The organism is Ruegeria sp. CDSA020, assembly GCF_059612345.1.
The window spans coordinates 1-57,671 of the sequence record NZ_JBXWQK010000002.1; the positions used below are offsets into that span (position 1 = coordinate 1).

Sequence of the window (57,671 nt, forward strand, 5' to 3'; positions counted from 1 at the left end):
CCAATCTCCTGAATCGGCTTCTTCTTCGCCTCACGCGCAATTTCGATGTCAGATTTATAGCTCATTGGGTTTCGGTCCCTGATTGAATTCCGTGCAAACCCGACGCAGAACGCCGGCGCTGCTCACTCCATACCGTTGTGTACCAAATTGGTGGCTATGGATTCCGACATAATTGCGCCTTGAAACGTCGTAGCGTCACATCGGCACCTTCCGATCGGAAATTGCGGTCCCTTATGGTGTCCAGGCTCTCTGATCGGGGACAAACAGTGTAAGCTCATCGCCCAGATTCAGCTCTCCGGGTCTTTCGACCCAAGCCGTGACCCCACGCCGTCCCTGCGCTGCGGGCTTGAAGGCCGCACCATATCCGGGCAAGTCAGTCTCGATCTCGCGCCCCGGCAGGATACAGGGCCGGTTTTCCATGTCGATCGTCAGCGTCACGCCATTTTCCACCTGCAAACGAGACGAGGGCGGAACATGGGTGAAATCCGGAATGCCGCGCAAGACAATGCTGACCCCCAGATGGGACGGGTCCAGCTTACCCAAGCCCATTTCCTGCGCGATGGCATCAAGTTCTTCTGCGGACAGGATCGATAACTGCCGCACATTGCGAATTTCGGTGCCTACCGGGTACAGGTTTTTGACCCGCACGCAAGAAGTACGATTCACCCCTTCGTGACGCGCGCCTTGATCACCCGAGAAACCCAAATCCAGACTGTCCACGGCATTGGCCCGGAGAGTTTTACCTGCTGGTACGTGGCCCAACCAAACAACTTCGCCCGTGAATTCGGTTTCGCGCAATACCGGCATATTTATCCCTATTTCAGAACTGACATCTGATGCGGAATAAAGGGCAAACCTTCGCGATTGAAAAGAAAAAAACCCGGGACAGGCCCGGGTCTTTGAAAGTCTAAGCCGTTGGTTCTGGCTCCATCCCGCCATCGGGCGGAGTTTTCTTAACCTTGGTTTTCGGAATGGCTGTCACGCTGGGGGCGCTGCCCTCATCAGGTTTGTCGCCCTCGTCATCGCTTTCGCTGGGCGGCTCGCCATTCATGACGCGTTTGATCTCGTCACCGGTCAGGGTTTCATATTCCAGCAGCCCCTGGGCCAGACGTTCCCATTGCTCGTTCTGTTCTGACAGGATCTGATGCGCACGCTCATATCCTTGCTGGATCAGGCGCTTGACCTCTTCCTCGATCAGTTCCTTGGTATGGGCCGAGACCGAGAACCCGGCAGTGTTGCCAGAATAGCCATCATGCGCTTCGGCATAGTCGATATTGCCGACCTTGTCCGACATGCCCCAGCGCATCACCATCGCCCGCGACAGTTGGCTGGCCTGCATGATATCGCCCGCCGGACCGTTCGAGACATGGTCCTCGCCATATTTGATCACCTCAGCCGCCTTACCGGCCATGGTCATGGCCAGCTTTTGCTCACACTCATCGCGGTGATAGTTCAGGCGGTCCATTTCTGGCAGTGACACCACCATGCCCAGCGCACCACCACGCGGAATGATCGTTGCCTTATAGACCGGATCACACAACGGCAGCGTCATACCAACAACGGCATGCCCTGATTCGTGATAGGCAGTCTTTTCCTTCTGGTCCTGGGTCAGCACCATCGAGCGGCGCTCGGCACCCATCATCACCTTGTCCTTGGCATTCTCGAAATCTTCCATGGTAACAAAGCGGCGACCGACGCGGGCGGCCATCAGCGCGGCCTCATTCACGAGGTTGGCCAGATCAGCACCCGAGAAGCCCGGAGTCCCGCGCGCGATGATGCGTAGATCGACATCAGGTCCGAGGGGCGTCTTGCGTGCGTGAACGCCCAAGATCTTCTCGCGGCCTTTGATGTCGGGGTTGCCGACAGTCACGTTGCGGTCGAAACGGCCCGGACGCAGCAGCGCAGGGTCCAAAACGTCCTTACGGTTGGTGGCCGCCAGAATAATCACGCCCTCATTGGCCTCGAACCCGTCCATCTCGACGAGCAACTGGTTGAGCGTTTGTTCACGTTCGTCATTACCCCCGCCATAACCGGCACCACGATGGCGGCCAACGGCGTCAATCTCGTCAATAAAGACGATACAGGGAGCGTTTTTCTTGGCCTGTTCGAACATGTCGCGGACACGGGATGCACCGACACCGACGAACATCTCAACAAAGTCCGAACCCGAAATGGTGAAGAAGGGCACACCCGCCTCACCCGCAATGGCGCGGGCCAGCAGCGTTTTACCGGTCCCCGGAGGGCCCACCAACAAAGCGCCTTTTGGAATCTTGCCACCCAGACGACTGAATTTCTGCGGATTGCGCAAGAATTCTACGATCTCTTCCAGTTCTTCCTTGGCCTCGTCGATGCCAGCGACATCATCAAAGGTTACACGGCCATGCTTTTCGGTCAGCATCTTGGCCTTGGACTTGCCAAAGCCCATCGCGCCACCTTTGCCGCCACCCTGCATCCGGTTCATGAAGTAGACCCAGACACCGATCAGCAGCAGGAAAGGAAGAAGAGTGACCAGGAAAGACTGAATGCCCGATTGCTGTTGTTTCACAGCCTGAACCGGGATGCTTTCATCGATCAGCAGTTTGGTCACCTCGGCATCGCCGGGCTTGATCGTGACATAGCTTGCGCCGCTTTGAGTGGTATAGCGAATTTGCTCGCCATCCAATGTCACGTTTTTGACTTCGCCGCCTTCAACAGCGGTCACGAAATCAGAATAGGTTCTTTCATTGCTCTGAAGCGTTCCACCTGGTCCGCTGAACAGATTGAACAGTGCAAGGATCAGCAAAAACAGAACGACCCAAAAGGCGATGTTACGAGCGTTGCCCAAGAAAAATCTCCCAAAAGATTTCGGCAGATGGGGATCTGCCGGGTTGCTCTTTAAAATAGAGATGATTCAAGCAGGTTCAATGCGATAAAACCGAAGAGTGAAACTCGGGCTCTTCTGGCGTCAGTTCTGCAAGCCAACCATTTGAGAAACCCACCATAGGTGCAGATACCAAGACCTCTCCACTCCAGACGGACGGAGACGCCAGAAGCGCGGCGCGCGGTTTTCCAAGTGCACGCCAATCTGGCACGGCCTGCAAACCAGCCGCACCTAACGGGTGAACCTGTGCGTCGGGAATCGCCGGACCAGACAGAATCCACCGTTCATCCCAAATCTGACCGGGTGCGCCGGGTTCGCTCTCAACGGCATTTAGCTCTCTGCAAACCCACATTTTATCGGCTTTTGGGATCAAGAGGCATCCACCAATCGTTGCCGCCTCACCCTGATCAATCGCGAGCAGCGCCCGGTCTGTTGCAGCCTGACGCGGTGGATATCCGCGGCCCGCAATCCAGCGGACACAACCTGTAAGAAGACGACGTCGAATTTCCGCAGGCAGAGTGGAAAATTGCGCGCGATCGACACAGATATCGCCGCCATCGACACTCAGGACCTGACGGGCGGATTCCTGCGTAATCTGCTCTAATGCTTCACGGGCTTGAGTAAGATTTTCAGCAACGCGGGACAGAGAATGCACCGAAATCCCAATTTCGGATAAGCCGGTCAACGCGTCGCGCGCCTTGATACGATCAAACCGCCGGTCGTGATTCGATGGATCCTCGATCCAATCTGCCCCAATCTCGGTAAGATAATCGCGCAGTTGTTGCCGGGTAATCCCCAACATCGGTCGCAGCAGCATGATCCCTTGATAGTTCCGCATTGCAGGCATGCCGGACAATCCCGTCACACCAGCAGCGCGCGCCAATCGCATCAGCATGGTTTCGGCTTGATCATCGGCGGTGTGTCCTAGGGCAATCGCGCCGATCTGCTTGTCACGCGCCCAGTCTGACAGCAACTGGTACCGGGCCTGCCGCGCCCTATCCTGCAGGTTACCTGTCTGGTCCCACCCCTGCCAGTGCAACGTCTCATGTGGAAGGCCCAGACCCTGGGCAAGCTGCGCCACCCAATCTGCCTCCGCCACCGCTTCGGGGCGCAGATTGTGGTTCACCGTGGCGACAAACAGCTCAACCTGTTCCTCTTGGGCGATGTGCTTCAACAAACTCAGCAAAGCAACCGAGTCACCGCCACCGGATACCGCAACGCCTAGACGGCGCGGAAGGTTTTCCGGCAATCGCGCGCGGAGTTCGGATTTCAGGAGTGTGCCTTGTGTGGTCAAGTACAACCCAGTGACGTCATTTCCTGCGTAGCGCTGGAGACCAATGCCGAGGCCGGGAACCGGACGCTGACCTCGCTCAGTGTTATACACGCCTGTTCGGTCTGTCCCAGACGACCCAGCGCAGCACCCAGTTCGAACAAAGCCTCAGGCGCATAGGCGCCTTCGGAATCACCCGTGAAGCTGGCCAGAAAAGCCCTTGCAGCTTCGCGGGTGTCGCCAATGCCTTCCAACGCCTGCCCGCGCTTTAGGTGTGCTTCGGGCGCAAGCGGGCTTCCGGGATATGATGTATCGAATACTGCGAACTGATCCGCGGCGGCCTGGAAGTTTCCATCGGCCAGCGCCTGAGCAGCAGCATTGAAATCCGCTTGCTCGCCTACTGCCAACTCACCCAGGTCGGAATCGGTTGGCGCTGTCGGAGCAGCAGGGGCTGCGGATGTGATGTCCGTTTCTCCGCCCAGGGTTGTTGTATCACCGAGCGTACTCAGGTCGCCGCCTTCCAGTTCGACCAAGCGAAACTCAAGATCACCGATGCGGTTGGTGCCGTCGGTTACAATATTCTGTACACGCTGGTTCAACTGCTCGGTCTGGCGCGTCAGGCGCTGCAACTCGGCCTCTATGGCATCAACGCGTTCAAGTATCGAACTGCCGGACAGGTTCGGGGCCGGAGAGCCGGTTGTTGAAAACTCGCGCTTGAGCCGCTGAATTTCCACATGGAGCACCGTCAGTTCCTGCCGGATATCCGCCAAGGTTTGCTGATCCTGTGCTTGTGCCAAACCGGCGGTCGCCAAAACTGCGGCCAGAACCCATCCTGCTAGTTTCATCGTCTTATCCCAAAGTTGATCCGGTCAGCACCGTCACCGCGCGACGGTTTTTCGAATAGCAGTCCTCGGTGCTGCAAATCTCGATCGGACGCTCTTTGCCAAAGCTGACAGTTGTCAGCCGGTTGCCCGCTACTCCGCGGGAAATCAGGAACTCGCGGGCGGCATTTGCCCGACGCGCACCCAGTGCGAGGTTATACTCACGCGTGCCCTGCTCATCCGCATGGCCTTCGATCGTTGCCACAAAGTCGGGGTTGGCCATCAGCCAGTCGGCCTGCCCCTGCAGCACTGACTGCGCCTGCGGAGTAAGCGTCGACTGATCGACCGAAAACAGAACCCGGTCACCAACAGTTTGCTGGAAATATGCAGGCGAGCGCGGATCACTTGGAGAGCCAGCGGCAAGCCCGCCATTTGCGCCATTGCCAAAGCCGCCGCCCAGCGCGGAGGGGTCGTTATTGGTGCAGGCCGCCAACGCGCCAAACACACCTATTGCAAGGATTTTGCCCAATACGTTCATCTCAGGTGCCTCGTTGTTTTTTCTCTTTATTGCCGTCTCTGTAGCATAGTGCAGGTTCCTTGTGAACTTTTCCTGCCAGCAGCCGTGATCAATTCTGCAGTGGGCCCCATGACGGATCGCTGCCCCCGTCCGGGGTGCGGATCGGGCGCAGGTTACGTCCCGAGATGTCCACCGAATACAGCGTCGCCCGGCCACTTGCGCCCTGGGTTTCTCGGGTGAACATGATCACGCGACCATTAGGGGACCATGTCGGTCCTTCGTCCAGAAACGACGAGGTCAGCAAACGCTCTTCGCTGCCATCTGTTCGCATGACACCGATATGAAATCGGCCTTTGTTCTGCTTGGTAAACGCAACCAGATCGCCACGGGGGGACCAGACCGGCGTTCCATAACGGCCCTGACCAAAGCTGATCCGCGTCGCCTCGCCCCCGTTTGCGGGCATGATGTAAAGCTGTGGTGTGCCCGAACGGTCGCTTTCAAACACGATCTGGGAACCGTCCGGCGAATAGCTGGGGGCGGTTTCAATCGCGGGCGTATTGGTCAGCCGCACGCTTTGCCCGGAAGCCAGATCCATTTTCCACAGGTCCGTATTGCCGCCCTGAATAAGCGAATAGACGATCGACCGTCCATCCGGCGAAAACCGGGGCGAAAAGCTCATCGTGCCGCCCTGAGTGTTCAACTCGGTCCGCCTGACCCGTTCAATATCCAGAACATAGATGCGCGGCTGACCGGATTCGTAGCTGGTATAGAGCAATTGATCACCGGCAGGTGAAAAGCGTGGTGCCAGAACAATGGCGGCGCTGTCGGTCAGGTACTGCACATTCGCGCCGTCATAATCCATAATCGCCAGCCGTTTCAGGCGCTGGTTTTTGGGGCCGCTTTCCGAGACAAAGGCAACGCGACTGTCGAAATAGGCGCCCTCGCCCGTTACACGGCTATAGACTTGATCCGCCACTTTATGGGCCATGCGCCGCCACCCTTCAGTCGTCCCGGCAAACTGGAGACCGTTGCCCAGTTCCTGCCCCGAAAACACATCCCAGACCCTGAACCGCACCGTCAGGCGATTGCCCGACACATTCACAGCACCTGTCACCAAAGCCTCGGCATTAATGGCTTTCCAATCCGCGAACCGAACGGGATCTTCAAAGCTGGCCACTTGGCTGATGAAAGCATCAGACAGAATTTCGCGGAACAGCCCTGTTCCGGTTAGATCGGCGGCCACAACCCGCGAGATATCCTGGGCATATTGCGCAGCTGCTGTGCTGTCCGGCACAAAATTCGGAACCGAAAAGGGTAAGGGTTCGATAATCCCCTGATCCAATTCCAAGCGAAGCGGTCCACTTTGGGCGTGAACAGGTGCCGACACAAGTGTCAGGCCAAGCAACAGGCTGGTCAGAAGTCTCATCATTTGATCCGCATCCTCTCGGGATTGAATGTAATCTCAATATCCTGCCAATGCTCGTATTTATCGGTTGGCAGGTCATATCCTTTGGCTCCACAGCGCAAAATGGCACGTCGAGCGGCCTCATAGGCTTGTCTGGCTGCGCCGTCAGAACCGCCTGAGCTGTCGATCATGCGCAAGCTGCCGCCAACCACCTTGCCATCAGGGGTCAACGAAAATCCGACAACAACAACTGTCTGCAGAGCATCCGTGGACAAGGACCCGACGTTCCAGCATTGGGAAACGGCCAATCGCATCGCGTCCTTTTCGCCGCTGGTCAAGGGCGGACCAGAGGGTTCACTCCCTTGTCCCAACGCCTCGGCCAGCGCATCGTTGATGGCTGTTTCCGTCTGCGCGGGCTCTGTGGGTTCGGGCTCGGGCGTCTCCGCCACTTCGGGCTCGACCGGTGGCGTCGGGCGGTTGGGACGGATCCGCGGGCGCGGCGATGTTCGGGGAGCGTTTTCTTTGGGCTCTTCCGCTTCGGTCACAATCTCGTCAGCCTTTTCCTCGGGGGCGGTCTGATCCTGCTGTTCCTGCTGGGTCTCGGCTCCCTCGTCCAAAGATACGGCCGGGGTTTCGATTTCATCAGGCGCGGCCTCGGGCGGAGGCGGCGCAACCGGCACCGGCGCAACATTCTCGGCCGGGCTGGGCTGTGCTTCTGGCCCAGAAGGCACCGTAACGTCGACAATCTCGGGGGCGGGAGTGTCCAACACCGGTGGCTGTTCAATCACCACCGGCTCTGGCGGCGGCTCAACCGGTTCAGGCTCAGGATCCGGGTCCGGGTCGGATTCAGCAGGTTCCGCCTCTTGCAACGAAGGCTGCTCTTCCACTACCGGTTCCGACGCTGGATCCTCTTCTGTTGGGGCCTCAGGCGGCTGCAGCGCTGTTGGCGTCGGCACTTCGGGCGCATCCCGCTGAGCGGTCATTGCCGCAAATTGCTCAGCCGAAATGACCGAGACATCCTGCACGGCCATAGGTAATGGTTCGGACCGGAAGGTGCCGCCGAAAAATGCCCAACCAATCAGACTGACATGGGCAATCGCCGAGATCTTGGTGCCGGTATCCACCGTGCGGCCTCACTCTCCACCGTCGTCCAGTGTCGGGCCGCCCGTATCGGTCACCAGCCCCACATTGGAGAACCCACCCGCATTAAGCGCGCCCATTACCTGCATCACCTGCGCATAAGGGATCGCACCATCCGCGCGCAAAAACACTCGGTCGCTACTGCGTTCTGCTGCGATGGCACGCAGTTTTCCAATCAACTCTTCGCGCAGAATATCCGTGGTTTGGATTTGCACCCTGCCATCCGCGGTCAGCGTGACGGTCAAAGGTTCCTCGTTATCGCCGGGCAGCGCACTGGCCGCTGTTTTGGGCAGATCAACAGGCACACCAACAGTCAGCAAGGGCGCGGCCACCATGAAGATGATCAGCAGCACCAGCATAACGTCCACAAAGGGTGTGACGTTGATCTCAGCCATCGGCTGCGCGCGACCGCGACGCCGACCCCGCCGGCGTCCATTCCCGCCCGAGGATTGCTGAACCGCAGCCCCCATCTCAGCTGTCCAGCTGGCGCGACAGAATGGTGGCGAACTCATCGGCAAAGGCTTCATAGCCTCCAACGATCCGATCACTATCTGCGCTGAGTTTGTTATAGAAAATCACCGCCGGAATCGCGGCCAACAGGCCCAGGCCGGTGGCCAGCAACGCCTCGGCAATACCGGGCGCGACAACAGCCAGGTTGGTGTTCTGCTGCTCGGCAATCTCGATGAACGCATTCATGATACCCCAAACCGTTCCGAACAGACCAATGAAGGGTGCAGTTGAGCCGACAGTGGCCAGAATGGGCAGGCCCTTTTGCAGCGCCTCGGCCTCTTTCGCGATGGCCACATCCATCGACCGATCAATGCGTGCGGTGGCACCAGCTATCAGCCCGCCATCAGTGCGGTGCGAGCGGCGCCATTCGATCATGCCCGAGGCAAATATCTTCTCCGAACTGCCATCGGGTTGGGTACCGATCTGCTCGAACAGTTCATCCAGGGGGTTCCCGGACCAGAAAGCCTCATCAAAAACCTGAGCTTCACGCCTTGCAGCACGGTAATTGATCAGTTTCTGGATGATGATCCCCCAGGACCAGACTGATGCGCCAATCAGCATCAGCATTACCAGTTTAACGATAAAAGTCGCGCGGGCAAAAAGCCCCCACATGGAGAAATCGATCTCCTGCGCCAGCGCCAGCGTTTCAGCTTCCATGAACCTGCTCTTTGTTTTGCCTGACAGCCTTACGGCCTTGTTTTGTCAAACGCTAACGCAGATGGGGGCGAATTGCCAACAGAACCACCCGGGCCCTGCAAATTGTTACAACAATGCGCGAATCTCTGCCGGAAGGCGTACGGGCTTGCCCTGCGCATTCATACAGACGGCGGTAACGATGGCGCGAAAAATCTCCTCTTCGCCCCGTTTGACCACTTGCGCCATGATCAGACGGACACCGGACAGAGACTTGATTTCGGTCTCGATCTCCAGATCGTCGTCAAATTTGGCCGGGGCCAGGTATTCCGCCTCGATCCGGCGCACGACCCAAACGATACCTGCGTCACGCATGGCATTCTGGTCATTGCCCAGGCGCCGCACATAGTCCGACCGGGCGCGTTCGATGTATTTCAAATAGTTAGCGTGATAGACCACGCCGCCCATATCGGTGTCTTCGTAATATACTTTAACGGAATAGACGTGCTTCATTGCGGTTGATCCAATCTGGCAAACAATCTCAGCGCATGAGAGGCATCTTGCGCCGCGCCCGGCAGGACAGGATCGTATGCCGCCCGGATCAACCCGGCAATGTCTGGTCGCAATATCGTCGCGTCACCCGCCACTGCCAAGGGCGACTGGTTGCGAAAAGCGGTATCGGACCAGAGCAGCACCGTTTGCACCACCTGGCTGAGCGCAAGCGTTTCAGCGGGGACTTGCGACAATTCATTGTCCATCCGCAAAAACACAAAGGCCGCACGAATGGCGCCGTCTTCTTCAAAACGGAATATCCGGTACTGGTTGGCATCGGCCGCGATCAACCGATCAACCAACGGCCCCAGATCAGGGACCAAACGGTCCAGATCGGGCACTTCTGTCAGTTCTTTCCAGTCGCGGAAGAAAAAAACCATGCAGTTGGCGCCAAGCTCGGAGTCGGTTTCTGCCATCTGATGCCCTGCCAGTGTTACCACTGCCTCGAACGCGCCTTTGACCGTGGCCAAACTTTCATCTTCGACCCCAAAGACGATCGGCACGATGGGGCGGCCCCACCGCGCAAACAGGAACTCTCCGCTTTCGCGGGTGAACAGGGCTTGAATGTCGTCGGGTGTCACGCGCAATCCTCGGCAATCGGACAATGTTTGGCGAAATCCTTAAAAGCTCGCACGCGCGGCTTCAACCAAACAGATCATTTTGCCCCTTGGGTGCGGCCATGCTCAGATGCGTCCACGCCTTCTGCGCCAGCATCCGGCCACGCGGTGTGCGTTGGATCAGGCCTTGCTGCAAGAGGAAGGGTTCGATCACCTCCTCCAGCGAGTCCCGGCTTTCCGACAGAGCTGCCGACAAGGTTTCGATACCTACCGGCCCGCCCGCGTAATTCTCGGCGATCAGCTTCAGATACCGGCGGTCCGCGCCGTCCAGCCCCAGATGATCGACCCCCAGCCGCGTCAACGCCCCATCAGCCAAATCGCGGGTGATCCGTCCATCGCCTTCGACGATTGCGAAATCCACCACCCGCCGCAGCAGGCGCCCGGCGATCCGAGGTGTTCCGCGTGACCGGCGCGCGATCTCTCGGGCACCACTGTCATCAGCCGGTGCTCCAAGCTTGCGCGCGTTGCGGGTGACAATCTCGTGCAATTCATCAACGGTATAGAACTGCAGGCGTGTCGGGATGCCAAAGCGGTCGCGCAGCGGCGTGGTCAGCAGCCCCATCCGGGTTGTGGCCCCGACCAGAGTAAACGGCTGCAACTCGATCCTCACCGTGCGCGCGGCCGGGCCTTCACCAATCACCAGATCCAGCTCGAAATCCTCCATCGCCGGGTACAGGACCTCTTCGACCGCTGGATTCAATCGATGGATTTCGTCAATGAACAGCACATCGCGCGCTTCCAGATTGGTCAGGATCGCCGCCAGATCGCCCGCCTTTGCCAGAACCGGGCCAGATGTCATCCGAAAATTCACGCCCAACTCACGCGCGATGATCTGCGCCAGCGTGGTCTTGCCCAGACCGGGAGGGCCATGGAACAGCGTATGATCCATTGCCTCACCCCTTTGGCGAGCGGATTGGATAAAGATACGCAGATTGGCGCGCGCCTCGGCTTGACCGATGAATTCGTCCAGTCCCTGCGGGCGCAAGGCGCGGTCATTGTCTTCCGGCAACGGCTCGGGGCGCAGGGTGGGATCGGCATCTACCATTCAATCACCCTTTCGGAGCCAATAGTTTCAACGCAGCGCGGATCAGGTCCGCCTCACCCGCTTCGGGCAAGCTTGCCGCGGCTTCGGCCACGGCTGACGCGGCCTCGGACGGGCCGTAGCCCAGATTGGAGAGTGCCGACAATGCCCCGGCAGATGCTGCTGCATTACCTGATGCGCTTATGGTGGGCCGCTTTGGCACAGGTGTCGGTTCAGTCAGTTCCACCACATCCAGCGCGGGGCCATCCATTGCCTCGGTCACCGTGCCGCCCATGGCCATAACGCCGGGCGCCTTGTCTTTGAGGTCCAGCACGATCCGCTGCGCGGTTTTTGGGCCCACGCCCTTGGCTGCCTTGACCGCCCCCCAATCGCCCAGAGCAATCGCCCGGCTAACACCATCGGGGCCCAAGGCGCTGAGGATTGCTAGCGAAACCTTGGCCCCGACCCCTTGCACCGAGCACAGCAGGCGATGCCACTCCTTCTCGACCAGCGAAAGGAACCCGTAAAGCTGCATCAAATCCTCGCGCACCACCATGTCGGTGTAGATCGAGATCGCCTCACCCACGCCCGGCAGCGCAGCCATCGTACGGTCCGAGCAATAGACCAGATAGCCGACCCCACGCACGTCGATCAGCACGTGATCCGCCGCGCGGTAATCCAACCGGCCTGTCAGCTTGCCAATCATGCCCACACCTGTTTCATCCGCGACTGTGGCGTTGCCCCATAAAAGGAATGACAGATCGCTATCGCCAGCGCATCCGCGGCATCCGCGCCCTTGGGCTGACAGCCCGGCAGTTGCAACTTGACCATATGAAGAACCTGTTCCTTTTCGGCATGGCCCACGCCCACAACCGTTTTCTTGACTCGATTGGGCGCATATTCCCCCACCGGCAACCCGGCCTGCGCCAGCGTCAACAGTGCCACACCTCGTGCCTGACCCAGCTTAAGCGTACCGGCCCCGTCCTTGTTCACAAAGGTCTGTTCGATGGCGGCCTGATCGGGCTGATGTTCAGCAATCACTTCGACGATCTGATTGTGGAGCGATAGCAACCGCTCTCCCAGATCATCCCCGTCCGATTTACATAACCCATTGGCAACATGACTGAGACGGCTGCCATGTGATTCGATGACGCCCCATCCCAGGGTCCGTAGCCCCGGATCAATGCCCAGAATTCGCATATATAGCCTCGGCCTGCTCGGGTTTGTGTGTTCTTTTTTACCGACTAGCACGAAACAAGAACATTTTCCAAGCGAATTGACCAATGGTCAGATTGCGACACGGTCGTCCTGTCTCCGACAGAATGAGCTGATTACGACCGGAAAATGTCGGGTTTCGACCAGTTTGATGAAGGCAAAATTGCCAATAAATTAAGGCGTTTTCATGTTTTTCGAGCATTGCAAAAAACGCATAGGACACATGCAATTTCTATGCTTGTGCAGTCAGAAAACCATCCCTAAATGCCCGTCAGATCGCAAGATCAGAGTTTAACACAAACCGGAAGGAAACAGGATATGGCTGCACTGGACACAACCCGCACCACCACTGGCTCATTTGGCCTCGTCGGCCGTATCGGCGCGACTTTCGCAATGGTCGTAAACGCCGTTGTCGAATGGAATGATGCCCGCGTTACACGCAACGCGCTGAGCGGTCTGTCGGACCGCGAGCTGGAAGATATCGGCCTGTGCCGTGGCGACATTGAAATCGTCGTGGAAGGCCGCCGCTAAGGCAAAGCAAACTTACCGTTGATTTTCCCCTTCTCCCTCGGGGCAAAGAAGAACGCCGCGTATCCCCAGATACGCGGCGTTTCTATTCAAAACGGAAGAAACTTAGCGGAGAACTTTGCTGAGTTGAGACGAGAGGGCCTGTGATACCGGGTCGATCTGCATGATCCATGCCCCCGCCTTCTCCACTTCGGTCCCTTGCGCAAGGCTATCGACACGATACTGGTAGGCCGACGACCCCAAGCTGGTCAGCAAAAGCGTTTTGAAGGCGAACAGCCCAGCGAAGCAGATCAGCAGAGCCTTTGCAGGCACCGCGGACTGAACCCGCTGTGGCTTCATAACAACCAGGCCATCTTTGCGCATAGTCGCACGATAACCACGGGTCATCTTCGAATGTTTCTTGTTCAGCCGATGAACGCGCTGATCAAATTCAATTTGTTTTCCAGTCATGGCAGCCTCCAAATCAACCGCCCCCCAATTCCACGTCATTGACGGTAAAAACAGATTGCGACAAAAAAGAGGCGAAACTCCACAAAACTCCTGCAAATGGCCCGATTTTAGCCCTGTTTGGTTAAGACTAGCGACGTCCATTCACCAATTTGGTCATTTCTAGAGGCATTGAAACCATTTTGGAGATAAACGGAAACAACGTCCTCGGCTTGCTCGTTAAGGATTCCCGATAGAATCGCCTTACCCCCAACCCGCAGATTCGCTGAAATTTCGGGCGCCAGGGCCACCAATGGGCCTTTGAGGATGTTGGCGAATATCAGGTCATAGGGCGCAAGAGATTTCAGCTCCGGATGATCGAACCCCGCAGCCTCGACACATTGAACCTTCCCTGACATGCCGTTTGCCTTCAGGTTGGCTTCAGCAACTTCGACAGCAACCTGATCAATATCGCTGGCGATGATGTCCCCCTCCCAAACACGAGCGGCGGCCATCGCAAGAACGGCGGTGCCGCAACCGATATCTGCAACTTTTGTCGCGGTAAAACCCTGATCGAGCAGAAAATCCAGAGCCTTGAGACACCCAAGGGTGGTGCCGTGATGCCCGGTACCGAAAGCCATTGCAGCCTCAATCAACAAAGGGATACGGCCTTCGGGCAGCTTGTCGGCATCGTGACAGCCATAGACGAAAAAGCGGCCAGCCTCGACAGGCGCCAATTCACGGCGGACATGGGCGACCCAGTCGGTTTCGGGCAGTTCCGAGATTACAAAGGGTTTGGATCCGAACGCAGCCGCCAGAACCGCCAGTGCCGTTTCATCCGGCGCTTCGGTGAAGTAACCGCCAATCTCCCACAGGCCCGAGCCATCTTCGACTTCGAATACGCCCACGCCCGTGGGTTCGGGATCAAGACGCTCCATGGCTTCGCCCAGACCATCGGCTGATTTTTTGCCGGTCAGGGTGGTAAGCGCGGTGAATGTGGGCATGGGAGCCTCCTGTGTCAGCTGACACAGCGCCTAGGGTGCGGGCCCGCGAAGGTCAAGCATTGGCAGCTATTCCGCCGGAGCGGGCGCGTATTTCGACAGTATCGTCTCATTCCCAAGCTCTGGGTGGCGCGGGATCAGCAGCGACAGCGATAACGAAATCAACGCCATCGCCGCAGCCACCGCAAAGACCGCTCCGGGCGAGTACACCCAGAGCAGGCCCAGAAGCGCTGGTAGGAATACCGCGGCGATATGGTTGATCGTAAAGGCAACCGCTGCGGTTGGCGCAATATCTGCCGGATCGGCGATTTTCTGGAAATAGGTTTTAAGCGCCAGAGCCAGAGCGAAAAGCACATGGTCAATCACATAGAGAGTAGCCGCCAGAACAACGCCCCAACCGAACCAATAAATGCCGCCATAGGCTGCAAATACAACGGCCAGGCCTGCATATTCGAAAATCAAAGTGCGACGTTCACCGAATACGGACACAGCTTTGCCCAGCATCGGCGCAACCGAAATGTTGATAACCAGGTTGATCAAGAAAAGACCGGTGAGTTCGTGGACCTCAAACCCGAATTTCTCGACCATCATGAAACCGGCGAAAACGACAAAGATCTGACGACGCGCGCCCGCCATGAACTGAAGCGCATAGTACAGCCAGTATCGGCGGCGCAGCACTATTTTTTTGGTTTGCGGAGTCGGCGCGTCGAACTGCGGATAGGCGACCAGACAGAACAACGCCAGCAAAGCCGTCAGCCCGCCCGCAGCCATGAATACAGTGTTATAGGACAGATCGAACCGATCCCACGTCAGGACAATCAGCCCATAGATAACCAATGTCGAAGCTGATCCCATGGCGACCATCCAGCCCAGAAATTGCGGCGCTCGGTCCTTGGGCAACCACTGCAGCTGAAGGGATTGGTTCACGGTTTCATAATAGTGGAACCCGATCGAGCTCAGCAGTGTGACGAACAACAAGCCGCCAAGGCTTGGGAACCACGCTGTCACCGCAGTCGCAACACCCAGCATGATCAGCGAGATCATCGCCAGCACCTGCTCCCGAACAAACAAGATCACGGCAATTACGCCTACAGCCAGAAAGCCTGGGATCTCGCGCACGGTATGCAGCAGGCCGATGTCGGCACCGTCGAAATTCGCCACTTCAATAACGAAATTGTTCAACAACGCGCTCCATGCGTTGAAAGCAATGGGCATGGTCAGTGCCATCACGAATAAAAGCGTGATGGGACGGCGCCAGAACGGAAGGCTTTGCGCCTCGGAAAGTGGCATGGGTTTCAGCATGAGAGTCCCTCTACGCCCATTTTCAGGTTTTGGCGAGTGGGAAGAAGGGCATGCACATTGGCTCTGCATGAATGCAGAGGTCAGTAGAAATTTTGCGGGTCAATATCAACGGTCAGCCTGAGGTCACCCTTCAGCCGCAGCGGTGCTATCCAACGGGCGATGGCATCCTGAATTGGCGCCCCTTTGGGGGCTTTGACCAGCAGCCGCACCCTGTGTCGCCCGCGGATACGCGCAATGGGCGCAGGCGCTGGACCAAAGACCTGCGCACCGATCTGCCGCAACGGGGCGTCGTTGCGGGCCATGGCGTTGCCGATGTCAAAAACGGGACCGACCTCGGGGCCAGACAGAACGATACCGGCCATGCGTCCATAGGGGGGAACTCCGGCTGCCAACCGCCCGGCCGCTTCGGCTTTCCAGAACCCCTCTTCATCGCCCGACAGGATGGCGCGAATGACGGGATGTTCCGGCTGGAACGTCTGCAACAGCGCCTGTCCGGGCTTATCCGCGCGCCCGGCGCGGCCAGCCACCTGCCGCATCAGCTGGAATGTGCGTTCGGCCGCGCGCAAGTCCGCCCCATGCAGGCTGAGATCGGCGTCAATGACACCCACCAATGTCAGTTTCGGAAAATTGTGCCCCTTGGCCACCAGCTGCGTACCAATGACGATATCGGCGTCACCGGCAGCAATCTCTTCGATCTTTGCTTTCAATGCGCGCGCCGATCCAAACAGATCGGATGACAGCATGGCAATATTTGCCTCGGGAAATGTTGCCTCAGCCTCTTCAGCCAGCCGTTCGATCCCCGGCCCGACCGGGGCCAGCTTGCCCTCGACCTGACAGGAGGGGCAGACCTCGGGCATGGGTTTGGTCTCACCGCATTGATGGCACATCAGACGCTTGAGAAACCGGTGTTCAACCATGCGCGCATCGCAGTGATCACAGGCAACCTGCTCGCCACAAGCCCGGCACAGGGTGACCGGCGCATATCCCCGGCGGTTAATAAACAGAAGGGATTGTTCACCCCGCTCGATCCGCTGATGGACGGCCTGCCGCAGCGATGGAGAAATCCACGTCCCCGGCTGCATCTGTTCGGCCCGCATGTCGATGGGCTTCATCTCGGGCAACACCGCATCACCAAAGCGCGAGGTCAAATCGAGCCGCTCATACTTGCCTGCTTCGGCATTGGCCCAGCTTTCCAGTGACGGCGTCGCACTTGCCAGAATAACGCGCGCGCCGCAAATGGCGGACCGCAGCACAGCCATGTCACGGGCGCTGTAATGCACCCCGTCTTCCTGTTTGTACGAGGTGTCATGTTCTTCATCGACCACGACCAACCCAAGATTGCGAAACGGCAGAAACAGGGCCGAGCGCGCGCCGACAACCAGCTGTGCATCGCCCTGCCCCACCATGCGCCAGACTCGGCGGCGTTCGGTCATCGTCGCGCCCGAATGCCATTCTGCCGGGCGCGCGCCGAACCGTGCCTCAACGCGCGTCAGAAATTCGGCGGTCAGGGCAATCTCGGGCAGCAGAACCAGCGCCTGCCGCCCCTGGCGCAACGCTTCGGCGACGGCCTCAAGATAAACCTCGGTCTTGCCCGACCCGGTGACGCCTTTCAGCAAGGTCGTGCCATAATCACCCGTTCGCAGACCAGATTGCAGGGTTTCCACTGCTGCGGCCTGATCATCGGTCAACGCCTTGCCCGGCAGATCCGGATCCAGATGTGGATAGGGCAGATCGCGCGGGCTGTCTTCTTCGCGAACCGCACCGAGTTTGACCAACCCCTTCACGACTGAAGAGGTCACACCCGCCTGTTCGGCCAGTTCCTTCAGCGTAAAGGCCAACCCGCCGTAGTCGCGCAGCACCTCCAACACACGGGTCCGCGCGTCGGTCACCCTGTCAGGGTCCCTGTCGCCAAGCCGATAGACCTTGCGCATCGAAGGCGGATCGCCCAATCCGGGCGCGCGCGTGGCCAATCGCAACATCGCAGGCATCGGGGTCAGCGTGTAATCGGCGACGCGCCGCAGAAACAGGCGCATCTCTTCGCGCATCGGCGCGACTTCAAGCACCCGGATCACCGAGCGGGCCTTGGCAAGGTCAAAGCCACCCTGCCCCGGCCCCCAGACCACGCCCAAGACCTTACGCGGGCCCAGCGGCACCTCGACAAAAGCGCCCAGAAAGCACCCGCCCTCGGGCGCCTTATAGTCCAGCGTCCGGTCCAGCGGTTGGGCGGTCAGCACCGCCACCAGCTCACCTTGGTCGAAAAACTCCTGAGTGCTCAATGCATATCCTTGGCAAGGGGTTCCAGCATGGGTCTCTTTGAGGTAAAGCCATCCGCGACCAAGGCCAACCCATCAAAGGACTGCCCGCATGAAATTCTTCGTAGACACAGCCGAGATCGACGCAATCGCCGAACTGAACGATCTGGGCATGGTGGACGGTGTCACCACCAACCCTTCGCTGATCCTCAAGTCAGGCCGCGATATTCTGGAAGTGACCAAGGAAATCTGCGATCTGGTCGACGGACCGGTCTCGGCCGAGGTCGTGGCAACCGAAGCCGACGACATGATCGCCGAAGGTCGCAAGCTGGCCAAGATCGCCCCGAATATCGCTGTCAAAGTGCCGCTGACATGGGCGGGCCTGAAAACCTGCAAAACGCTTAGTGACGAAGGCCAGATGGTCAATGTGACCCTCTGCTTCTCGACCAATCAGGCGATTCTGGCCGCCAAAGCCGGCGCAACTTTCATCTCGCCCTTCATCGGACGTCTGGATGACATCAACCTAGATGGCATGGACCTGATCGCTGATATCCGTCAGGTCTATGACAATTACGGATATGAGACCGAAATCCTCGCCGCATCGATCCGCACCGTGAACCACGTGACCGACAGCGCCCGCATCGGCGCTGATGTCATCACCGCACCACCCGCTGTGATCAAAAAGCTGGCCGATCATCCGCTGACCGATAAAGGCCTTGAAACCTTCCTGTCCGATTGGGCCAAAACGGGTCAGAAAATCCTCTGATTCTGCGCGAACCCGCGCGGCGCCCCTGGCGCCGCGCTCGGCCCAGCTGCTTTGAATCTGATCTCGGATCAGATCTCTGCAGACCGGAGTTTTCCCGACCACATTCCCCGCGAAATTCAAATTGACGCTCATTTTTCCCGAGGCAGATCCGGCAAGCCGTGCTATAAGGCCGAAAAATAAAAAAGACCGGACAGGACATGAGCAGCAACACCATACTCAAGGACACCTTGCGCGAGGCGATTCTGGCCGAACCAGATGCCATTCTGGATGACAAGGACCTGATGCAGGCCCTCGTCACCGCAAATGAGCAGGCGCGCGGGAATAACGTCATCGACCTGCGCGGCATAGCCATGCAACGGCTCGAAGCCCGGCTGGACCGGCTGGAGGATACGCACCGCTCGGTCATTGCGGCAGCCTATGAAAATCTGGCCGGCACAAATCAGGTTCACCGGGCCATTCTTCGGCTACTTGAACCGGTCGGATTTGAGGAATTCCTGCACATACTTGGTGCAGATGTGGCTGACATACTGCGTGTCGACCGCATTACGCTGGTTCTTGAAACGACGGCAGTCCAGAAAGACCCGGCAATCTCAAGACTTGCAGGCGTGCTGGCCATCGTCGAACCCGGTTTCGTCGACAACTATCTGACCTTTGACCACAGCGGCCCAGCACGCGAGGTCGTCTTGCGTGAAATCATCCACCCCGCACACAGGATATTCGGCAGTGATGCGGATCACCTGCGCTCCGAAGCTTGTCTGAGGCTGGATTTGGGCGAAGGCCGCCTGCCTGGCATGATCATCATGAGCGCAAAAGACCCCAGGCACTTTACGCCAAAACTGGGCACGGATCTTCTGACTTTCTTTGCTGGTGTCTTCGAACGGTCGATGCGCCATTGGCTGTCGTGAGCCTTATTTCTCCGGCTTGTCGTGACGCACTGCAAAACTGGCTTGATGGCCTGGGGGCCTTGTCAGGCCGGTCCGAAAACACGCTTACCGCCTATCGGGGGGATGTGTCCGAATTTCTGTCCTTCATGACACTGCACCATAGCGAAAGTCAGGGGATGGCGGCGATTGCACGGATTACAATCTCGGACATGCGGGCATGGATGGCCGATCAGCGCGCATCCGGCGTTGGCTCGCGCTCGCTTGCGCGCAAACTTTCCGCCGTAAAAACCTTCTACCGTTGGCTTTCCGAGCGTGAAGGGTTTGAGCCGACCGCAGTTCTGTCGACGCGCGCCCCCAAATTTACCCAAAAACTCCCTCGACCCATGGCCGAGGATGCCGCACGTGCGATAATTGAGACGGTCGAGATGCAATCAGCCAGCGACTGGGTTTCTGCCCGCGACGTTGCGGTCGTTACTCTTTTATATGGCTGCGGCTTGCGTATTTCCGAGGCTCTCTCACTGACCGGAGCGGATACCCCTTTGCCCAACTCGCTGCGGATCACCGGCAAGGGCAACAAAGAAAGGGTCGTCCCGGTCCTGCCGGTCGCGCAAACAGCTGTAGATCAATATGTAAAGCTGTGCCCCCACCCCCAATCCAGGGAGAAGGCACTGTTTCGCGGGGTTCGCGGAGGCCCCCTGAACCCCAGAGCCATTCAAGGTGTGATGGCCAAAGCACGCCAGCAGCTTGGGCTGCCCTCCACTGTAACACCCCATGCCATGCGCCACAGTTTCGCGACCCACCTGCTGTCTGCGGGCGGTGATCTACGCACCATTCAGGAATTGCTGGGCCACGCATCGCTGTCCACCACCCAAGCATATACTGCGGTCGACACGGCGCGCCTGATGGAAGTTTACAACCGCACCCATCCAAAAGCCTGAGCAAACGCTATCCACATTGACCGGGCTTTTGGTTTGCATCTGGCCCGCGCATCATTCAAGAGACACCATGACACACAGATTCAAAGCTCTTTCCGTACATCTATTCACCGCGACCGGCGCCGTATTTGCAATGCTCGCCATGCTGGCCGCCGTCGAAGAGAAATGGAGCCTGATGTATCTGTGGCTGGTCGTCTCGTTTATTGTGGACGGTATCGACGGGCCCTTGGCGCGGCACTATCACGTCAAAAAGAACGCCCCGGAATTTGACGGCGTGCTTTTGGATCTGATCATTGATTACCTGACCTATGTGTTCATCCCGGCCTTTGCCCTGTTCAAATCGGGCTTGATGGACGGCTGGACCGGCTGGTTCGCCATCATTGTCATCACCTTTGCCAGCGCTATGTATTTTGCCGACACTAGGATGAAGACGAAGGACAATTCCTTTTCCGGCTTTCCGGGCTGCTGGAACATGTTCGTCATTGTGATCTTCGCGCTCGAGCCCAATTTCTGGGTTATCCTGCTGCTGGTGACGCTGCTTTCGCTGGCGATGTTCCTGCCATTGAAGTTCATCCACCCAGTGCGCACAGAACGCTGGCGCAATGTGTCATTGCCGATGGCATTTGCCTGGACCTTCTTCGCCGGATGGGCTGCCTGGGTCGATTTCCACCCCGAAAGCTGGGCCCATTGGGGTCTGGTGATCACCAGCTTGTATCTGGTGTTCGCAGGAATTGCCCAGCAGGTGATCCCGCCACGCAAAGCATAAGGTCACAGGACCTCCTGCACCTCGAACTCGGTTCCGTTATGAGCGAACACATCACCCTGTTGCAGGCCGGCCATCGCCAGATAAATCGGGCTTTGGGTTGAGATGCCCATATAGGTTTTGCCGTCCACTTCGAACCGCGTGGTCGAGACGCAGACCACAAAGCGCCGGTTGTTGAACTTGACCACCGCACCCGGTTGCACCCTGTCGGTCAGATCAAAATCCGTATTCTCGATCACATCGATCTTGGCATGATGAGCATGAACCGGCGCATCGAAGGCTGCTGCCAGATCGGCATTCTCACGCGAGGCTGCGATGTCATCCTTGTCATGCCCTTCCCGGTCATCAAGCTGCGAATCTTTCAGGAAAGCGTCGTAATGCGCCTGTGCGGTCGCAAGCTCTTGCTCTTCAAGTGACATAAGGCGGTCGATGATGGCCTTTTTACGAGCTGCCAGGTCTGGTTGATCGGTCATACCATGCGATCCTTTGAAATCTCTATTTGAAACAAATTGGGCATCAACCAGCGGGATTGCAACAGAATTCCGCTTTCTAGATCAGCAGACCGGCGGCGCGTTCATGGCGCAACAGCGCGACTTTGGTTTCAATCCCGCCATCACCTGAAAACCCGCCCAGCCCGTTTGCGGCCAGCACCCGGTGGCAGGGGATAATCACCGGAATGGGATTGGCGCCACAGGCCTGCCCCACCGGTTGCGGGGGCTGACCGAGCTCCTTCGCGAGATCACCATAAGTTCTGGTTTCGCCCAGCGGAATGGCAAACATCAGGTCGCAAACCTGACGCAGAAATTCCGACCCCTCGACACGGTAAGGCAGATCGAACCTGTCCAACCGCCCCTGATTATAGGCGCGCAGCTGCGCGGCGGCCTCCTGCAACAGGGGCGTGACTTCGCCCTGATTGTCGCCATTCCAGATCAGGCGCGTCACCGCGCCATCTGTTTCTTCAACACCCAAAGTCCCGAAACGGGTCTCAACCGCAATCATTCCCATGCGAACAGGCTGACAGAAACCGCGCGCATCACAACCCGAATTCTGCGGATCCGGATCTTCATCTGGCCAAAAATACCTCGGAGCGCGAGGCAGAGCCTCGCAAAAGACTCCGCCTCAGCCGCAGAACACTGATTAGCTCAGCGCGTCGTTACAACGCCCGCACACGCCGTCATGCGCATGGCGCCCAACATCAGGCAGGATTTTCCAGCAGCGCTGACATTTCTCGCCCTCAGCCTTTTCGAACACCACGGCCACGCCCTCGATTTCCGGCAGGCGGAACGCCTCGGCCGGGGCCGGATCTCCGGTGACGGTCAAACCGGACGTGATGCACATGTCATCGACGTCAAACGTTGCCAGAAGATTGCGGGTTTCACCATCTTCGACATGCACGATCGGTGCGGCCTCAAGGCTGGAACCGATGACCTTATCCTGTCTCTGAACTTCGAGCGCGGCAGTCACAGCGCGGCGGACCCGGCGGATCTTGGCCATGCCAGCCTCAAGCTCGGTATTGCGCCAGTCGGCAGGCGTATCCGGGAAGTCCACCAGATGGACCGAGCTGTCGTCACCCGGAAAACGCTCCAGCCAGACCTCTTCCATAGTGAAGACCAGAACTGGGGCCAGCCATGTGGTCAGACGGTGGAACAGTATATCCAGCACGGTGCGCGCGGCACGACGGCGCAGATTGTCGCCGTCGCAATACAGCGCATCCTTGCGGACGTCGAAATAGAAGGACGACAGATCAACGGTTGCAAAGGTGAACACCGCACTGAACACGCCCTGGAAGTCGAAAGACGCATATCCTTTTCGCACCTGTTCATCCAAATCGGCCAGACGGCTGAGCACCCAGCGTTCCAGGCGCGGCATATCCGCAGGGTCCACCCGGTCGGCCACAGAAAAATCAGCCAGCGAACCCAGCATGAACCGCATGGTGTTGCGCAGCCGGCGATAGCTGTCAGCAGTGCCCTTCAGGATTTCCGGTCCGATCCGCTGGTCAGCGGTGTAATCGGTCTGTGCCACCCATAGACGCAGAATATCGGCACCATATTGCTTGATGACCTCTTCGGGCACGATGGTGTTTCCCAGCGATTTGGACATCTTGTTGCCCTTGGCATCGAGCGTAAAGCCATGGGTCACCACGTTGCGATAGGGCGCGCGGCCCTTGGTGCCGCAGGCCTGCAGCATGGACGAATGGAACCACCCACGATGCTGGTCGGTGCCTTCCATATATACATCGGCGATGCCGTCCTCGGTGCCGTCCTCACGGTCGCGCAGCACAAAGGCATGGGTCGAGCCCGAATCGAACCAAACATCCAGAACGTCGAACACCTGATCCCAGTCATCCGGGTTATAGTCATTGCCCAGGAAGCGCTCTTTCGCGCCGTCAAGATACCAGCAATCGGCCCCGTCCTGTTCAAACGCTTCTTTGACGCGCGCATTCACGCCAGGGTCGCGCAGCAGAAAATCGGGATCGGTCGGCAAAGCGCCCTTCTTGGTAAAGCAGGTCAACGGTACGCCCCAGGCGCGCTGGCGCGACAGAACCCAGTCTGGCCGGGCCTCGATCATGGAATACAGGCGGTTGCGGCCGGTCTGCGGGGTCCATTTCACCAACTCGTCGATCGAACGCAGGGCGCGTTCGCGGATGCTATCGCCCATTTCGCCCATGCCGTCGTCCAGTTTGCGGTCGACCGAGGCAAACCATTGCGGCGTGTTGCGATAGATGATCGGAGCCTTCGAGCGCCAGGAATGCGGATAGCTGTGCTTGATCTTTCCGCGCGCCAGCAACCCGCCAACCTCAACCAGCTTATCGATCACGGACTTGTTGGCATCACCCTCACCGCCCTTGCGGGACAGGATGTATTTGCCGCCAAAGAACGGCAGATCAGCGCGGAACGAACCATCGTCCATCACGTTATAGGTGATGACCTGCTCCAGCATGCCAAGATCACGGTAGAGCTCAAATTCCTCCATCCCGTGCGACGGCGCGCAGTGAACAAACCCCGTTCCTTCGGTGTCGGTCACGAACTCAGCCGCGCGGAAGTCACGGATGTCGTCCCATTCGCCATTGCCGCCCTTGGCCCCGGCCAGCGGGTGGGCCAGTTGGACAGATGACAGCTCATCTGCTGTGACATCACGGACGCGGGTCCACTGGTCGTCGTTCAAGCGGGCGCGGCCCAGCACATCAGCGGCCAGATTGTCCGCCAGCAGGAACTTGTCGCCAACAGCAGCCCAGCATTCCTCTGGCGCATCAGTGACTTCGTACAGCCCGTAGGAGATGTCCTTGCCATAGACCACAGCCTTGTTCGACGGCATGGTCCACGGGGTTGTCGTCCAGATCACAACAAACGCGTCATCCAGATCGCCCGCATTCACAACCTTGAACTTCACCCAGATGGTGAAGCTTTCCTTGTCGTGATACTCGACCTCGGCCTCGGCCAGGGCGGTCTTTTCAACCGGCGACCACATCACAGGCTTGGACCCCTGATACAGCGTGCCGTTCATCAGGAACTTCATGAATTCATCCGCGATCACCGCCTCGGCGTGATAGTCCATGGTGATGTAGGGATCGACCCAGTTGCCGGTGATGCCCAGACGCTTGAACTCTTCGCGCTGGATGTCGATCCAGCCCTCGGCGAACTTGCGGCATTCCTGACGGAAGTCGACAACGTTCACCTCGTCCTTATTCTTGCCCTTCTTGCGGTACTGTTCCTCGATCTTCCATTCGATCGGCAGACCGTGACAATCCCATCCTGGCACATAGCGCGCGTCGTGGCCCATCATCTGATGGCTGCGCACGATCATGTCTTTGATCGTCTTGTTCAGCGCGTGACCGATATGAAGGTGACCGTTCGCATAGGGTGGGCCATCGTGCAGGGTAAAGGGCGTGCGGCCCTGTTTTTCACGCAGGCGGTCATAGACACCGATCTCTTCCCAGCGTTCCAGCCATGCGGGTTCGCGCTTGGGCAGGCCTGCGCGCATGGGGAAATCGGTTTTCGGCAGGTTCAGCGTGTCTTTGTAATCAGGTGTTTGGGTCGTGTCGGCGCACATTGGGGGCGTCCTTTGGATGATCTGGTCGTATTGGGATCGAAGCGGTCGGTGCGAGTTCTCAAACACCTTTGCCCGGCGTCTCAGTGGTCAGAGCGCCGGGGAAATAATTCGAATAATGATGGCCAGACGGGCATACATGGCCGCGCTTATAGGACGCCCACAGCTAATGGTCCAGAGGTTCCGCCCCTTGTGGCGATTGGCGCAGCTTTGCCCAGCGATTCAGCCACGCCAAACCGGCCAGTGCAAGCCCCAGCGCCAGCAGCGAAAAGACCCGGATCAGGCCGCCCAGCCCGGCGATGTCGATCAGAAATACCTTAGCCACGGCCAGTCCGATCACAGCCAGCCCCACCTTGCGCAACAGGTCGGACCGACGGGCCAAAGATTGATAAAACAGCGCCGCGCCTGCAATCAAAAGGGCCAAGGTATAGGTGTAAAGCTCTGGTTGGCTGACCCCAGCCTCGGCATACATGCCACCGGGACCCTGCCAGAAATGACGAATAGAAGCACCCAGCCAATATGCTGCAAGCGCACCCGCAAGACCGAAACAGCCCTGCCGCAACCAAACCGGCATCTGTTCAATGCGCCAGGCTGACATGGCAAGGACCCCGGCAGGAAGAAGGTATGCTATGGCAAGCGTGTTCATCAGCGCAGGCCCCAACACGGGATCACTGTGCACATAAAGAACGGGATTTGCCTCGGTCAGCGCTTGCGCAAGTCGGAACAGGGCATGGGCGGCAAAGAACGTCGCCAGCCCATAGCGGACATAGTTCAACGGCCCGCCCAAATCGAACCGCCGTATCTGTGCCGCCGCCAACAGCAGCCAGATCACCGCCATCAGGCCCAACCCCCAATGGCTATCCTCCATCCCGCCTTGACCGAACCCTTCCAGCCAGCGCAGCAGCAGCAATGACAGCAATATCCCCGCGGTTGCCCAGGCTGCGCTTTCCAGCAGCAAGATCGCAACGGGGCGGTTCAATTCCCGGATCAGGCCCCAGGCGAGAACATATCCAAGGGTGGCGGCGCCATAGACCAACGTCATTTCACCGACCGGCACCGTATTGGCCCAGTACAGGCCCGGGTTCAGGATTAGCCGCACAGTCACCGTGAAGACCCCGGCCCAGATAAACCAACTGAGCTGAGGCAGGTTGAACCGACGATCCAGCGCGGCAGCGGCTACAACGGTCACAACCAGCGCAATCGTCAGGGCGCCAGAACTCAGCACGATGACACAGGCAAATGCAAGACAGGACAGCGCGGATAACGTGGCCAGCGCAGGACGTATACGTTGTTCACCATCCACGCGCGCATAGCGTTCGGCCAAGACCACCATCAAGGCACCCAGAGCCATTGCGTGCAGCCCCCAGAAATACGCGCCCAAAACCTCGGCCGGGCGCCAAGCGATCTCAAGAGCGATGGCAAGTATCGGTGCGGTTATTACCGCCCCAGCCGCCCAGACCACGCCATGGCGCCCCTGCTGCATCGATCGCCACGCCGCCGCAACCGACAGGGCTGCACCCAGTGCCACAAGCAATGTCACGACAAAGGGAAAATCCGCCTCGGGGGTTTCGGCATAGGTCTCAGCAAAACGCTGTGCGACCTTGCCCCGATCCCACCCCTGGAGAAATACGAGCCAGACAAGGCCAACAATCGGGAAAACACTGATGTCCTGAAGTGCCCTCGCCCCGCTTGTCCAAACGATCATCGCAAAGGCCAGACCAGCCAAAAGCGTCAGGCTCAACCAGAACTCACCGGCGGAATCCGGCCAGTGCAGCGCCAGGATGGCCGAGCTGACCGCAACCGCACCGAATGCCAGACGCGTCGGAAACTCGGGCCATGCCTTACCGCTTTGGCGTCGGATCATTTCGCTGACCATCGGGCCGGTGTGATCAGGACAAATTCGCCGGACCGGAATCGCAATAGTGATGAGCGCAAAGGCGGTGATGCAGGTCAGATAGCCCGGCTCTGTCATCGGTTCCGACAGGACCAGCAGCAGACACGAAGAATAACCTCCGACCAGTGTCAGAACCGAAATCCACGCCCATCGGCGGACGGTGTCTATACCCAGGCCCAGAACCGTTATGGTCAGGAAGTAGCCATATAACCAGGTCGGATCATCCGAAGAGCCACCGACCAAGAATGGGGAGGCAAAGGCACCTGTCAGCCCGACAGCTGCCAATAGCGGACCATGGAACCAGCCCAAAACCAGCCCGACAGATGCGACGCCAACCATGGCGACAAGCGCAAATTCAGGGCCGATCAAGCCATATAGTTGCCGCGCCGCCAGAACGCCGCCAAACAGTGTGACCAGCCCCGCGCCTGAGAACACCGAGGGCAAATAGGCGCTCGCGGAGTCCACGCCATCGCCATAGCGCCTGCGAATGACCTCTCCGCTGACAATCAGCGCCGCGCCAAACAGCAATGCGGCAACGACACGTGCCGACGGCGGCAGCAACCCGTTCTCGACGCCGTATTGCACCAAGAAAATTCCCGCCAGTGCCAGCGACAGTGCCGAAACGACATAGAACCAGTTTTCCTGCAGCCATTCCTGCAGCAAAGCAAAACGGTCAGAGCTGAAAACCAGTGCTTCTTGAGGAGATTGCGGGGGGATTGGCTGTTCGGTCTCAGGTTGGTCGGCTGTCGGCCACACTGGAGGCGCTTTGGTCGGAATAGCCTGCGCCTTGGCCTCGGGCTCTGTCGCGGGTTCTGGTTCAGTTTTGGTGCCTTGTTTCAGTGACAGGATGTCCGCCTCTAACCGGACGACCCGCCGCCGCAACCGAACCTGACTGACAAGCAGCAGCACAATGGTCAAAGGAATAGCCAGCGCAACCAACGCAAGAAGGACCAGAAGGGATTCCAACCTGTTTCTCCTATCAAGTTCTCTGCAGGCTAACCTGATGCATCAGGTAGAAACAGTCCGGAATACCGTCCTGCATACCGCGACATGGCCTGAAATCAAAACAGGTCTATTGAAGGGCGGGAAATCATGAGCCAGACTATGGCCAAAACGGCCAGAAATGCGGGGACCCCACATGCAAACCAAAGCCGGAACAATATGAAATACGAACGCGGCAGAGCAGTATCGCGATCTGCCGCCTCTTGCGCGAGGTTCCGCATCTTTATCTGCAGCCAGACGACCGGCAGCCAGAAGACCCCGGTCAGAACATAAAGCAATAGTGACAGCAGCACCCACCCTTCGACCAGTGACCAGCCCAATCTGAAGGCGAGCAAGCCACCTGAAATTGGCTGCAAAACAACGGCGGTTGTGGTGAACAGCATATCGGCCAGCACCACGATTGCCGCCGTCTGGGCAATGAAACGCGGGTCGCGTGACCGATGGGCCATCAGCATGAAGAATGCGATTCCGGCCCCGGTTCCCAACAAGACGCAGGCCCCGATCACATGAAACCAGCGCAAGATCGGATCCGGGTCCATCATCGGCTTTTCACCATTGGCAGTGCGACCAGCGACAACATGATCGCGGGAATGACTTTAACAAGCGGTCCAAGCGGGTCGAGCCACAAAGCAGGAACCATAAATGAGGCCGCCAACAGGTAAAAGATCGACACACCGAACTGAGCCATGCAGGCGCGTTCTGCCCAGGGACGCCAAAGGATCGCAAGCCCCAGAAAGATATCGACACATGACCAGAACAGCACACTGACCACAGCGGCACCACTGGTCCAGCCTGCGACGGTTAGGACTTGTGTGGCTTGCGGCAGGCTCAGCAATCCGAAAACACCTGAGAGAACCCAGAAAAGGCTGAGCACCGCAACCGTCAACGGCATCAGCAACGACATCCGTGCAGCCAACCTGTGTTCGCGGGAACAGGCCATGCTGCGATAAATCTCGGGCATTGAGAGCATGGATTGACCCGTCGCCATGCGATAAGGGACCGGGTCACCAAGAACTCCGCTCGCCATGACTGTCATCGCGTTGCTGCGAAGGGGCGAACGCCACCCCAAGCGCCCAAGTTGATCGGCGCAACCGGCGGCGAATTTAGCAACCACAGCCGGTGCCGTTATCCGAACACGTGCCTTAGGGAACCCCATCCAATGGCGGGTTTCGTCCAGAACCTCGGACAGCGAATGAGCCTGATCCTCGACCAGATCATAGGTTCCCTGTGGCAACGTCTCATCAATGGCCGCCGCCACGGCGCTGCACAAATCGGCCAGTCCAACACATTGAACCAGCGTCTGCGGAAAGGCGATCGGTTGCACAAGCGGAATTGCGGCCAGCATGCGCAACAAGGTCGTTCCACCATAGTCAGTCTGCCCGATCACAAGGCCCGGCCTTAGAATCCACAGCGGCACGCCACTGGCCTGCAAGGCGGCATCCCCGGAGGCTTTGGTGCGCATGAATTCCGTGTCTGCCTCTGGGCTGCTTCCGGTTGCAGAAATCTGAACCAAAGCAATCTCGCGCGCGGCGCAGGCCTGCCCGAGGGCGGCAATCGCAGTGTGATGCACCGCCTCGAGATCGTCCTTTGGTCCGTCCTGCAACGCCCCGGCGCAGTTCACGATACAATCAAAACCTGACAGAATTTCCCGCCAATCGTGTGGGTGCGTGAGCTGGCGCAAATCTCCCTGAGCCAAAGACATCCCGGGCAGGATTTTCTCACCCAGGTTTGTATCGCGCACAAGGCCGCATACATTGGCACCTCGATCCGAAAGAGACCGCATCATCGCCGCGCCGATAAACCCATAAGCGCCTAGAACAAGTATATTTTTCCCAGAACCTTGCATCGGGCACCTTACCTGCTGAAGTTGCGCCCCAACCTAGCGGGTCGAGCGGCAGCCGTCTGCGGCACCGGGCAAACTGCGACAATTCCGACCGCTAGGGGTGAAACAGTGAACCGACGAAATAGGCGATTGCGGCAGCGGCCCCACCAATCAGCAGCGTTTCGATCCCTGACCGCCACCACGGAGCCAGCGACCAGCGGCTTTTGAGGGCACCAATGGCAAAGAAAACACCCATCGTCATCCAGGCCGAAGCAGCAAATGCCCGGTCCACCGAAAACAGAAACGGCAAAAGCGGAACCATGCCGGCCACAAGAAAGGCAAAAAACGTCGCCACCGCAGCTTTGCGCGGATGCGGATCGACGCTGCCCAGGCCATATTCTCCCTCGATCATCAGGTCGATCCAGTTGTCATGGTTTTCCGTGATCGCATCGGTGGCTTCGTCCAGCACACGGCCCGACAGTCCTTTCTGGGCTAAAATCTCGCGCACCTCGTTCCGTTCACCATCGGGATAAAGATGTATATGACGCTCCTCGATCGCGCGAATGCGCCGGATGTTATCCAGTTCAGCCTTGGTGCCCGAGTAGTTACCCGCCGCCATCGAAAACCCGTCAGCCAGCACATTGGCCAGCCCCAGCGCGATGATGATGAACGGTGACAGCCCCGCCCCGGCAACGCCCGCAACGATGGCAAAAGTGGTGACTGATCCATCGATCCCGCCGTAAACCACATCACGCAAAACGCCACGCCCCGGCGGCGCGTTGATACGTGCCGCGATTTCTTGCTGGCTGTGTCCATGGTCTGTCATGGGTGCCTCCTGCTTTGTTATGATGCGCGGCTGGCAGGAACGCTTTGTCTCAGGTCAAGTTTTCGAAAACAGCCCCGCCAGCGCACGCTTGATCATCGACCGGGTCGAGGGCTTGTGACGGTCCGAGAACGGTAAAGGACGGCAGACCTCCATCGCGGCCACGCCGACGCGCGCGCTAAGCGCCCCGTTAACCAGGCCTTCGCCAAACCGCCGCGACAGTTTGCTTAGGACAGAGCCGCCCAGCACCGGTTCCAGCAAGTCGTCGCCCATAGCCACGGCGCCGGTTGCAACCAGATGCACAAAGACCGCCCGGGTCAGGCGCCAACTGCCCAGAAAACCGGCCCGCCCACCATAGATCTCGGCAACGCGGCGGATCATCCTCAGCGAAGCGGCCAAAGCCGTCGCCACATCCGCAAGAGCCAAAGGAACCAGAGCGGTCACCGTCGCGACCTGACGCGCAGCGGCCTCGACTTCTCGACTGGCCGCGGCATCCAGAGGGGCCAGCAGCTCATCCTCGGCCAGAGCCATCAGATCCGAGGCATCGAAAGGCTCAGCGATACGTTCGGCCAGCCTATCGCGGCCCCATCGAACGTCCTCGCGCCCGTTGTAAAATGCCAACAACCGGTTGGTTACAGCGCGGGCTTGCGTCAGATCCGCCTCCGCCAACGCGGTGTCTGCGGCGCGACGGATGCCATCCACACGCGAAAGCCGCCCGATCGCAGCAAGTTCCCGCAAAGCGATGATCAGGGCAACCAGCAGCAACGCGCCAATCAGACCAGTTACAACCCATCCCAAAACCGGCGCGCGCAACAGCAAAGCGGTCACAAAATCCCATGCCGCCACCGAGACAACCGCGCCAATGACCGCCGCCGCCAGTCCCCAGAACCAGCGTGACAGGGCCGACGGTTTCCGTGCAGCCAGACGCGCGGCGGCCTGCATCGCCTTCCCCTGTGGTTCGCCCGCATCCGGAACGGGCGGTGCCAAAGCGACATCCGCAACAGGTTCCTCGGGATCAAGATCGATCAGAACCGGACCCTTAGCCATCAGCAGCCCTTTCTCTGTTCCAGACAAATTTGATGTCCGGCAGGTTTTCGTCATTATCGGCTCCGTCACCGCGGGCGACCTCGGCAAACCCGTTGCGCTCGTAGAACCTTCGCGCGCCCTGGTTGGCCTGAAAGGCGAACAGGGACAGCTTTTGTCGGCCAGATTTCGCCTGATTCAACAGGCGCTGCCCGATCCCCTGATTGCGCGCTGACGCACGCAGGTAAAGCGAATGGACCTCTGAACCATTCAATGCCAGAAAACCAACTACACCATCCTCGTTTTCAGCAACGGTGATCCAGTCGCGATCAATCATCACGCCGCAAAAGGCGATGGTTTCGGCACAGGAATGCAGCTCTGGCATCCACTCATTTTCACAAGCAAAACCATGCAGGATTTCCCCCGTCGCGCCAGCATCCGTGCTGCGCGCAGGGCGGAGCGTTACGGTCATAGCCGGTCTCCGATCAGGAACTGGGCCGCGCGATCAAGCCGGATATGGGGCGGGCCGTCACCCGATCGCAGGGTCAGGTTCGCAGGCGCAAAACTCATGAACCCATAGTCTTCGCCCAGCCAGCTTTCTGCTCCGCTGCGGGCTGGCCCCAACAAATGAGCTGGGTCTTCGGGCAACTCACCGGGGTAGAAGGCCGCCTGCTTGCCGTCAAGCAAAGTGCCCCGCACGCAGGCAAGCGGCACTCCTTCATGGGTTCGCATCTCTTCGGTTGTTGCCCGCAAAGCCGCCAGTGACACAGCCGAGGTCTCGGCCCCGGCAAAACTGGCGCGGTCACGGGCGTCGCGTGTCAACGCCTCCATGATGCTGGTCAGACGCGGATGCTGCAGGTGGTGCAAATGATCGGCCTTGGTGGCGGCAAACAAAATGCGCTCGACCCGCTTGCCCAGAAGATACTGGCTGAGCCACGCGTTGCGCCCCGGACGGAAGGCCGACAGGATATCTCCCATCGCCCGGCGCATATCCTCAATCGCTTTCGGCCCTTTGTGAATCGCACCCAGCGCGTCGACCAGAACAACCTGTCGATCGATCCGGGCAAAATGTTCGCGAAAGAACGGTTTGACCACGCGCAATTTATAGGCCTCATACCGCCGCGCCATTTCGCGGTGCAGGCTGTTACGGGTGGCGACCCCTTCGACTGGCAGCGGCGCGAAGGTCAGAACCGGTGATCCCGCCAGATCACCCGGCAACAGGAACCGTCCCGGCGTACAATCGTAAAACCCGGCATCGCGCGCCGTGTTCAGATAGCCCGAGAACGCCTGCGCCAAAGATTGCGCCACCGGCTCATCATGTTTTGCCTCTGGCGCGACCGCTTTGGCCTGCGCCAGAAAATCTTGTGCCTCGGCCCGCTCTGTGATGCGGTTCAGCGTTTCGGTTGACCAGTCGTCATAGGATTTGTCCAGCAGGGCCAAGTCCAGCAACCATTCGCCCGGATAATCCACAATATCCAGATGCACGGTTCGCGGCCCTTTCAGGCCAGACAGCAGACCGGCAGGGCGAACCTTGAACGACAGGCGCAACTCGGACACGGCGCGGGTGCTTTCGGGCCAATGCGGATTTGGCCCGGTCAGCGCAGCAAGGTGGTTTTCATAGTCGAACCGGGGCACGGTATCATCCGGCTGCGGCTGAAGGTAAGCTGCGTTGATCCGTCCCTCATGCTGCGCAACAAGGCCCGGCATTCGCCCACGGTCCAGCAGGTTTGCAACAAGCGAGGTGATGAACACCGTTTTGCCCGAACGCGCTAACCCGGTGACACCAAGGCGGATGACCGGCTCGAACAGAGCTTCGGAAACGCTGTCGCCCACGGATTCCATGCCGCGCACAAGACTGTCTGCCATAGATGAGATGACCAAGCCGTCGCCCCGCTTTTATCGTTTCGCTCAAGATAGGTAGCCACCGTCCGACATGCCAGCGCTTTCCGGCCCCTTGCCCGCCGCCGCGCAGCACGGTACCAGCAGCCCATGCCCAGATACGCGTTGAAAGTCGAATATCACGGAAAGCCGTTTGCCGGGTGGCAAAGGCAGAAAGATCAGCCCTCGGTTCAGGGGGCGATCGAAGAGGCATTGTCGCGGATACAACCGGGGGATCACACGATCGCTGCGGCGGGTCGCACCGATGCCGGTGTCCACGCGCTGGGACAGGTAGCCCATTGCGACCCGATCAAGGAATGGGACCCTTTCCGACTGTCCGAAGCGCTGAACTATCACCTCAAGCCGCAACCAGTGGCTATCGTGAAAGCCGCACGGGTGGACGATGACTGGCATGCGCGGTTCTCGGCGCTTGAACGGCAATATCTGTTTCGCATCCTGATGCGCCGCGCGCCTGCAACCCATGACGCGGGGCAGGTTTGGCAAGTCAGTCACCCGTTGGATATTGATGCGATGCAGGCCGCGGCGGACATGCTGATCGGACGGCATGATTTCACCACGTTCCGGTCCACGATCTGTCAGGCCGCCAGCCCGGTCAAGACGCTGGATGAATTGCGCGTGGAGCAGGTACAGGGCTTTTCAGGCCCCGAGGTTCATTTCCACGTCCGGGCACGGTCGTTCCTGCACAATCAAGTGCGAAGCTTTGTCGGCACGCTGGAACGTGTCGGCGCCGGTTCATGGACGCCTGAAGATGTGCGCGACGCGCTGCAAGCTGAGGATCGTGCCGCCTGCGGGCCGGTTTGCCCGCCACAGGGGCTGTATCTTGCGCGGGTCGGCTATCCGGACCCGGTGTTCGACTAAAGCGCGCTCAGCAACAACCCGCCAGCTATCACCGCTATCAACAACCCGGCGACCAGCTCGATGGTTGGGGCCAGCACCTGTGCAAACCGCGTCGCTGAGGCCGAGGCCAGCATCCCCCCGCGCAGACCGAATGAGGTCCACCCTACCAGAGTGGTGACAGTCGCAGTGCCCAGCGCCATGCAGAACGCCCCGGCGATGCCAACGATGGCGATGCCCATCTGCCAGGTCAGGATCAACACAAACAGCGCCCCGGTACAGGGGCGTGCGGCGATTCCAGCGATCAGCAACGCCGCCTCGCGCAGGCTACCGACCTGCGCCACCTCATCCGCAGACGGACCATGCCGGTGGCCGCAATCCGAACAGGTTTCGTGATCGTGGTGATGATGATCTGCGCCGTGATCCCGGCTGCGTTTGGCAAAGCTCCGCAAGGCGCGAAACACTAGCCAAAGCCCGATCGCAGTGATCGCCCCATAGCTGACTGGGGCCATGATTTGCTCCGTTGTGTCGACCAGTCTTTCCCGAGACATCTGGAACACCAGCACACCGGCATAGACCAGAACAATCGCGGTTACGGCCTGTCCAAGGCTGGACAACACACTGATCGCTGAAAGCCGCCAGAACGCCACACGCCGGCCAAGCCCATAGCCACCGATCAGGACTTTGCCATGCCCAGGACCGATGGCGTGGAAGAACCCGTAAGCGAAGCACACCGTCAACAAAGTCATGACCGCCTGAGGTTGTTCGGCGCGGGCAGCGCGCAGAGACCGCGCAATCTGGTTCTGAAATGCACGCTGTTCACCGGCAGCCCATGCCGCAAGTTGGTCAAACCCGCCGCTGAACCAGAACCAGAGCAGAACTCCGACCGCCAGAACAAACGGGACAATCAGGTATTTGGACATGAAATTCGGATCTCGGTTGCAAAGTTTTCGCCCACCATCGGGATGTCATTTTCCTCAAGGTCGTAATTGGCATCCAGCGTCAGCAGAAACGCCTGCATTTGGGCAAGCTGTCCGTCGACATCTGGCTCGACGCGGTCAATCTGGCAGGTCTTACTCCCCGAAACCGTCACCGGACGCGTCAGGTCATATGCGGTGTAATATGTCTCATCAAACGCCTTGGCCGATAAGGCGGTGGCCGGTACAGGCCCCCCTTCGACACTGCGCAGATGCGAGGTCACGATGCGCCCGTCCTCCATCAATGCTTTCGGCTCCAGTGGGCCAGAAAGCGGCAATACCTCAGCCTCGGACCAGACGACCAGATCACCGTTATAGCCCTGATCCCACTGCGCATCGAACCCGGACAGGAAATCCTGTTCGCTTTCACTTAGAAGACCGTCGCCATCCTGATCCAGCTTCATGTCTTCGAGGACAAGCAAAGAGTAAAACTCGTCATAGGCCCAGGTCACACGGACATGGGTCAGCTGCCCGGAATCGTCCACAATGAATTCCAGCCCCGTGTCGATAAAGACATGCGGGTGCGTCATCGCCGGGATCGGCAAACAGCAGGTCACTAGGGTCACAAGCCAGCGCATGGGCGAAAGATAGGGTGTCGGCCTGCGCCCGGCAATCCCATTTGGGCCGGGCGCGCAGAAGCTGGCCGATGGCTCAGGCAGGTGGGAACAAAACAAGGGTCTGCAGGGCTGTTCCAACCGGCCCTTCGGTGTCATACAAAACCGATTGCGACATGCCGATACCCGAGGGCTGCCAATGGCAGACAGACTCGGAGGCCAGCCAATCCGAGACCGGCTCGCGGTGCACCTGAATCGTCAGATCGGTATTCATGAACCCCATCTCGGTTGTGGGGGCATTCCACGAAATGCCATTGCCGCAATCTGCCAGTGGACACAGCGCCTGAATCGGAGATTGCACCTCGTCCCCAAGCAGCGGAGGCGTGCGCATCCATATCGTTTTGGGACCGACACCCTGATTTCCACCCTTGGGATAGAGCACATCTGAATAGGTCGCGAACCCAGGAAGATCGTGCCGAATTTCGCCGATGGGAAATGGGCCGTCCACCGTGTCCGCCAGTTGCGGAGATGAGAGAGCGACATTGGGAACCGGGCCAAGGTCGCGGCGGGCAAGGTGCATAGTTGTGGCTACGGCACATAAAGTGTTGTCCAGATCGTGCACAGTAACCCGAGTGGTCGCCAGCGTTCTGGTGTGCCGCGTCGTCTCGGCCGCAACCCGCAACCCGGACAGGGGCAGCGGGCGCAGCAGATCGACCGTCAGCCGGGTCAGCAACTTGTCCGGACCAATTTCAGATTCCGCGGCGCGCACGATCAGACCGCTGACCGGACCAGCATGGCAATGTTCGGCAGACCACGGACCCCGCGCCGGGTCATTGCCGACAAAAACCCCATCCGCGCGTAGTCTGAAATAGGGCAACCTGGACATATCAGATTTCAAGACCACTTGGGACCTCAGACCTTTTCCTGTGTATGTTTTTTCAGCTCGGTCCGTGCGACCTGACGTCGATGCACCGCGTCCGGCCCATCGGCCAGCCGCAGGGTCCGTACATGCGTCCACGCGGTCGCCAGCGGCGTGTCCTGACTTACCCCTTGCCCGCCATACATCTGCACCGCCTCATCAATCACCTTCAATGCGACCCGCGGGGCCACGACCTTGATCTGGCTGATCCACGGGGCCGCCGCGCGCGCATCGCCCTGATCCATGTACCAAGCAGCCTTGAGGCAAAGTAGCCGGGCCATTTCGATCTCCATCCGGCATTCGGCTATGATATCGAAATTCGCCCCAAGCTGCGCCAGCTTCTTGCCAAATGCTTCGCGTTGCAGCGACCGTTTGCACATCTGCTCCAGGGCCATCTCTGCTTGCCCAATAGCACGCATACAGTGGTGAATACGTCCCGGCCCCAATCGACCCTGAGCGATCTCGAACCCGCGTCCTTCGCCCAGCAGGATACTCTCGGCAGGCACCCGGACATTGGTAAAGCGAATATGCATATGCCCGTGCGGCGCATCATCATGGCCGTAGACTTCCATCGGGCGCAGCACTTCGATCCCCGGCGTTCCCGCCGGCACCACGATCATCGACTGGCGTTTGTGAACAGGCAGGTCATCACCGCCCGTCCGGACCATGACGATATAGACCTTGCACCGCGGATCACCGGCGCCTGAGGCCCACCATTTCTCGCCATTCAGAACGTAGGATTCGCCGTCCAGCACACAGGACATCGAAACATTGGTGGCATCAGACGAGGCGACATCCGGTTCGGTCATCAGATAGGCCGAACGGATTTGCCCATCGAGCAGCGGCTTGAGCCACTCTTGCTTCATCTTTTCGGACCCGTACCGCTCGAATACTTCCATGTTGCCCGTATCCGGGGCCGAACAGTTGAAGATTTCGGCACCCAGCGGGGTCTTTCCCATTTCTTCAGCAAAAAAGGCGTATTCCACAGTTGTCAAACCCAGCCCTTTTTCACTGTCGGTCAGCCAGAAGTTCCACAATCCCGCCGCCTTGGCCTTGGCCTTCAACCCTTCAAGGATATCCGCCTGCCGGTCGGTATATTGCCAGCGGTCACCTTTGTTGATTTCAGCATGGAACTCTTCTTCCAGCGGCATGACTTCATTTCGGATCATCTCTGTTACGCGGGTCAACAGTTCGCGGTTTTCCTCGCGCAGGCCGAATGACATGTTCATGAGTTTTCTCCTCCGCCCCGACACGCGGGCATTACCTTTGGGCCGAGAATGACTTAGCCACCGTCATAATGTCCAGTTGGGTGACGGGACGTCACCCAACCCTATATGAGATTAAACGAGTGCAGTAACCGGAGACTGGCGACCGTATAGCCGTCAATAACCTGCGTCGCGCGCGGGTGTAGCAACCCAATTAGGGTGTGAAAATCCAGTTACCATTGGCATCCTGGCACCTGCGGGTTCTGATCTCACGGGTCTGCTCGGCACTCGGAGGTCGGATAAAATGCTGCAGATGCACGCAATTATCGCGGACCTCGCGCACACGGACGGTGCCCTTGGCCCCGGTCTCGGTGCTGATCCATTCACTTTCGGCACCAACCTGCGGCAAACCACTGCCCAGCATGGTGTCTGTGGTTGCACTCAGCAATGTGAAATCATCCGGGCTCAACCCCGACTCTGCGATGATGCGAGACAGCGGTTTCGCGCTGCCGGCAACACCAATGCTCAGCACCAGAACACCTGCAACTAATAGTGATCCCCAAATTCTCATACCGCCTCGCAATTCTGCAACCAATTTACATTCAAGGATATACCCGGGAAGGCACAGGGCCAAGCCCTAGTCTGCAACCTTCAAATTATCCCGAAGAAACCTATTGCAACTCTGACGCTAGGCCATGCCGAGCGTCCCTCGCATAGTGCACGAAACACGAACCAGAGGCATTTGATGGCACACCCGACTTATTATGCGCCCCATGGCGGACACCCCGGACAGGACACCCTGTTAACAGATCGCGCCATGTTCACCGAGGCCTATGCCGTTATACCCAAGGGTACGATGCGCGACATCGTCACCAGCTATTTGCCCTTCTGGGAAAACACCCGCCTGTGGGTTTTGGCACGCCCCCTTAGCGGGTTCGCCGAAACCTTTTCGCAATACATCATGGAGGTCCAACCCGGTGGCGGTAGCGATACGCCCGAAACGGACCCCGCAGCGCAGGCGGTGTTGTTCGTTGTCGAAGGGGCGGTCACATTGACGCTTGAGGGAAGTGTTCACGTTTTGGAAACTGGTGGATATGCCTATATCCCCGCTGGTTCCAAATGGGCGTTGCGCAACCATACGGAGCAGCCAGCGCGGTTTCATTGGGTTCGAAAGGCTTATGAGGCAGTGCCCGGCCTGCCCAAGCCGGACCCGATCATCACCAATGAACAAGAGGTCGCCCCGATCGAAATGCCGGGCACCGAGGGTCGCTGGGCCACAACACGTTTCGCGGATCCGCAAGACCTGCGCCACGATATGCATGTCAACATCGTGACTTTTGAACCCGGCGGCGTGATCCCATTTGCCGAAACCCACGTCATGGAACACGGGCTGTATGTGCTGGAAGGCAAAGCCGTTTACCGGCTGAATCAGGACTGGGTCGAGGTCGAAGCCGGAGACTTTATGTGGCTGCGCGCCTTTTGCCCTCAGGCCTGTTACGCAGGCGGTCCCGGGCGGTTCCGGTATCTGCTGTACAAAGATGTGAACCGCCAGATGCCTCTTTCACCAGGCGGGCGCTAGGATAAATTCGGCCTTGGCGGAACTGGGCAAGCGCGGTAATCTGGTGGAATAACAAACGGTTTTAGTTCAGGAGATTGTACGATGGCACTGCGCAATGTAACGCTGGCACTGGCGGCTGCAATCGGCCTGACGGCCCTGGATGTGACCCCTGCAACCGCCAAAGAGACGAATACCGTCAACGTCATGAGCCGCACCTGGGCCATTACCCAGGTTTCGGAAGCTCCGGTCGTATACCGTGCCACACGTGATAACAACAATCTCAACCCATTCGGCCCCCCGCCCCGGCTGCGCACTATTCAGGCCATCGCGGCTATTCAGCAGGCTACCGGGTGCAAGCCGATTGTGGCCAGCATGTACCAGAACATCTCGGGCCAGTTCTTTTCACAGGTCAGCTGTAACTGATCCGGACAGGAAACTGGCATTGAGGTTAATTCAAGCCCCTGCCATAGCTTGCGCATGAAACTCGCAATTAACGGATTCGGCCGCATCGGCCGCACGATTTTGCGGCAGCTTCTGGCCATGCCGCTCGGTCACGACATCGAACTGGTGCTGATCAACGACATCGCACCGCTAGAGACCTGCGCCTATCTGTTCAAGTACGACAGCACTTTTGGGCCCTATCCGGGCAAAGTGGAACAGGGAACTGCGCAACTGGTTGTCGATGGGCACGCTATTCCTGTTACACACAGCCCCAACCTCAGCCGGGTTGATCTGTCCGGTGTAGATGTCCTGATGGACTGCACCGGCGTTGCCCGGACATCGGATGTTGCCAGTCAGGGCCTGACCGCAGGGGCAAGGAAAGTACTGATTTCCGGCCCATCGCCTGCGACCGAGGCCACAATCGTTCTGGGTGCAAATGAGGATCAGCTGGGCAATGCGCGGATCGTGTCAAATGCCTCTTGCACCACCAACGGGCTGGCTCCGCTGGTCAAGGTTCTGGACGGGATCGCTGGTGTCGCGTCGGGCCATATGACCACCATCCACTGCTACACCAACAGCCAGCCGATGATCGACGCTCCGCGTGGTGATCTGGCACGGTCACGCGCCGGAGCGCTGTCGATGGTCCCGACCACCACCAGCGCTATGCACCTGATAGACGAAGTCCTGCCCCATCTGGCCGGGCGCATCTCGGGCGCGGCGGTCAGGGTGCCTACGGCAAGCGTTTCCGCGGTTGATCTGATTGTGACGCTGAAGCGCGGCCTGAGCGCCTGCGATTTTGAAACCGCCCTGCGTGCAGCCGTTGCAGAGTCTCCCGTTCTGGGTTGGACGGATGAGCCGCTGGTGTCGTCCGATTTGCGGACGCGGCCGGAATCTCTGATCATCGCAGGGCCAGAAACCCGGCAGATCGGCGAAACTCAGGTTCGTGTTTTTGGCTGGTATGACAATGAATGGGGGTTTTCAGCCCGCATGCTGGATGTCGCTCGTATGATGGCCGACACATAGGCGGATCGCGACCTAACGCGATCCGCCGATTTGCATTTGGTTACTTGCCGGGAAGGCTGCCTGACCCGTGCCCCGACATGCCGCCCGAAACTTCTTCGGTTGCCTCATCGGCCAACTCATCCGGCAGGATCAGGTTCAGCACGATGGCGATCAGAGCCGCAGGCAGCAGCCCGCTTTTCATCAGGATGCCCAGAGTATCGGGCAAGTGTTGCACCGCACCCGGCTCGAGCTGGAGGCCGAACCCGATTGACAGCGCGATGGCAAAGATCACCATGTTGCGCCGATTCCAATCCACATCGGACAACATCGAAACACCCGCCGCGACAACCATCCCGAACATGACGATGACGCCACCGCCCAGTACTTCGATCGGAACGGTGCGGATGATCGCGCCAACCTTGGGCACCAGGCCGCACAGGATCAGAAACAAGGCGCCGATGGTGACGACATTTCGGCTCATGACGCCGGTCATTGCGATCAGCCCGACATTCTGGCTGAACGACGTGTTGGGTAAGCCGCCGAACACGCCCGCCAGGGCCGAACCGAAGCCGTCAGCATAGGTTGCACCGGTGATTTCCTTGTCCGTGGCTTCGCGCCCGGCTCCGCCTTTGGTCACACCCGACACATCCCCCACCGTCTCAACTGCCGAAACAAAGGCCATCAGACAGAACCCGATTATGGCGGCGAATGAGAACTCGAACCCATACTTGAAGGGCACAGGCAGGGCGAAAGTTGCAGCGCGGCTCCAGCTTGTTCCGATTGCCTCAAAAGTGATCATGCCAACCATCAGGGCATAGACATACCCAACCGCAAGACCAATCAGAACGGCAGAAACCGAAAGCATTCCGCGCGTAAAGAACTTCAGCCCCAGCGTTACCACAACCACGACCAAAGCAGCCGACCAGTTCAGCGCCGAGCCGTATTCAGGCGTTCCAATGGCCGGAACCCCTCCGGCGGCGTATTGAATGCCGACCTTGACCAACGCCAGACCAATCATCGTCACCACAAGGCCTGTGACCAGAGGTGGCAAGGCAAAACGGATTTTGCCAATCACCGTGCCCAGCAGGGCATGGAACACCCCACCGATAATGACACCGCCAAACAATGCGGCCAGACCATCGACGCCTTTGCCAGCAACCAACGGGATCATGATCGGCAGAAAGGCAAAGCTAGTGCCCTGAACAATAGGCAAAGCCGCTCCTACCGGGCCAATCGTCACTGTTTGCAGCAAGGTCGCGACGCCGGCAAACAGCATCGACATCTGGATCAGGTACAGCAGTTCGGGAAAATCGGGGGAGTTCGAACCGAACCCGAACCCGGCGGCCCCTGCAACGATGATCGCAGGCGTCACGTTCGAAACGAACATCGCCAGAACATGTTGAATGCCCAGCGGAACTGCCTTGTGCAGCGCCGGGGTATAATTTGGATCCCGAAGCTGTTCGGGTGTCCCTATTGAAGTGTCAGCCATGAGTTACTGTCCTCTCTGTCAGATTCACGGGGGTCTTACCGCTTATGCTGCGGCTTCATTTGGCTACGACACCACCTGATAAGGGGTATCGAACCAGTATTCTTCCAGGTTGGGCCCATCGCCGATCCGATCAACAACGGCGAACAATCCAGGGCCATGCAACGGTGTCAAAACGCCGTGCCACGTCCCACGATGATAATTCACCGCCTGACCGGACCGGGTGACAAAGGCACACGGTTCGCCCGGCTGCCCGTCAACATCTGGTGCTACAACGACCAGAAAGGGTTGATGGGTCATGGGAACAAAGGCCTGACTGCCATCAGGATGCCGCTCAACCATATCCAAATGGTACGGCAGGGTTCGGGGGTTGGCGTTAAACAGGCTGATCCCGGCGCGGCCGCCCGCGAAATCAAGGGCCGCCCGGTCATGAAAACGCCCGCACTGGCCCTGGTTGATGATCTTGTCCGGGTCGCCCGATGCCTCGATCACATCTCCGAACGGGGCAAAAGCGTCAGGCGTTAAAGGAACAGTCCGGATCTGTTTCATGAAGGCAACACATCCCTCAGGCGGAATTCGGCAATACGCTCGACCTGTCGGCAGGCCTCGGCGAATTCTGTGTCCCGGTCCTGATCTATCCGCCGCTGAAACGCCTGCTGGATAGAGGCTTTGTCATGATCACGCACAGCGATAATGAAGGGAAATCCGAACTTGTCGGTATAGCGCCTATTCAGATCGGTGAAGGCATCGCGTTCGGCATCCGTCAACGCATCCAGCCCCGCCGAGGATTGTTCGGCCGTGCTTTCCTGCGTCAGTCGCTTGGCCTGTGCCAGCTTACCTGCCAGATCCGGGTGCGCGGTTAGCACGCCCAACCGCTCCTCATCCGAGGCCGAACGGAACATGCGCGTCAGTGCGTTGTGCAACCCGCCGGCAGTATCGTGAGCCGCGCCGAGTTCCAGCCCATGGGCGCGCTCTGCAATCCACGCCGAATGTTCGAAGATCCCGCCATAGGCGGCTACGAAAGCGTCCCGCGCCATTTCTGACGGCTTTGGACCTGATACAGGCGGGTGCTGCGCTGCCCAATGCTGGGCGATCTCCAGACGGGTCGCGAACCAGACATCCGAGTGCCCACGCGCATAATCCAGAAACCGTTTCAGCGCCATGACCCGACCTGGACGACCGATCAGGCGGCAATGCAGACCGATCGACAACATCTTGGGCGCACCGGCTTCACCCTCGGAATAAAGCGCGTCGAAACTGTCTTTGAGATAGGAATAGAACTGATCGCCCGAATTGAAACCTTGCGGCGTTGCAAAGCGCATATCGTTACAATCGAGTGTATATGGTACGATCAACTGGTCCCGGCCAGAGGCCTGCATCCAATAGGGCAGATCATCCGCATAGGTGTCCGCCACATAGGCAAAGCCCCCCTCTTCGGCCACCAGACGCACGGTGTTCTCGGAACACCGGCCGGTATACCAACCATAGGGACGTTCCCCCACGACCTCGGCATGCAGGCGGATGGCCTCTTCTATTTGAGCGCGCTCTTCCGCTTCAGACATATCCTTGTGTTCGACCCATTTCAGGCCGTGACTTGCGATCTCCCAACCTGCGTCTTTCATGGCGGCAACCTGATCGGGCGACCGTGCCAGCGCCGAAGCGACACCGTAAACGGTTATGGGCAAGTCCTGCATCAAGCGGTGCAGACGCCAGAACCCTGCCCGCGATCCGTATTCATAGATCGATTCCATGTTCCAATGACGCTGGTCTGGCCATTGCGCTGCGCCGACAATCTCGGACAGAAAGGCCTCGGACGCGGCATCACCGTGAAGCACGCAGTTCTCGCCACCCTCTTCGTAGTTCAGCACAATCTGAACGGCCAGATTTGCTCCGCCAGGCCACTGGGCGTTTGGCGGGTTGGCTCCGTATCCGATCATGTCACGGGGATAGCGAGGGGGCTGCATGAATGTTCCGTCTCAGTTGTGTTACACTACCTACGCTTTACCGCAGAATTGGAAGCAGTATTATCAAATCAATCCGAACGCTGTTTCCTTTTCTTTCGGCATTCCCAAAGTCTCGGGTTTCGCCCCAGACTGCGTCAAACAATACTCGATTGCAGTTTGCGGTTTTCAACAGCCACTCGTTGCGGTGATCGGAATATGAGGAGAAACGCGTGGCAGGATACCTGACAACCCATGTTCTGGACACCGCCAAAGGCTGTCCCGCAGAGGGGCTGAAAATTGCTCTGTACGCGATAACCCAGGACGGACGCCACAAACTGGCTGAGATGCTGACCAATGCAGACGGGCGAACAGACAGCCCAATACTACCGCAAGCAAACTTTGAAACCGGGGAATATGAGCTTGTTTTCAGCGCGGGTGACTATCTGCGCGCCTCTGGCCAGGCGGATGACGAACCGCTGTTCCTGGATGAGATTCCAATCAGGTTTGGTATGTCTGAAGCAGACGCCCACTATCATGTGCCGCTCTTGCTTTCGCCATACAGCTACTCCACGTATCGTGGCAGCTAACTGACCGGGCGAACCTTCCGCCCGTCGATCGCCCCTGCCGGGCCTCCTCCTGTTGAGCCGGGCGCCGCACCCGTTGGGCGCGGCGCGGATAGTGACGGTTACAGCCCTTCGAGAAAATTTACGCGCGGCCGGGAGCCTTTGCTAACCGTTGATGTCCGAGTTTTGCACAACCTTGCCAATTCGCGCGATCATGAAATCCATGAACAAACGCGCCTTGGGATCCTGGTGACGTCGATGGGTATAGAGACACGCCATCTGAACAGAGACAGGAGGTGTCTCCTTCGCAACCACCACCAGACGTCCTGCCTTGAGATGTTCCGCTGCCTCAAACACAGGTTTCATCGCGATCCCCTGCCCTGACAACGCCCAATCGGTCAAAACATCTCCGTCATCGCATTCAAACCGGCCCGACACGGCATAACGTCTTGGCCCGTCTGGAGTTTCCAGCATCCACTGAAACTCTGCAGCGCCGGGATACCGCAGGTTAAGACACTCGTGCTTGTCGGACACAAGATCGGCTCCGTTTTGCGGCATCCCCCTGCGTTTTACATAGTCCGGTGCGGCACACAGAACCCGCGCGCAATCCGCGATCTTGCGAATACGCAGGGTGCTGTCCTCGGGCTGACCAATGAAAAAGGCCAGATCCAATCCTTCGGTCGTCAGGTCCACTGACCTGTCGGTCAGGCGCAATCGCACATCAATTTCGGGGTATTCCGAGAGAAAATCCGGCACATGTGGGGCTAATAACCTGCGCCCGACGCCCAAAGGCGCGGCTACGAACAGTGACCCGCGGGGGGCTTCGGTCAGGTGAACAACCTGCGCCTCGGCTTCATCTACGGCATCCAGGACCGCAACCGCTCCAGGGTAAAACGCACGTCCCTGCTCGGTCGGGCTGAGGTTACGTGTAGTCCTCTGAAACAGACGCACGCCCAAATGATCCTCAAGCTGTGATATTCGCGCCGAAGTCACCGCCGGTGAAACACGCAAATCCCTCCCGGCAGCAGACATGCTGCCCAGATCATAGACACGAACGAAGGTGCGAATATTGTCGAGATAGGACATCTTATCGTTTTTTTTGATACAGTTTGACAATATACGGGAATACCGAAGAAAAGCCAGTTTGCCTAGGGTGACTATAACCTACTGGAGAGAACTCTCATGTTTGAATTCGCCGTGTTCTGGGATTGGATGGCATTTGCTGTGCGCTGGCTGCACGTAATCACTGCTATCGCCTGGATCGGATCATCCTTTTACTTCATCGCTCTGGACCTTGGCCTGAATCGGGATATCCCCGGCCCCGCCGACGGGGAAGAATGGCAGGTACATGGCGGCGGCTTTTACCATATTCAGAAATACCTCGTCGCACCCGAGCGGATGCCGGATCATCTGACCTGGTTCAAATGGGAAAGCTATGCCACCTGGCTTAGCGGAGCTGCGCTGTTGATGATCGTCTACTGGGTTGGTGGAGAGCTTTATCTGATTGATGCGCAAAAGGCCGATCTGGCGCTGTGGCAGGGCATTCTGATCTCGGCTGCCTCGTTGACTATGGGCTGGCTGATCTACGACTTCCTGTGCAAATCCGGTCTGGGTGAGCGCCCAACATTACTGATGGTGCTGCTGTTTGTCCTGCTGGTGGTGATGGGCTGGGGGTACAACCAGATATTCACCGGGCGCGCGATGATGCTGCATCTGGGCGCATTCACCGCGACGATCATGACAGCGAACGTATTCTTCATCATCATGCCGAACCAGCGCATCGTCGTAGACGACCTTAAGAATGGCCGCACCCCGGACCCGAAATACGGCAAGATCGCCAAGTTGCGTTCGACTCATAACAACTATCTGACCTTGCCAGTGGTTTTCCTGATGCTTTCGAACCACTACCCGCTGGCCTTTGCCACCCAATACAACTGGATCATTGCGGCGCTGGTATTTCTGATGGGTGTCACAATCCGTCACTACTTCAATACACGCCACGCTCGCGCCGGTGATCCGACCTGGACCTGGCTGGTGACCGCTCTGCTATTCATCGCCATCATGTGGCTGTCCACCGCGCCTATGTACAAACCTCTGGAGGAGGCCGAGGCGCAGCCGCTCACCGCATTTGAACAGAAATACGCATCAGCAGACGGGTTCGAACAGGCACATGATGTCGTTCTGGGGCGCTGTTCCATGTGCCATGCGCGCGAACCGGTTTGGGACGGCATCCTGTGGGCGCCAAAGGGCATTCTTCTGGAAACCCAAGGTGACATCGCCCGCAATGCGAAACAGATTTACCTGCAGGCCGGTGTCAGTCACGCGATGCCACCCGCAAATGTCACCTATATGGAACCGGAAGATCGCGCGGCGATCATTCGCTGGTTCCGCAATGCTGGCCTTTGAACTGGCACTGAGCCTTCACTTGTTCCGCTAATTTTCTTGGCCAAACGATAAACGCTTCCCCTACACGATTACAGATGTTCTAACTATCCTTAAGGGGCCGCCACATCCGAAAAGGCGCCGAAATTAATTTCTAGTTGGGGCAGCTGGAGCCAATAGATGCAGCGAATAAGACAATGCAGCTTTGTGAGAAATTGTCTGTTCGGAATAGTCGTCGCCACATTGCCCACATCGCTGGCCGCATTGGAAACCGTCCTCACGGCACCGGGCGCTCCGAAAGCACTGGTTGAACGGATCGAAGATACCGCATCGGTGACAACCGCAGAATCCCGCGGGCTGGACACGCCGCTTGAACTTTTGTCAGCGGCCCTGTCGGACTATACCACCATTGTTCAGATCCTTTATGACGAAGGCTACTTCAGTCCCGTCGTCAGCATTAAACTGGACGGGAAAGAGGCGGCGGAACTCAGTTCACTCAACGTGCCCAATCAGATCAACAAAATCGTGATTGCTGTTAAAACCGGCCCAACCTTCACATTTGGCCAGGCGGTGGTCCGGCCGATCGCGACCGAAACGGTTCTTCCCGAAGACTATGCGACGGGCAAACTGGCCACCACCGGCGCCATTCAGCAAGCCGCGTCAGCAGGCGTGCAGGGATGGCGTGACGCGGGTCATGCCAAGGCCGAGGTCAGCGGCCAGAAAGTCATTGCCCGCCACGCCCAGGCAAAGCTGGATTCCCGCATTGACCTCGCCCCGGGACCGCGTCTGAGCTTTGGAAAAATGTACATCAAAGGCGACAGCGATGTTCGCCACAGGTCCGTCGAACAAATCGCCGGCTTCCCAACCGGAGAGGTGTATTCCCCCCAGCAGGTGCAAAAGGTCGGAACCCGGCTTCGCCGCACCGGCACGTTTAATATTGTCTCGATCGAAGAGCACGACACTCCCAACCCTGATGGCTCCCTGGATTTCGATGTCTATCTTGAAGACATGCCCAAACGCCGCCTGACCTTCGGTTTGGAAGTGGCCTCGCGTGACGGGATGGAGCTGTCAACGACCTGGACGCATCGCAACGTGTTCCGCCGCGCCCAACGGCTGCGGTTTGAAGCATCGTTGCGCAATATTGGCGGGGCCGAGGATCTGGACGGGCGCATCGGGCTGCGGCTGGATCAGCCCGACCGGCTGGGCCCCGATGACAGCACGTTCTGGAGCGCCCTTCTGGAACGTCGCAACACCGATAATTACAACGTGACTGTGACGTCACTGGCCTATGGTGCAAGACGCACATTTTCAGACCGCCTATACGCCGAAGCATCCGCCGGGTTTCAGTGGTCGGATGCAGATGACGCCTATGGCGACGGGCGCAAGTTCCGCTATTTCATCATGCCGTTCCGATCAGAATGGGACGAAAGGGACAGCAAGGTCAGCGCCACCAATGGCTATTACCTGGATGCCCGTGTGATGCCATTTGTCGGCCTGTCCGACACAGAAACAGGCCTCAGGATGTTTGCGGACGCGCGTGCCTATACCAGTCTGCGGACACAAGGTCGTCTCGTGCTGGCCGGGCGGGTCCAGATTGGGTCGATTGTAGGACCCGCCTTGGATGGGGTCACACCCGATTTCCTGTTCTTTTCGGGCGGTGCGGGCACTGTGCGCGGTCAGCCCTATGAAAGCCTCGGCATCCCTGTTGGCAATGAGGTTGCTGGCGGCAAGTCTTTCCTCGGTCTATCTGGCGAAGTTCGCGGCAAAATCACCGAGACAATATCGCTGGTCGGGTTTTATGATTATGGTGTTGTCGACACGTCCTCTTTTGTCAGCAGCGCTGCAGAGAGCCATTCCGGCGCCGGGCTTGGTATCAGATATGACCTCGGTGGTTTTGGCCCCCTGCGTCTTGATCTCGCCCTTCCCGTTCAGGGCGGCACCGGGGACGGATTGCAGTTTTACATCGGAATTGGTCAGGCATTTTGACACATCGTTTCTCATATCCAGTTTTGGCGGCTGTTCTGCTGTGGGTGCCCTACCCCGTTCTGGCGCAGGACGAAGGCGGCAGTATGCTAGAGCAGTTTCTGCAGGATACCCTGTCCGGTGATGATCAGAACGTAACCGTCAAAGGCTTGCAAGGCGCCCTCAGCGCACGGGCCACAATCGCAGAGATCACGGTATCGGATGATGAGGGCGTCTGGCTGACCATCAAAGATGCCGAACTGGATTGGAACAGACTGGCCCTGATACGTGGGCGGTTCTCGGTCAATGCGCTGACAGCGCAAGAGATCGACGTAGCCCGTGCGCCGGGCACCACAACCAAAGATGCCACTCCTCCCTCTGCGGAAACCCAGACATTCCAGCTGCCCGAGCTGCCTGTCGCAGTTGAAATCGGCGAAATCCGCGTGGATCAGCTGTCGCTGGGGCAGCCGCTGATTGGGGTAGCCGCCGACTTATCCGTCACCGGCAATCTGTCGCTTGCTGATGGAACGCTGGACACCAATCTCGACGTGGTGCGGCTGGATCGTGCCGGAGATGAGATCACACTGACCGCCGGGTTCGACAACTCGACAAGCGAGATCAATCTGGACCTGAACGTGGCCGAGGCATCCGGCGGGCTTATTTCGACCGCTTTGAACATTCCCGACAGCCCAACGATCGAGCTGACGGCAAAAGGTGCCGGACCGCTGACGGATTTCACCGCCGATATCGGGCTGAGCAGTGACGGGCAGCAGCGTCTGGCTGGGCAGGTTCGGCTTGGTTCGGCCCCTGACGACACTGCGGAAGGCATAGCATTTACCGCCGATCTGAACGGAGACCTGACACCCTTCGTCGGCCCTGCCATCGACCCGTTTTTCGGGACGGACTCGCGGCTGTTCGTGCAGGGTCAGACCCTGCCCGAAGGGGCGCTGGAACTGTCCGATCTTCAGCTTGCAACGCAGGCCCTGAACCTTGAAGGGAAGTTGGCCCTTGCCGAAGGTGGCACATTGCAGTTTGCCGCCTTGCAGGGACGCATTACCCCTCCGCAGGGACAGGCGGTCACGCTTCCGGTTGGCGGTGGTGACAAAACGATCAAGTCCGCGCAGATCTCGACCTTGTTTGATCAGAAGAACGGCAATCTCTGGGATCTTAGCCTGACAGCAGATAAGTTCAAATCCCCCCAGGCCGAACTTGAGAGCATGCAAATTATCGCGCAAGGCGTGCTCGATCAGACCCTTGGATTTACGGTGAAAGGCGATCTGCAAGCCAGCGTCACGGGCATTGATCTGACCGATCCGAACCTGAATACAGCCGTCGGAGATCGCATCACGCTGGACGGGCAGTTTGAGTATGGTGATGACCAGTCGCTGAAATTGTCCGGTTTCGAACTGGTCGGGTCGGATTACACTCTGGCGCTGGACACGCTGATCAGTGGATTGACCAGCGGGTTGGCGGTCGATGGCAAGGCTACGCTGGACGCGACTGACCTGTCCCGGTTCTCTGGCCTTGCCCAGATGGAACTGGCAGGGTCGGCGTCGGCACAGGTTCAAGGCAAGGGCTCGCCGCTTGAGGGCAGCTTTGATGGCAAAGTGGTTGTTCAGGGCAACAACCTATCGACCGGTCGCGACGATATCGACCCCGTAATCACCGGCCAGACCACCATCGCTCTGGATGCTCGCCGTGGGGCGGATGGAATATCCATACGCGAGTTCAAACTGAACGGTCAGGCCGCGCAGGCACAGGCAAGTGGCGAAGTGACCACGCCTGATGGCAATCTGACAATCGACGGTCAGGCCAGCCTCAACGCGCCCGACCTCTCGGTCTTTTCCGGGCTGGCCCAGCGACAGCTTGGCGGGTCGCTCAGCGCACAAATGGACGGCAAAGGCACCCTGCAGACGCAAGAGTTTGATGGCACGGCCAGCATTACGACGCAGGATCTGCAGACAGGTATGTCCGAAGTCGATCCTCTGCTTGCAGGCAAAACCGTGATCACCTGGGATGGTGCGAAAACGGGAGACCTTATCGACATACGCAAAGCCACCATCAACGGACGGGCCGTGACAGCACAGGTGAGCGCGTCGATCAATGACCCAACCGGCAATCTGGTTCTTGCTGGTCAGGCACAGGTGACTGTTCCTGATCTTTCGCTATTTTCGGATCTCGCGGGCCGGGATCTTGCCGGGTCGGTTACCGCGGATATCAATGGCAACGGAGCTTTGTCCAGCCAGACCTTCGACATAGCCGGCGATGTCGATGCGCAGGACGTCCAGATTGGCATCGGTCTCGTCGACAAACTGATCGAAGGTCGAACGACGCTGCGTGTCGATGCCGAGAACAGTGATCAGGGTCTGAATGTCCAAAACTTCAAGCTGCGGGGCACCGCCTTGACCGCAGACGCTTCGGGTCAGGTCAGCAAAGAGACCGGCGGGCTGAGCTATTCGGTAAAGCTGGACGATCTTGCGCGGATTTCCAAGACGTTGTCAGGACCACTCACATTGGAAGGCAACGCCGCGCCAACAGCTTCGGGCCTTGAAGGAAGAGTCAGCTTGCGTGGGCCGGACAGTTCATACGCGTCGCTGACGGGGTCTGTCGGCTCTGACGGATCGGCAGACTTGGACTTTGACGCCGAGCTAAACAAGGTCGAGCGTTTCGCCCCAGATTTTCCAGGTACAATCACCGCTAATGGGACCGCAAAGCGCAAGGCAGGCGTCTGGACTATCAACTCTTCGGCGCAGGGCCCGGCACAGATCACCGGCGAAATCTCGGGCACGTTCGATGAAACCACAGGAAACGCCGATCTGCATGCGCAAGGCGGGGTTAATATCGGTATCGCAAACCTGTTCATCACCCCCAACCAAATCGACGGGACTGCGCGGTACGACCTTAGCTTGAATGGCCAACCCTCGCTTGAGGCGCTCAGCGGGTCGATCACGACCTCTGGAACCTCGTTGGCGATACCGGGAGCCGGTCAGACCATTACCGGCATCAGCGGCGCGGTCGAGTTGGCCAACAACCGCGCCAACATCTCCCTAAATGGTGGAACCCGCGCCGGGGGTAATTTCACCGTCGCGGGCCCGATTGACCTGACGCCTCCGTTCAATGCGCAAATTGCGACCACGCTCAATCGTCTCGTGCTGACGGATCAGCTTTTGTACGAGACGATCCTGAACGGGCAAATCGCAATGACCGGAGCTTTGGCCGGCAACAGCACAATAGTCGGGCAAATTACATTCGAGGAAACCAATATTAACCTCGCCGCCGCCTCGGGTGCGGTTGGCGCTGCGCCCATACCAGAGATCGAACATATCAACGAAAACGCGGCCAGCTATAGGACTCGGGAACGTGCCCGTTTGGTTAAACAGGACGATGCCACCCAAAGCGATTCCCGTATTGCGCTGGACATCGCTCTGCTCGCCCCCAAGGCCGTGTTTGTCCGAGGTCGAGGCGTGAATGCCGAACTCGGCGGACAGCTGTACATAGGCGGTACAACAACCTCGATCATTCCTTCGGGCCAGATCGCTCTAATCCGAGGCAATTTCGACATTCTGGGCCGCAGGCTGGCCCTGACAAAAGGGATCGTGACCCTACAAGGCGACTTGACACCCTATATCGAATTTGAATCCTCAAACAGCACCTCGGACGGGACCGCTACAATCGAAATCGCCGGGCCGCTGGACGCCCCCGAGGTCAACGTGTTCTCGGATCCGGAACGGCCAGCAGAAGAGGCCTTGGCCATGCTGTTGTTTGGCAATCGTTTCTCTGAGCTGTCGCCCTTTGTCATTGCCCAGATGGCGGCATCGCTGGCGCAGCTCAGCGGTGCAGGAGGAGATGCAACCAAGGGTCTGAGGGAGTCGACCGGTGTCGACACAGTCGATATCGGAGCAACGTCAAGCGGCGGAATTTTGGGCGCCGGGGCGTATCTGGGTGACAATCTCTATACCGACTTTAACGTGAACACCGAAGGAAATACCGAAGTGAACCTCAATCTGGACGTCACCGATAATATCACCATGCGCGGAACCGTTGACGGGCGGGGGGAAACGGGATTGGGCGTCTTTTTCGAGCGCGACTACTAATCCTGCGCGAAACTCTGCATCTGTGACAACAGTTTCGGGCCAAATCACAGGAAGGCAGGGAATTTCATTAACCCCTTTACTATCAACTTCTTAACATGACAGCGAATGCACAAGTCGCTCTATTCATTTCGTGCGACACGAATTTTCATTGCCGTTCGTTTCGAATTTTTGACATTTCGTACCAATTTCATTGCCGGGTCCGTGCCTATGCGGGAAAAGAAGGCAGCGCCTGGTTTTGCGGCGCCTTTATCGAGTGACTTGTTGACCAGTACGACCTGATTATAGAGGGGGAAAAACTCAAAATCGGGGAAAGCAAAAGATCAAAATTCAAGTCTTTTCATTACTAAAAATATTGAACTGCCCACCTTCCCATCCACTGCGTATTCTGTACCCAGTAGAGATGGGAAGGTGGATTATCTAAACGAACCGATAAGCCGGATGTTTCTGCCGAACGATGTCAGGTTTGTTGTGGTGAAGCTTTGACTGTTGCCGGGCTTTCCGCTGACGCCATCTCGGACAGCCAATCACGCACGGCGCCGTGCCGGCTACGGGCGATGGCGATCTTTTTGCCGCAGCCCAGAACCAGATATCCGACTTCATTCAGGCTTTTAGCAATATCCACACACCGATTGGCAACCCAAAAGGACCGATGCACCTGTAGGCCGTAGCATTCTGGCATTTGCGATAGGATGCCTTTGAACGTTGAACGCACCAGCACTTCTTTTTCATCTACACGCAGGGTGACATAGTGCTGCTGAGCCTGAACGAACAAGATATCCTTGGCCAAAAAGTTTTGCCCATTGGCGGACACTAAACCATTGGCCACAGGAACACGGGATTCCACTCTGCTATCCGGCTCGTCCTCGGGTTGCGGATCGCCGGCGCGCAGGCGGGCCAGATAAGGTGGAAAAACCCAAACGATTACGATCACTTCAATTCCAACGACGAGAAAGTACTGAGGCAGCAAAAGCGGCGAGTTTTCAAAGCTGAAAGACAGAAATGTACTGAAAACCATTGTCGTTGCGAATTGGGCAAACTTCATCGCCCCATACGCAATGGGAAAACATGTCAGCGGGGTGAAAAACCGTTTGATGCCCAGATATCGGCTGCAGAATGCCTCAAAAAGCAACATCAGCACCACCGAACCCATATACCCCAGCAATCCGCACATCCAATAGATCGTGCGCCCCAGCCCGTTTAGCGGTTCAGCAAACAATGACGGCGTCGCACCAATGAGCAGCAGCATCAAAGCAGGCAGAAACATCAGGAAGTTTCTGGACAGGAAAAAACTAAGGACTTCGCTCAGGATCGCATCAACCGACATACCCGGCAATACGACAAACGAAAGCTCAGCCTGTTTCAAATCGTTATACACGTCTTGCGGTTTCATTCAGCCCTTGTTGCTCTGATCGCACTACTACCATCTATTTCGGCTTCGGCGCCTAGGCCCGACTGCCCACAGGTTCGGGCCCTGCGCAATCGGTTCCCCAATTTCGTTTCCAAACCCAATCAATACCTAACCTGACGACCGCAAAATGGGTGCTTTGGTGGCGTTTTCTTAGGCTCAAAATTGCTGAAACCAGAGAAATATGGCGCAAATGGCGCAAAGCTGAGTGGGAAATGCCTATTTCCGCGTTGACGTAGCGGAAACCTAAAAGGGCGACCTCGCAAGGCCGCCCTCAAAAATTCTACTCCGACACTCTTACTCAGCCGCGATTGCGTCTTCGATCTTTTCAACGCGAATGGCTGAGAATTTGAACTCAGGGATTTTACCATAAGGGTCGATGGCCGAGTTGGTCAGGATATTCGCCGCCGCCTCAACATAGGCAAAGGGGATGAACACCATGTCCTCTGCAATCGCCCGGTCGGCACGCACCATGATCTCGATCGAGCCTCGACGGGTGGTCAGGCGAATGGTCTCGCCCGGTTCAATTCCCATCAGCTTCAACTGGCGCGGGTTCATCGAACAGTTGGCCTCTGGTTCAACCGCATCCAGCACCGTGGCCCGGCGGGTCATTGACCCTGTGTGCCAATGTTCAAGCTGACGACCCGTGGTGGCGATCATCGGATATTCCTCATCCGGCGCTTCATCCGGCTGGATCACACTGGCAGGAGTGAACTTGGCCCGCCCATCGGCACGAGGGAAGCCATCACCAAACACAATCGCTTGGCCCGGATCGGTCTCAGACAGCGACGGGTAGGTGATTGTTTCGGTCTCCAGCCGCTCCCAGGTGATGTTGTCGAGAGACTCCATCGTCAGCTTCATCTCGGCAAACACTTCGGACACATCCGAATAAGACCAGTTCAGGCCGATGCGCTGCGCAAGTTCGACGGTGATTTTCCAATCCTCGCGCGCCTCACCCGGAGGCGCCACAGCTGGGCGCACTCGTTGTACCTGACGATTGGTGTTCGACACGGTGCCGTTCTTTTCATACAGCGCCGAGGCAGGCAGGATGATGTCGGCGTAGTTCGCCGTTTCGGTCAGGAAGATGTCCTGCACGATCATCAACTCCAGCTTGGCCAGCGCGTCCCGCGCGTGGCCTACATCGGGGTCGGACATGGCTGGGTTTTCACCCTGAATATACATGCCCTTGATATTGCCCGCATATGCTTGATCGATGATTTCAGTGACGGTCAGGCCTTTTTCATTCGAGAAATCCTCAGACCCCCAGACGGAGGTGAACTGTGCCCGGATGTTGTCATCGGTCACCGTCTTGTAATCGGGCAGGAACATCGGGATCAGGCCGGCGTCCGACGCGCCCTGCACATTGTTCTGACCGCGCAGCGGGTGCAGGCCCGCGCCGGGTTTACCAACGTTGCCGGTCATCAACGCCAGCGAGATAAGGCATCGCGAATTGTCGGTGCCGTGGATATGCTGACTGACACCCATACCCCAGAAAATAAGCCCGGCCTTGGCCTGTGCAAAGATGCGCGCCACGCGGCGCAGCTGATCAGGTTCGATACCGCAGATCGGCGCCATCGCTTCGGGGGTGAAGGCGCGCAGGTGTTCCTTCTCGGCCTCCCAGTTCTCGGTCCAGCGGTGGATGTACTGGCTGTCATACAGCTCTTCCTCGACGATCACGTTCATGATCGCGTTCAGCATCGAGACATCGGCACCCGGGCGGAATTGCAACATCTCATCAGCGAACTTGCGCATGCCAACGCCGCGCGGGTCCATCACAATCAACTTGCCGCCGCGCTTGGTGAACTGCTTGAAATAGGTCGCCGCAACGGGGTGATTCTCAATCGGGTTGGCCCCGATGATGATGGCCACATCCGCGTTTTCGATCTCGTTAAAGGTTGCGGTCACAGCACCCGAACCGACGTTTTCAATCAGCGCCGCCACCGATGAGGCGTGGCACAGACGCGTGCAGTGGTCGACATTGTTGTGCCCAAATCCCTGACGAATAAACTTCTGGAACAGATATGCTTCTTCGTTGGTGCATTTGGCCGAGCCAAAGCCCGCGACATTGCGTGGGTCCTGGTCGCGCAGCGCCTTCAGTCTGGAGGACGCCAGGTCCATCGCCTCTTCCCAGGTCGCTTCGCGGAAATGGGTCGACAGGTTCGAAGGATCGACATTCAGCCCCTTGGCGGGCGCATCCTCGCGCCGGATTAGCGGCTTGGTCAGGCGGTGTGGGTGGTGGATATAGTCGAACCCAAAGCGGCCTTTGACGCACAAGCGGCCTTCGTTGGCCGGGCCGTTGATGCCCTCTACATACTTGACCTTGCCGTCCTTGACCTTCAGCGAGACCTTGCAGCCGACGCCGCAGAACGGGCAGACGCTTTCGGTCTCGGAATCATAATCCTTGCTGTCGCCCTGCTG

Annotated in this window: 52 protein-coding genes (1 of these 52 running past the window's edge); 13 read left to right on the plus strand and 39 right to left on the minus strand. The window is 58.3% G+C overall.

Going from position 1 to position 57,671, the window contains the following annotated elements; all coding sequences use genetic code 11:
- Positions 1 to 231: 231 nt before the first annotated feature.
- The 14 genes from AC2FJW_RS03015 to ruvC all read right to left on the minus strand — a co-directional run bounded on the left by AC2FJW_RS03015 (position 232) and on the right by ruvC (position 12,546).
- Complete coding sequence (locus tag AC2FJW_RS03015; protein ID WP_496749178.1) at positions 232 to 807, minus strand: MOSC domain-containing protein; 576 nt, start codon at positions 805 to 807, stop codon at positions 232 to 234.
- Positions 808 to 907: 100 nt separating this feature from the next.
- Positions 908 to 2,824, minus strand: coding sequence for an ATP-dependent zinc metalloprotease FtsH (ftsH, locus tag AC2FJW_RS03020; RefSeq protein WP_142640196.1), 1,917 nt, complete (start codon positions 2,822 to 2,824; stop codon positions 908 to 910).
- A 76-nt stretch (positions 2,825 to 2,900) separates the two neighbouring features.
- Positions 2,901 to 4,154: a tRNA lysidine(34) synthetase TilS gene (tilS, locus tag AC2FJW_RS03025; RefSeq protein WP_496749179.1), complete on the minus strand. Its 1,254-nt coding sequence runs from the start codon at positions 4,152 to 4,154 to the stop codon at positions 2,901 to 2,903.
- Complete coding sequence (gene ybgF, locus AC2FJW_RS03030; RefSeq protein ID WP_496694665.1) at positions 4,151 to 4,975, minus strand: tol-pal system protein YbgF; 825 nt, start codon at positions 4,973 to 4,975, stop codon at positions 4,151 to 4,153. Before ybgF ends, tilS begins: the two co-directional genes overlap by 4 nt.
- A 4-nt stretch (positions 4,976 to 4,979) precedes the next feature.
- Positions 4,980 to 5,489, minus strand: a complete 510-nt coding sequence (gene pal, locus AC2FJW_RS03035) for a peptidoglycan-associated lipoprotein Pal (RefSeq protein WP_496749180.1) — start codon at positions 5,487 to 5,489, stop codon at positions 4,980 to 4,982.
- A gap of 88 nt (positions 5,490 to 5,577) precedes the next feature.
- Complete coding sequence (gene tolB / locus AC2FJW_RS03040) at positions 5,578 to 6,897, minus strand: Tol-Pal system beta propeller repeat protein TolB (protein WP_142640188.1); 1,320 nt, start codon at positions 6,895 to 6,897, stop codon at positions 5,578 to 5,580.
- Complete coding sequence (tolA, locus tag AC2FJW_RS03045; RefSeq protein ID WP_496696934.1) at positions 6,894 to 7,997, minus strand: cell envelope integrity protein TolA; 1,104 nt, start codon at positions 7,995 to 7,997, stop codon at positions 6,894 to 6,896. Before tolA ends, tolB begins: the two co-directional genes overlap by 4 nt.
- Before the next feature lie 9 nt (positions 7,998 to 8,006).
- Positions 8,007 to 8,483: a protein TolR gene (gene tolR / locus AC2FJW_RS03050; protein WP_142640204.1), complete on the minus strand. Its 477-nt coding sequence runs from the start codon at positions 8,481 to 8,483 to the stop codon at positions 8,007 to 8,009.
- Between the two features lies 1 nt (position 8,484).
- Positions 8,485 to 9,180 (minus strand): protein TolQ, encoded by a 696-nt coding sequence (tolQ, locus tag AC2FJW_RS03055; RefSeq protein ID WP_142640185.1) that lies wholly within the window; start codon positions 9,178 to 9,180, stop codon positions 8,485 to 8,487.
- Positions 9,181 to 9,285: 105 nt separating this feature from the next.
- Positions 9,286 to 9,669 carry a tol-pal system-associated acyl-CoA thioesterase gene (gene ybgC / locus AC2FJW_RS03060; RefSeq protein WP_142640183.1) on the minus strand — a complete coding sequence of 128 codons (384 nt, stop codon included), beginning with the start codon at positions 9,667 to 9,669 and terminating at the stop codon, positions 9,286 to 9,288.
- Positions 9,666 to 10,289, minus strand: a complete 624-nt coding sequence (locus tag AC2FJW_RS03065) for a hypothetical protein (protein WP_496696932.1) — start codon at positions 10,287 to 10,289, stop codon at positions 9,666 to 9,668. Before AC2FJW_RS03065 ends, ybgC begins: the two co-directional genes overlap by 4 nt.
- Before the next feature lie 61 nt (positions 10,290 to 10,350).
- On the minus strand, positions 10,351 to 11,370 hold the full coding sequence (gene ruvB, locus AC2FJW_RS03070; protein ID WP_496749181.1) for a Holliday junction branch migration DNA helicase RuvB: 1,020 nt from the start codon (positions 11,368 to 11,370) through the stop codon (positions 10,351 to 10,353).
- 4 nt (positions 11,371 to 11,374) lie between these two features.
- Entirely contained in the window at positions 11,375 to 12,052 is a 678-nt protein-coding gene (gene ruvA / locus AC2FJW_RS03075; RefSeq protein ID WP_271952277.1) for a Holliday junction branch migration protein RuvA, read from the minus strand.
- Positions 12,049 to 12,546 carry a crossover junction endodeoxyribonuclease RuvC gene (ruvC, locus tag AC2FJW_RS03080; protein ID WP_496749182.1) on the minus strand — a complete coding sequence of 166 codons (498 nt, stop codon included), beginning with the start codon at positions 12,544 to 12,546 and terminating at the stop codon, positions 12,049 to 12,051. Before ruvC ends, ruvA begins: the two co-directional genes overlap by 4 nt.
- Positions 12,547 to 12,879: 333 nt before the next feature.
- Here ruvC and AC2FJW_RS03085 point away from each other — a divergent pair, with 333 nt between their 5' ends.
- On the plus strand, positions 12,880 to 13,092 hold the full coding sequence (locus tag AC2FJW_RS03085) for a DUF1127 domain-containing protein (RefSeq protein ID WP_142640173.1): 213 nt from the start codon (positions 12,880 to 12,882) through the stop codon (positions 13,090 to 13,092).
- Positions 13,093 to 13,194: 102 nt separating this feature from the next.
- Here AC2FJW_RS03085 and AC2FJW_RS03090 read toward each other — a convergent pair whose 3' ends face one another.
- From AC2FJW_RS03090 to AC2FJW_RS03105, 4 genes are all read right to left on the minus strand, one after another.
- Positions 13,195 to 13,539, minus strand: coding sequence for a hypothetical protein (locus AC2FJW_RS03090; RefSeq protein ID WP_496696928.1), 345 nt, complete (start codon positions 13,537 to 13,539; stop codon positions 13,195 to 13,197).
- Positions 13,540 to 13,646: 107 nt separating this feature from the next.
- Positions 13,647 to 14,519 carry a 50S ribosomal protein L11 methyltransferase gene (locus AC2FJW_RS03095; protein WP_496692331.1) on the minus strand — a complete coding sequence of 291 codons (873 nt, stop codon included), beginning with the start codon at positions 14,517 to 14,519 and terminating at the stop codon, positions 13,647 to 13,649.
- Between the two features lie 66 nt (positions 14,520 to 14,585).
- Entirely contained in the window at positions 14,586 to 15,818 is a 1,233-nt protein-coding gene (locus tag AC2FJW_RS03100) for an MFS transporter (protein ID WP_271952281.1), read from the minus strand.
- 80 nt (positions 15,819 to 15,898) lie between these two features.
- Positions 15,899 to 18,094 (minus strand): primosomal protein N', encoded by a 2,196-nt coding sequence (locus AC2FJW_RS03105; protein ID WP_496749183.1) that lies wholly within the window; start codon positions 18,092 to 18,094, stop codon positions 15,899 to 15,901.
- A gap of 88 nt (positions 18,095 to 18,182) precedes the next feature.
- On the opposite strand from AC2FJW_RS03105, the gene fsa reads away from it, so the two are divergent.
- The 4 genes from fsa (at position 18,183) to AC2FJW_RS03125 (ending at position 21,421) form a co-directional block, all read left to right on the plus strand.
- Entirely contained in the window at positions 18,183 to 18,836 is a 654-nt protein-coding gene (gene fsa, locus AC2FJW_RS03110) for a fructose-6-phosphate aldolase (protein WP_142640163.1), read from the plus strand.
- Between the two features lie 197 nt (positions 18,837 to 19,033).
- Positions 19,034 to 19,741, plus strand: coding sequence for a DUF484 family protein (locus tag AC2FJW_RS03115; RefSeq protein ID WP_496692329.1), 708 nt, complete (start codon positions 19,034 to 19,036; stop codon positions 19,739 to 19,741).
- Positions 19,738 to 20,658, plus strand: a complete 921-nt coding sequence (locus AC2FJW_RS03120) for a tyrosine recombinase XerC (protein ID WP_496749184.1) — start codon at positions 19,738 to 19,740, stop codon at positions 20,656 to 20,658. The genes AC2FJW_RS03115 and AC2FJW_RS03120 overlap by 4 nt, the downstream gene beginning before the upstream one ends.
- A gap of 67 nt (positions 20,659 to 20,725) precedes the next feature.
- On the plus strand, positions 20,726 to 21,421 hold the full coding sequence (locus AC2FJW_RS03125) for a CDP-alcohol phosphatidyltransferase family protein (protein WP_271952286.1): 696 nt from the start codon (positions 20,726 to 20,728) through the stop codon (positions 21,419 to 21,421).
- 2 nt (positions 21,422 to 21,423) lie between these two features.
- On the opposite strand, the gene AC2FJW_RS03130 is transcribed toward AC2FJW_RS03125, so the two are convergent.
- The 10 genes from AC2FJW_RS03130 to AC2FJW_RS03175 all read right to left on the minus strand — a co-directional run bounded on the left by AC2FJW_RS03130 (position 21,424) and on the right by AC2FJW_RS03175 (position 33,910).
- Complete coding sequence (locus AC2FJW_RS03130; protein WP_142640155.1) at positions 21,424 to 21,891, minus strand: GreA/GreB family elongation factor; 468 nt, start codon at positions 21,889 to 21,891, stop codon at positions 21,424 to 21,426.
- 76 nt (positions 21,892 to 21,967) lie between these two features.
- Entirely contained in the window at positions 21,968 to 22,423 is a 456-nt protein-coding gene (locus AC2FJW_RS03135) for a methylated-DNA--[protein]-cysteine S-methyltransferase (RefSeq protein ID WP_496749185.1), read from the minus strand.
- Between the two features lie 132 nt (positions 22,424 to 22,555).
- A complete protein-coding gene (ileS, locus tag AC2FJW_RS03140) occupies positions 22,556 to 25,468 on the minus strand; it encodes an isoleucine--tRNA ligase (RefSeq protein ID WP_496696916.1) in 2,913 nt (970 codons plus the stop codon).
- A 163-nt stretch (positions 25,469 to 25,631) separates the two neighbouring features.
- Entirely contained in the window at positions 25,632 to 28,325 is a 2,694-nt protein-coding gene (locus AC2FJW_RS03145; protein WP_496749186.1) for a DUF2339 domain-containing protein, read from the minus strand.
- Positions 28,326 to 28,420: 95 nt separating this feature from the next.
- On the minus strand, positions 28,421 to 28,900 hold the full coding sequence (locus AC2FJW_RS03150) for a DUF2269 family protein (RefSeq protein WP_496749424.1): 480 nt from the start codon (positions 28,898 to 28,900) through the stop codon (positions 28,421 to 28,423).
- Positions 28,900 to 30,207, minus strand: a complete 1,308-nt coding sequence (locus tag AC2FJW_RS03155; protein ID WP_496749187.1) for an SDR family oxidoreductase — start codon at positions 30,205 to 30,207, stop codon at positions 28,900 to 28,902. The genes AC2FJW_RS03150 and AC2FJW_RS03155 overlap by 1 nt, the downstream gene beginning before the upstream one ends.
- Before the next feature lie 91 nt (positions 30,208 to 30,298).
- Complete coding sequence (locus AC2FJW_RS03160; protein WP_281973820.1) at positions 30,299 to 31,009, minus strand: VIT1/CCC1 transporter family protein; 711 nt, start codon at positions 31,007 to 31,009, stop codon at positions 30,299 to 30,301.
- Positions 31,010 to 31,063: 54 nt separating this feature from the next.
- Entirely contained in the window at positions 31,064 to 32,053 is a 990-nt protein-coding gene (locus AC2FJW_RS03165; protein ID WP_496696951.1) for a YcjF family protein, read from the minus strand.
- Positions 32,046 to 32,501: a GNAT family N-acetyltransferase gene (locus tag AC2FJW_RS03170; RefSeq protein ID WP_496696910.1), complete on the minus strand. Its 456-nt coding sequence runs from the start codon at positions 32,499 to 32,501 to the stop codon at positions 32,046 to 32,048. Before AC2FJW_RS03170 ends, AC2FJW_RS03165 begins: the two co-directional genes overlap by 8 nt.
- Positions 32,498 to 33,910, minus strand: a complete 1,413-nt coding sequence (locus AC2FJW_RS03175; protein ID WP_496696908.1) for a YcjX family GTP-binding protein — start codon at positions 33,908 to 33,910, stop codon at positions 32,498 to 32,500. The genes AC2FJW_RS03170 and AC2FJW_RS03175 overlap by 4 nt, the downstream gene beginning before the upstream one ends.
- Positions 33,911 to 34,018: 108 nt before the next feature.
- Between AC2FJW_RS03175 and truA the strand changes: the two genes are divergently transcribed.
- Positions 34,019 to 34,786: a tRNA pseudouridine(38-40) synthase TruA gene (truA, locus tag AC2FJW_RS03180; protein ID WP_496749188.1), complete on the plus strand. Its 768-nt coding sequence runs from the start codon at positions 34,019 to 34,021 to the stop codon at positions 34,784 to 34,786.
- Here the strand turns inward: truA and AC2FJW_RS03185 are convergent.
- The 5 genes from AC2FJW_RS03185 to AC2FJW_RS03205 all read right to left on the minus strand — a co-directional run bounded on the left by AC2FJW_RS03185 (position 34,783) and on the right by AC2FJW_RS03205 (position 38,988).
- Complete coding sequence (locus AC2FJW_RS03185; protein ID WP_496709654.1) at positions 34,783 to 35,685, minus strand: nickel/cobalt transporter; 903 nt, start codon at positions 35,683 to 35,685, stop codon at positions 34,783 to 34,785. The genes truA and AC2FJW_RS03185 overlap by 4 nt on opposite strands.
- Positions 35,670 to 36,317, minus strand: coding sequence for a DUF1007 family protein (locus AC2FJW_RS03190; protein WP_281996060.1), 648 nt, complete (start codon positions 36,315 to 36,317; stop codon positions 35,670 to 35,672). Before AC2FJW_RS03190 ends, AC2FJW_RS03185 begins: the two co-directional genes overlap by 16 nt.
- Positions 36,318 to 36,390: 73 nt before the next feature.
- The gene (locus AC2FJW_RS03195; RefSeq protein ID WP_496749189.1) at positions 36,391 to 37,179 is read right to left on the minus strand and encodes a thioesterase family protein; all 789 of its coding nucleotides are present in this window, start codon (positions 37,177 to 37,179) and stop codon (positions 36,391 to 36,393) included.
- 26 nt (positions 37,180 to 37,205) lie between these two features.
- Positions 37,206 to 38,441 (minus strand): acyl-CoA dehydrogenase family protein, encoded by a 1,236-nt coding sequence (locus AC2FJW_RS03200; protein ID WP_496749190.1) that lies wholly within the window; start codon positions 38,439 to 38,441, stop codon positions 37,206 to 37,208.
- A 190-nt stretch (positions 38,442 to 38,631) separates the two neighbouring features.
- Positions 38,632 to 38,988, minus strand: a complete 357-nt coding sequence (locus AC2FJW_RS03205) for a hypothetical protein (protein WP_496701077.1) — start codon at positions 38,986 to 38,988, stop codon at positions 38,632 to 38,634.
- A gap of 174 nt (positions 38,989 to 39,162) precedes the next feature.
- On the opposite strand from AC2FJW_RS03205, the gene AC2FJW_RS03210 reads away from it, so the two are divergent.
- The 3 genes from AC2FJW_RS03210 to AC2FJW_RS03220 all read left to right on the plus strand — a co-directional run bounded on the left by AC2FJW_RS03210 (position 39,163) and on the right by AC2FJW_RS03220 (position 41,439).
- Complete coding sequence (locus AC2FJW_RS03210) at positions 39,163 to 39,996, plus strand: bifunctional allantoicase/(S)-ureidoglycine aminohydrolase (protein WP_496692319.1); 834 nt, start codon at positions 39,163 to 39,165, stop codon at positions 39,994 to 39,996.
- A gap of 81 nt (positions 39,997 to 40,077) precedes the next feature.
- The gene (locus tag AC2FJW_RS03215; RefSeq protein WP_142640120.1) at positions 40,078 to 40,398 is read left to right on the plus strand and encodes a hypothetical protein; all 321 of its coding nucleotides are present in this window, start codon (positions 40,078 to 40,080) and stop codon (positions 40,396 to 40,398) included.
- A gap of 54 nt (positions 40,399 to 40,452) precedes the next feature.
- Complete coding sequence (locus AC2FJW_RS03220; RefSeq protein ID WP_496714317.1) at positions 40,453 to 41,439, plus strand: type I glyceraldehyde-3-phosphate dehydrogenase; 987 nt, start codon at positions 40,453 to 40,455, stop codon at positions 41,437 to 41,439.
- A 40-nt stretch (positions 41,440 to 41,479) separates the two neighbouring features.
- On the opposite strand, the gene AC2FJW_RS03225 is transcribed toward AC2FJW_RS03220, so the two are convergent.
- From AC2FJW_RS03225 to puuE, 3 genes are all read right to left on the minus strand, one after another.
- Positions 41,480 to 42,907: a nucleobase:cation symporter-2 family protein gene (locus tag AC2FJW_RS03225; protein ID WP_142640116.1), complete on the minus strand. Its 1,428-nt coding sequence runs from the start codon at positions 42,905 to 42,907 to the stop codon at positions 41,480 to 41,482.
- A gap of 63 nt (positions 42,908 to 42,970) precedes the next feature.
- Positions 42,971 to 43,453 carry an ureidoglycolate lyase gene (locus AC2FJW_RS03230; RefSeq protein WP_496749191.1) on the minus strand — a complete coding sequence of 161 codons (483 nt, stop codon included), beginning with the start codon at positions 43,451 to 43,453 and terminating at the stop codon, positions 42,971 to 42,973.
- Positions 43,450 to 44,868 carry an allantoinase PuuE gene (puuE, locus tag AC2FJW_RS03235; RefSeq protein WP_496749192.1) on the minus strand — a complete coding sequence of 473 codons (1,419 nt, stop codon included), beginning with the start codon at positions 44,866 to 44,868 and terminating at the stop codon, positions 43,450 to 43,452. Before puuE ends, AC2FJW_RS03230 begins: the two co-directional genes overlap by 4 nt.
- A gap of 209 nt (positions 44,869 to 45,077) precedes the next feature.
- Between puuE and uraH the strand changes: the two genes are divergently transcribed.
- Positions 45,078 to 45,434 carry a hydroxyisourate hydrolase gene (gene uraH, locus AC2FJW_RS03240; RefSeq protein ID WP_142640109.1) on the plus strand — a complete coding sequence of 119 codons (357 nt, stop codon included), beginning with the start codon at positions 45,078 to 45,080 and terminating at the stop codon, positions 45,432 to 45,434.
- A 141-nt stretch (positions 45,435 to 45,575) separates the two neighbouring features.
- Here uraH and AC2FJW_RS03245 read toward each other — a convergent pair whose 3' ends face one another.
- Positions 45,576 to 46,496, minus strand: a complete 921-nt coding sequence (locus AC2FJW_RS03245; RefSeq protein WP_281973831.1) for a LysR family transcriptional regulator — start codon at positions 46,494 to 46,496, stop codon at positions 45,576 to 45,578.
- Positions 46,497 to 46,592: 96 nt separating this feature from the next.
- On the opposite strand from AC2FJW_RS03245, the gene AC2FJW_RS03250 reads away from it, so the two are divergent.
- From AC2FJW_RS03250 to AC2FJW_RS03260, 3 genes are all read left to right on the plus strand, one after another.
- The gene (locus AC2FJW_RS03250; protein ID WP_496749193.1) at positions 46,593 to 47,816 is read left to right on the plus strand and encodes a urate hydroxylase PuuD; all 1,224 of its coding nucleotides are present in this window, start codon (positions 46,593 to 46,595) and stop codon (positions 47,814 to 47,816) included.
- Positions 47,817 to 47,972: 156 nt separating this feature from the next.
- Positions 47,973 to 49,778, plus strand: a complete 1,806-nt coding sequence (locus AC2FJW_RS03255; protein ID WP_282022395.1) for an autotransporter assembly complex protein TamA — start codon at positions 47,973 to 47,975, stop codon at positions 49,776 to 49,778.
- Entirely contained in the window at positions 49,775 to 53,848 is a 4,074-nt protein-coding gene (locus AC2FJW_RS03260; protein WP_496749194.1) for a translocation/assembly module TamB domain-containing protein, read from the plus strand. Before AC2FJW_RS03255 ends, AC2FJW_RS03260 begins: the two co-directional genes overlap by 4 nt.
- 457 nt (positions 53,849 to 54,305) lie before the next feature.
- Here the strand turns inward: AC2FJW_RS03260 and AC2FJW_RS03265 are convergent, their stop codons facing one another.
- The gene (locus AC2FJW_RS03265) at positions 54,306 to 55,238 is read right to left on the minus strand and encodes a LytTR family DNA-binding domain-containing protein (protein ID WP_496749195.1); all 933 of its coding nucleotides are present in this window, start codon (positions 55,236 to 55,238) and stop codon (positions 54,306 to 54,308) included.
- A 312-nt stretch (positions 55,239 to 55,550) separates the two neighbouring features.
- Positions 55,551 to 57,671, minus strand: partial view of a formate dehydrogenase subunit alpha gene (fdhF, locus tag AC2FJW_RS03270; RefSeq protein ID WP_496749196.1) — the 3' portion only. Its footprint extends 663 nt past the window's final position; only the last 2,121 of its 2,784 coding nucleotides appear in the window; its start codon lies beyond the right edge, outside the window; it ends in the stop codon at positions 55,551 to 55,553.

What these genes read in the sequence shown, in the direction of transcription:
- AC2FJW_RS03150 (WP_496749424.1), bottom strand. Translation starts at nt 28,900, where the DNA reads ATGGACCCGGATCCGATCTTGCGCTGGTTTCATGTGATCGGGGCCTGC.
- ruvB (WP_496749181.1), bottom strand. Translation starts at nt 11,370, where the DNA reads ATGGTAGATGCCGATCCCACCCTGCGCCCCGAGCCGTTGCCGGAAGAC.
- AC2FJW_RS03225 (WP_142640116.1), bottom strand. Translation starts at nt 42,907, where the DNA reads ATGGCTGACACTTCAATAGGGACACCCGAACAGCTTCGGGATCCAAAT.
- AC2FJW_RS03165 (WP_496696951.1), bottom strand. Translation starts at nt 32,053, where the DNA reads ATGGCTAAGGGTCCGGTTCTGATCGATCTTGATCCCGAGGAACCTGTT.
- AC2FJW_RS03125 (WP_271952286.1), top strand. Translation starts at nt 20,726, where the DNA reads ATGACACACAGATTCAAAGCTCTTTCCGTACATCTATTCACCGCGACC.
- AC2FJW_RS03250 (WP_496749193.1), top strand. Translation starts at nt 46,593, where the DNA reads ATGTTTGAATTCGCCGTGTTCTGGGATTGGATGGCATTTGCTGTGCGC.
- ruvA (WP_271952277.1), bottom strand. Translation starts at nt 12,052, where the DNA reads ATGATTGGCAAGCTGACAGGCCGGTTGGATTACCGCGCGGCGGATCAC.
- AC2FJW_RS03135 (WP_496749185.1), bottom strand. Translation starts at nt 22,423, where the DNA reads ATGGGAATGATTGCGGTTGAGACCCGTTTCGGGACTTTGGGTGTTGAA.
- tolB (WP_142640188.1), bottom strand. Translation starts at nt 6,897, where the DNA reads ATGATGAGACTTCTGACCAGCCTGTTGCTTGGCCTGACACTTGTGTCG.
- truA (WP_496749188.1), top strand. Translation starts at nt 34,019, where the DNA reads ATGCCCAGATACGCGTTGAAAGTCGAATATCACGGAAAGCCGTTTGCC.
- AC2FJW_RS03205 (WP_496701077.1), bottom strand. Translation starts at nt 38,988, where the DNA reads ATGAGAATTTGGGGATCACTATTAGTTGCAGGTGTTCTGGTGCTGAGC.
- ybgF (WP_496694665.1), bottom strand. Translation starts at nt 4,975, where the DNA reads ATGAAACTAGCAGGATGGGTTCTGGCCGCAGTTTTGGCGACCGCCGGT.
- pal (WP_496749180.1), bottom strand. Translation starts at nt 5,489, where the DNA reads ATGAACGTATTGGGCAAAATCCTTGCAATAGGTGTGTTTGGCGCGTTG.
- ybgC (WP_142640183.1), bottom strand. Translation starts at nt 9,669, where the DNA reads ATGAAGCACGTCTATTCCGTTAAAGTATATTACGAAGACACCGATATG.
- AC2FJW_RS03215 (WP_142640120.1), top strand. Translation starts at nt 40,078, where the DNA reads ATGGCACTGCGCAATGTAACGCTGGCACTGGCGGCTGCAATCGGCCTG.
- AC2FJW_RS03200 (WP_496749190.1), bottom strand. Translation starts at nt 38,441, where the DNA reads ATGAACATGTCATTCGGCCTGCGCGAGGAAAACCGCGAACTGTTGACC.
- AC2FJW_RS03015 (WP_496749178.1), bottom strand. Translation starts at nt 807, where the DNA reads ATGCCGGTATTGCGCGAAACCGAATTCACGGGCGAAGTTGTTTGGTTG.
- AC2FJW_RS03185 (WP_496709654.1), bottom strand. Translation starts at nt 35,685, where the DNA reads ATGTCCAAATACCTGATTGTCCCGTTTGTTCTGGCGGTCGGAGTTCTG.
- fsa (WP_142640163.1), top strand. Translation starts at nt 18,183, where the DNA reads ATGAAATTCTTCGTAGACACAGCCGAGATCGACGCAATCGCCGAACTG.
- ruvC (WP_496749182.1), bottom strand. Translation starts at nt 12,546, where the DNA reads ATGCGAATTCTGGGCATTGATCCGGGGCTACGGACCCTGGGATGGGGC.
- AC2FJW_RS03210 (WP_496692319.1), top strand. Translation starts at nt 39,163, where the DNA reads ATGGCACACCCGACTTATTATGCGCCCCATGGCGGACACCCCGGACAG.
- AC2FJW_RS03160 (WP_281973820.1), bottom strand. Translation starts at nt 31,009, where the DNA reads ATGACAGACCATGGACACAGCCAGCAAGAAATCGCGGCACGTATCAAC.
- AC2FJW_RS03195 (WP_496749189.1), bottom strand. Translation starts at nt 37,179, where the DNA reads ATGTCCAGGTTGCCCTATTTCAGACTACGCGCGGATGGGGTTTTTGTC.
- AC2FJW_RS03265 (WP_496749195.1), bottom strand. Translation starts at nt 55,238, where the DNA reads ATGAAACCGCAAGACGTGTATAACGATTTGAAACAGGCTGAGCTTTCG.
- AC2FJW_RS03090 (WP_496696928.1), bottom strand. Translation starts at nt 13,539, where the DNA reads ATGACTGGAAAACAAATTGAATTTGATCAGCGCGTTCATCGGCTGAAC.
- tolR (WP_142640204.1), bottom strand. Translation starts at nt 8,483, where the DNA reads ATGGGGGCTGCGGTTCAGCAATCCTCGGGCGGGAATGGACGCCGGCGG.
- AC2FJW_RS03130 (WP_142640155.1), bottom strand. Translation starts at nt 21,891, where the DNA reads ATGACCGATCAACCAGACCTGGCAGCTCGTAAAAAGGCCATCATCGAC.
- AC2FJW_RS03095 (WP_496692331.1), bottom strand. Translation starts at nt 14,519, where the DNA reads ATGCCCACATTCACCGCGCTTACCACCCTGACCGGCAAAAAATCAGCC.
- AC2FJW_RS03220 (WP_496714317.1), top strand. Translation starts at nt 40,453, where the DNA reads ATGAAACTCGCAATTAACGGATTCGGCCGCATCGGCCGCACGATTTTG.
- AC2FJW_RS03085 (WP_142640173.1), top strand. Translation starts at nt 12,880, where the DNA reads ATGGCTGCACTGGACACAACCCGCACCACCACTGGCTCATTTGGCCTC.
- AC2FJW_RS03245 (WP_281973831.1), bottom strand. Translation starts at nt 46,496, where the DNA reads ATGTCCTATCTCGACAATATTCGCACCTTCGTTCGTGTCTATGATCTG.
- AC2FJW_RS03100 (WP_271952281.1), bottom strand. Translation starts at nt 15,818, where the DNA reads ATGCTGAAACCCATGCCACTTTCCGAGGCGCAAAGCCTTCCGTTCTGG.
- puuE (WP_496749192.1), bottom strand. Translation starts at nt 44,868, where the DNA reads ATGCAGCCCCCTCGCTATCCCCGTGACATGATCGGATACGGAGCCAAC.
- AC2FJW_RS03115 (WP_496692329.1), top strand. Translation starts at nt 19,034, where the DNA reads ATGAGCAGCAACACCATACTCAAGGACACCTTGCGCGAGGCGATTCTG.
- AC2FJW_RS03255 (WP_282022395.1), top strand. Translation starts at nt 47,973, where the DNA reads ATGCAGCGAATAAGACAATGCAGCTTTGTGAGAAATTGTCTGTTCGGA.
- AC2FJW_RS03155 (WP_496749187.1), bottom strand. Translation starts at nt 30,207, where the DNA reads ATGCAAGGTTCTGGGAAAAATATACTTGTTCTAGGCGCTTATGGGTTT.
- tolQ (WP_142640185.1), bottom strand. Translation starts at nt 9,180, where the DNA reads ATGGAAGCTGAAACGCTGGCGCTGGCGCAGGAGATCGATTTCTCCATG.
- ileS (WP_496696916.1), bottom strand. Translation starts at nt 25,468, where the DNA reads ATGTGCGCCGACACGACCCAAACACCTGATTACAAAGACACGCTGAAC.
- AC2FJW_RS03230 (WP_496749191.1), bottom strand. Translation starts at nt 43,453, where the DNA reads ATGAAACAGATCCGGACTGTTCCTTTAACGCCTGACGCTTTTGCCCCG.
- AC2FJW_RS03170 (WP_496696910.1), bottom strand. Translation starts at nt 32,501, where the DNA reads ATGACCGTAACGCTCCGCCCTGCGCGCAGCACGGATGCTGGCGCGACG.
- AC2FJW_RS03190 (WP_281996060.1), bottom strand. Translation starts at nt 36,317, where the DNA reads ATGCGCTGGCTTGTGACCCTAGTGACCTGCTGTTTGCCGATCCCGGCG.